The following is a 57,671-nucleotide window of genomic DNA, read 5'->3' as shown; positions in this document are numbered from 1 at the left end:
GGAGGTGCGCTACCTGCTCTCGTTGCTGCCGGACAACAACCGGGGCTTCGCGCCCAGCGCGTCGTACGGGGACCCGGTGGGCCGGCGGACCCCGGTGCTGCGCGAGCTGGTGCCGCAGGACGGCAGCCGGCCCTATGACATGGCACGGGTGATCGAGGAACTCGTCGACGACGGGGAGATGCTGCAGGTCCACGAGCGCTTCGCGCGCAATGTCATCTGTGCGCTGGCCCGGCTGGACGGGCAGGTGGTGGGGATCGTCGCCAATCAGCCGCTGGCGCTGGCGGGGGTCCTGGACAGTGCGGCCTCGGAGAAGGCGGCGCGGTTCGTGCAGATGTGTGACTCGTTCAACATCCCGCTGGTGACGCTGCTGGACGTGCCGGGATTCCTGCCCGGAGTGGACCAGGAGCACGGAGGGATCATCCGGCGCGGGGCGAAGCTGCTGTACGCGTACTGCACTGCGACGGTGCCGCGGATCTCGGTGGTGGTGCGCAAGGCGTACGGGGGTGCCTACATCGTGATGGACTCCCAGTCCATCGGTGCGGACCTGACGTTCGCGTGGCCGGGCAACGAGATCGCGGTGATGGGCGCGGAGGGGGCGGCGAACGTCATCTTCCGCCGGGAGATCGCCGCGGCCGACGATCCCGAAGCGACCCGGGCGCGGCTGGTCAAGGAGTACCGCGCGGAGCTGATGCACCCCTACTACGCCGCGGAGCGGGGGCTGGTCGACGACGTGATCGACCCGGCCGAGACGCGGGAGGTGCTGATCCGCTCCCTCGCGATGCTGCGCAGCAAACAGGCCGAGATGCCGGCCCGCAAGCACGGCAACCCGCCTCAGTAGCAACGCGATGGGAGCGGGCCCCCAGCGGTGTGCGGACCGCAACCCGCCCCGGGAGGGGCCCGGGACGCACCCGGCAGTCCTTCAGCAGGCGGCCGTGAAGCTGTCCAGGCGCAGGGGAGCGCTGGTACGGGCGGTGACGTCCTCGACGGTGACGCCGGGCGCGGTCTCGACGAGGGCGAGCCCGTCCTCGGTGACGTCGAGGACGGCCAGGTCGGTGATGACGCGGTGGACGCACCGCTCGCCGGTGAGGGGCAGCGTGCAGTCGGTGAGGATCTTGGGGCTGCCGTCCTTGGCGGTGTGCTCCATCAGGACGATGACGCGGCGGGCCCCGTGGACCAGGTCCATGGCGCCGCCCATGCCCTTGACCATCTTGCCGGGGATCATCCAGTTGGCGAGGTCACCGCGGGCGGAGACCTGCATGGCGCCGAGAACGGCGGTGTCGATGTGGCCGCCACGGATCATGCCGAAGGACAGCGCCGAGTCGAAGAAGGAGGCGCCCGGCAGGACGGTGACCGTCTCCTTGCCCGCGTTGATCAGGTCGGCGTCGACCTCGTGCTCGCGCGGGTAGGGGCCGGTGCCCAGGATGCCGTTCTCGGAGTGCAGGACGACGTGGACGTCCGGCGGGACGTGACCGGGGACGAGAGTGGGCAGGCCGATGCCGAGATTGACGTAGGAGCCGTCGCGGAGTTCGGCGGCGGCACGGGCGGCCATCTGGTCGCGGGTCCAGGACATCAGTTGCTTACCGTCCTCTTCTCGATGGGCTTGGCGGCGGCCTCTTCGGCGCTGAGCGCGACGACGCGCTGCACGTAGATGCCGGGCAGGTGGACCTCGTCGGGAGCCAGCACGCCCGGTTCGACGAGTTCCTCGACCTCAGCGACGGTGATCCGTCCGGCCATGGCCGCGAGGGGATTGAAGTTGGCGGCGGCGCGGCGGAAGCAGAGGTTGCCGTGCCGGTCCCCCCGCCGGGCCCGTACGAGGGCGAAGTCGGTGGTGATGCCGTGCTCCAGGACGTACGCGCCTCCCCCGAACTCCCGGGTCTCCTTGGGCGGGGAGGCGACGGCCACCGTCCCGTCGTCCGCGTACCGCCAGGGCAGCCCGCCCCCGGCGACCTGGGTCCCCACGCCCGCCGGGGTGTAGAAGGCGGGGATGCCCGCGCCGCCCGCGCGCAGCCGTTCGGCGAGCGTGCCCTGCGGAGTCAGCTCCACCTCCAGCTCGCCGCTGAGGTACTGGCGGGCGAACTCCTTGTTCTCACCCACGTAGGAGCCGGTGACGCGGGCGATGCGGCCGGCGGCGAGCAGGACTCCGAGACCACGGCCGTCCACGCCGCAGTTGTTGGACACGACCCTCAGCCCGGTCGCGCCCTGTGCGTACAGCGCGTCGATGAGGACGGCCGGCACGCCGGACAGGCCGAAGCCGCCTACGGCGAGCGACGCGCCGTCGGGTATGTCGGCGATCGCCTCGCTGGCGCTGCCGCGGACCTTGTTCACGTGCGGACGTTCCTTTCGGTGGTGGCGCCGGACCGCCTGCCGCCGGCGGCGAACTCGGTGCCGGCGAGCCGCTTCATCGGCCGTTCCGGGGGTCGCGGAGGGCGTCGGACAGGGACTTGACGCCGCCGTGCGCGGTCAGGCCGCCGTCCACGGGGATCTCGGCGCCGGTGATGAACGACGACTCGTCCGACAGCAGGAAGACCACGAGCGGGGCGACCTCGTCCACGGTGCCGGTGCGGCCGAGCGGGGTCTCGCGAAGGTTCGCCTCGCGGAACGCGGGGGCGGCGGAGGCGGTCATCGCGGTCTCGATGTAGCCGGGATGGACGGTGTTGACCCGGATCCCACGCGGTCCGAGTTCCAGCGCGGCGGTCTTCGACAGGCCCCGCAGCCCCCACTTGCTCGCGGTGTACGCGACCGGGTAGTGGGCGGTGACCGCGGCGGAGGAACCGACGTTGACGATCGAGGAGCCGGGCGGCATCAGCGGGCTCAGCTGCTGGATGCCGAGCAGCGGACCGGTGACGTTGACGGAGTGGACCCGCTCGAAGTCCTCGGCGCGCACGTCACCGAGACGTGCCCGCCAGGTGATGCCCGCGTTGTTCACCAGGCCGTGCACCTGCCCGTACGCGTCCTTCAACTCGGCTGCCAGCTGGGCCCATTGCGCCTCGCGGCTGACGTCCAGCCGGCGGCATCCCGGTGCCTCGTCGACGTCGGTGGCGATGACGCGGGCTCCCTCGCGGGTGAGGGCCGCCGCCTCGGCGGCTCCCTGCCCGCGGGCGGCCCCCGTCACCACGACGACCTTGCCCAGAAGCCTCTTGCGGTACGGGTCGTTCACGGCCGCTCCCGTGAGCGGCGCCGGCCCGTCGGCAGGGGCACCGGCGCCGGGCCGGGCACCACGGTGCTGGTGAGGGTGCCGATGCCCTCGACGGTGAGGGTCACGGTGTCGCCGGGCCTCAGCGGCGGCGGTTTCCGCTCGCCGAGCCGCCCCCACAGCTCGGCGAGGCATCCGCCGTTGCCACAGGTGCCCGACCCGAGGACGTCACCCGGCATCACCCGGGTGCCGCGGGAGGCGTACGCGGTCATCTCCTCGAAGGTCCAGCTCATGTTGGAGAGCAGGTCCTCGCCCACGACCTCGCCGTTGACCTCGGCGGTCAGTGCCAGGCGCAGGAAGCCGTCGGCGTCCCGGTACGGCTCCAGTTCGTCGGCGGTGACCAGGTACGGACCGAGCGTGGTGGCGGTGTCCTTCCCCTTGCACGGGCCGAGCCCCACCTTCATCTCCGCCGACTGCAGGTCGCGCGCGGACCAGTCGTTGAACACGGTGTAGCCGACGATGTGGTCGCGGGCCCGCCCGGGGGTCAGGTCGCGGCCCTCCCGGCCGATCACCGCGCCCACCTCCAGCTCGAAGTCCAGGACGGACGAGCCGGGCGGCATCGGGACCTCGTCGTGCGGACCGTTGACGGCGTGCGGGTTGCCGAAGTAGAACGTCGGTGCCGCGTACCACTGCTCGGGGACGCCCGCGGCTCCGTCGACGGATCGGCGTACCCCTTCGACGTGCTCCTCGAAGGTGACGAAGTCCCGCACCGACGCGGGCCGCAGCGGAGCAAGCAGCCGCACCTGGGAGACGTGCGGGCCGGGCGGGACGTCGAGAGCTTCGCGGCCGGCGGAGAGCAGTCCGGGCAGGCCGGCGGTCTCCGTGATCAGCGCGGACAGCGAGGTGACGCCCGGCAGCGGATACAGCGTGCCGTCGTCCTCCACGACGGCCACCCGCTCGCGGTGTCGGTGTTCGTAGGCGGCGAAGCGCATGGGGGACTCCTGAAGGCGGTCGGGGTGCGTGCGGTGGCACCCGCGGTCCTGGGCGGAGGGGACGCGACGGCGGCTGTCCTGGCGTGAACGCCGTGCCGCGTCCCCGGGGGCGGGTGCGGGTCAGACCGGCGGTGCGACGAACACGCCGCGGTCGGGGTCGTTGAAGGACTCCTTGGCGATCAGTTCGTTCATGGGGTTGGCGGTGCCCCACTGGTCGGTGACCTCGGGCCGGGAGAAGTCGTAGACGTGCGGGTGCCAGGTGTCCTCGTCCAGGCACTCCAGCTCGGTGGTGTACTCGACGGTGTTGCCGTGCGGGTCGAGGAAGTACGTGAAGGTGTTGTCGCCGGCCATGTGCCGCCCGGGACCCCAGATCTTCCGGTGGCCCGCGCGCATCACCCGGCCGGAGCCGCGCATGTACTCGTCGATGCCGCGCATCTCGAAGGAGACGTGGTGCAGGGCGGTGTGCGGGCCCTGTGCGATGGCCATGGAGTGGTGCTGGTTGCTGATCCGCATGAAGTGCATGACCTCGCCCATGTGGGGTGAGCTGAGGGTGTCGGAGAGAGCGAAGCCGAGGTGGCGCTCGTACCACTCACGAGTGCGGTTCAGGTCGGGGGAGTTGAGGACGACGTGGGAGAGCTTGACCGGGATCGCCTCCTTCTCCTCGATCTTGCGGTGCCGGCGGACCTCGACGTCGGACGAGACCTCGATGGTGCGGCCGTCGACGTCGAAGAAGCGGAAGCCGTAACCGCCGCCGGGTGTACCGACCTTCCCCGGCTGTGAGATCAACCGCACGCCTCCGGCGAGGAGTCGCTCGGCCAGCGCGTCCACGTCCGCCGCGCTCGCCGCGCCGTAGGAGACCAGGTCGAGACGCTTCTCCTCGGCCCTGCGCAGCCGTACGACGTACTGCTCGGGAGAGCCCTCGGCGGCCAGGAAGGAGATGCCGGAGTCCTCGGCGACCTTGGTCAGGCCCCAGACACCGGAGTAGAAGTCGAGCTGCTTGTCGTAGTCGGGCACGGCCAGGTCGACGTGCCGCAGATGGGTGAGCAGACGCATGACGGTCAGTCCTTCTGGAGGAGGGCGGCGGCGTTCCCGCCGCGTACGGCGTCGAAGTCGGCTGGGGAGAGCCGGGCGGCGCGCAGGGCACCCAGCGGGTCCTCGGCGCCCATGTCGAAGGGGAAGTCCGAGCCGAGCAGGACCCGGTCCGCGCCCGCCACCCGGATCAACTCCCGCAGCACGTGCGGGTCGTGGACGAGCGAGTCGAAGTACAGCCGCCTGAGATAGCTGCTGGGCGGATGCGCGCAGCCCGCGCCCGCGTCGGAGCGGGCCGACCAGGCGTGGTCGGAGCGGCCGATGTGAGTGGGCAGGTAACCGCCGCCGTGCGCGGCGACGAGCGTCAGGCCGGGGTGGCGGTCGAGCACGCCGGAGAAGATGAGATGCGAGAGCGCGACGGCGTTCTCGGTCGGCTGGCCGACCGTGTTCGACAGGTACCACTGGTCGAGGCGCTCGTCGAGCGTGCATCCGAAGGGGTGCAGGAAGACGAGCGCGCCGGTCTCCTCGGCCCGGGTCCAGAAGGGCTCGTAGGCGGGGTCGGAGAGTTCGTGTCCGGGGGCGTGGCTGGAGATCTCCACGCCCGCCAGGCCCTGTTGCAGGGCGTGGTCCAGCGCGCTCACCGCAAGGCCCGGATGCTGGAGGGGCACGAGTCCGAGCCCGCGCAGCCGGTCGGGGGCGGCCGAACAGTGCGCGGCCGTCGCCTCGTTGGCGATCCGGCACACCTTCCCGGCCGTCTCCTCGTCCGCCCAGTAGTGGTAGTGCGAGGGTGACGGGCTGACCAGTTGTACGTCCACGCCCTGCGCGTCCATCGCGGCCAGGCGCACGGAGACGTCGGTCAGCCTCGGGACGCGTTCGCGGACCATGGGCCCGCTGACGGCGAGGGCGGCGGCGCCGTTGCGCCGGGCGTCGAGTTCCCGCGCCTCGGCGTGCCCGGGCAGGCCGGCGACCAGCGATTCGACCTCGGGCAGCAGGACGTGGGCGTGCACGTCCACGGTGGGCCCGGTCACGGCAGGTCCCTGAGCATGGTCATCGTGCGGGCCATCAGGCCGGGCACGTCGGCGTCGCGGGCCCCGTCGAGCTGCCACTGCCCGATCTGCACCGACGCTTCGACGACCGGCCCGACACGGGCGATCCGCCGCTCGTAGTAGGCCTGGAACAGTGCGTCGTCCCAGGTGTCGGACCCGGTGAGGAGCTGGGCGAGGACCCAGGCGTCCTCCAGGGAGAGGGCGGCGCCCTGGGCGAGGGTGGGCGGGCAGCAGTGGGCGGCGTCACCGGCGAGGACGACCCGGCCGCGGTGCCAGGACCCCTCCACCAGCATCCGGTCGAACCAGGTGTAGTTGACCTTCGCCGGGTCGGTGATGTGCTCGGTGATCTCGGGCCAGAAGCCCCCGTAGTGCCGGGTGAGGCCGCGCATCTCGTCCGCGTACGACTCCGGCGCGATGGCGGCACGGTCGCGGTTGGCCTCGACGACGTACGCGTACAGGGTGTTCTCGCTGGTGGGGCAGTAGCCCGCGATGTAGGCGGGGCCGCCGTAGGCGAGATCGGTGCGGACGACGCCCGCCGGACGCGGGGCGGCGATGCGCCAGATGGCCATGCCGGTCGGCTCGGGCTTCGCGGTGACGCCGATCGCGGCGCGGGTGGCGGAGCCGAGGCCGTCGGCAGCGACGACCAGGTCATAGCGGTCCTGCGTACCGTCGCTGAGGCGGACGAAGACGCCGTCGGCGTCCTGGTCCAGGATCTGTGCGGTGGTGCCCAGCCGGACCGTCGCGCCGCTGGCGCGGACAGCCTCGATGAGGATCTGCTGGAGCTGTGGCCGCTGCATGCCGACCGTGGCGGGCAGGTCGTCGCCGCCGGTGCGCAGGTCGTCCTGCACGTGCAGGACGGTGCCGTCCGGGGCGGTGATGCCCACCGAGCCGAAACCGAATCCGGACGCCTCGATCCGCTCCCACACGCCGAGTTCGCGCAGCACGCGCAGGGCGTTGCCCTGGAGGGTGATGCCGGAGCCGGCGGTGGCGTTCCAGTCGTCCCTGGCCTCGACCAGGTCCACCGTGAACCCGGCGCGGCGCAGCAGGACGGTCACGGCGTTGCCGGCCGCGCCGCCGCCTACGACCAGGACCTTTCGGGGTTGGGTCATGGGGAACTCCCTTGTTCCTCGTGCTACTTGACGGCGATCGGGTTGACGGGCGAGCCGACCGCACCGGTGATGGGCAGGGGTGCGGCGGTGAGCGAGAACGCGTACACACCGTCGATGGCGCAGTCCTCGGCGAGGGCGTCCAGGTCCCACATCTCGCCGATGAGCAGGCCCAGATGAGGGATGGCGACCTGGTGCAGAGGCTGGAAGGCGTGCTCGAACTCGTTGGGCCGTACCTCGAATCCCCAGGTGTCGGTGGCGATCGCGGCGATCTCCGTGCGATGCAGCCAGCCGGCCGTGGTGAACGACAGGCCGGGCGCGGGCCCGCCCGCGTAGTCGCCCCAGCCGTCCCGTCGCGTCCGCGCGAGCTGCCCGGTGCGGACCAGCACGATGTCACCGCGCCGCACGCTGACGCCCTGCGTGTCGGCGGTCGCCGTCAGGTGGTCCTCGGTGATGGCGAAACCGTCGGGAAGTTCGCCCCCGTCACCCGCGCCGAACGCGCGGCCGACGTCCAGCAGCACACCGCGTCCGGCGACGTGCGCGGCCATGTGCTCGATGCCGGTGACCAGGTCGCCCTCGGAGGTGACGACCCGCTCGGCCGGCCGCCCGTTCCACGCCCTGCCGTGGTCGAAGATGTGCCCGAGTCCGTCCCACTGCGTGGAGCACTGCAGCGGCATGGCGATCACGTCGTCGGCGCCGCCGATGCCGTGCGGGAAGCCCTGGTTGCCGAGGGCGGCGTCGGTGCCGGTGTCCAGCATGGTGTGCACCGGGTTGGTGCGCCGCCGCCAGCCCTTCTGCGGACCGTTCATGTCGAAGCGCTGGGAGAGGGAGAAGCTGACACCCCGCCGGACCAGTCGGGCCGCCTCGCGGCGGGCCGCCTCGTCGAGGAAGTTCAGGGTGCCGAGGACGTCGTCCTCGCCCCAGCGGCCCCAGTTGGAGTACGCCTCCGCGGCCCGGGCGATCGAGCCCTCGGGATCGGTGGGGTCCAGGGTCACTGTGCCGCCTCCGCCACACAGCGCGTGCGCTGGGCGCCGAGTCCGGTGATAGAGGCGTCCATCACGTCACCGTCGCGCAGCAGCCGGCCCCAGTGCATGCCGTTGCCGGCCGGGCTGCCGGTGAGCACCAGGTCACCGGGCAGGAGACGGGCGCTCTGGGAGACGTAGGACACCACGCGGGCGACGTCGAAGATCATGTCCTTGGTGGACTCGTCCTGCATCGTCTCGCCGTTCAGCTTCAGCGTGAGCCGCAGGTCACCGGGGTCCGCGATGGATCCGGCGGGCACGATCCAGGGGCCGAGCGGAGTGAATCCGGGCGCGTTCTTGCTGCGCAGCCAGTCGGTGCCGATCTGCGGCATGTCCCGGCGGAAGACGGTCGCGCGGTCGGTGAGGTCGTTGGCGATGGTGTACCCGGCGACGTGGTCCAGGGCCTCCTCGACGGAGACACGGTGGGCGGGCCGGCCGATGACCGCCGCCACCTCCAGTTCCCAGTCGGGCTTCTCCGCCCAGGCGGGCAGCTCGACATCGTCGTACGGGCCCGTGACCGCGCTCGGCAGGCCGATGAAGACGTACGGCAGGTCCTCGGCCGCCCGCCGGTCCATGATCTCCGCCGCCTCCGCGCGCCGCTCCTCCTCGGAGCGGTCGTCGCCCGGCGCGCGGTGGGCGACGTGGAGGTCGATCACGTGCTGCCGGTAGTTGGCCCCCGACTGGAACACCTGGCGGGGTGCGACGGGAGCGTGCACCTGGAAGTCCCCGAGCGGCCTGCGGGCGAGGCGGCTCTCACCGGCCAGGGACCGCAGCCGAGGCAGGACCGTCTCCCAGCGGTCCAACAGGTCCCGAACCGTCAACTGCTCCTGTTCCAGGGCGACTCGCAGATCGAGCACCTGGGAGTCGGGAGTGACGAGCGCGGGGAAGGCCGGCCCGCCCGGGTCCGACAGGGTGCCAAGGGCGAAGGGTCCGGCGAAGGGCGCGGACGCGGATCCAGGTTTCACAGACATGTCCTCCTGATTGCGGTGGGACTAATCTGGACCCGCCACCCGCGATCAGGGAAATCGATTCTGTGGATGCTTTCCATCCATGGCGTTTATTCCTCCCTGGTCGGCGCCGTACCGCAAGGGGAAGCCCCGTGAATCTGGCCCGTCTCGACCTCAACCTCGTCGTCGCCCTGCGCGCGCTCCTGGAGGAACGCAACGTCACCCGCGCCGGACAGCGCATCGGACTCAGCCAGCCCGCCATGAGCGCCGCCCTCGCCCGGCTGCGCCGGCACTTCGACGACGACCTGCTCGCCCGCGTCGGCGGCCACTACGAGCTCACCGCCCTCGGACAGGTCCTCCTCGACCGGACCTCCACCGCCTACGACGTCCTGGAGCGGCTGTTCGCCAGCCAGGCCGACTTCGACCCGGCCACCGAGAGCCGGGAGTTCCGGCTGGTCGCCTCCGACTACGCCGTCGCCGTGTTCGGTACGGAGCTGGCCCGCGTCGTGCACGAGGAGGCCCCCGGCATCCGGCTCCGCTTCACCCAGACTCCGCCCACCGTGGTCGACGACACCGCCACCCTGCTGAGCGCCACCGACGGGCTGTTCATGCCGCACGGCGTCATCAGCGACTTCCCGGCCACCGACCTCTACGACGACCGCTGGGTCTTCCTCGTCTCCGAGAACCATCCCAGCGTCGACGCCGAGCTCACCCGCCAGGACCTGGCCCGGCTGCCGTGGGTCACCTACCAGCGCACCTACGACGCTCCCGCGGTGCGCCAGCTCGGCATGCTCGGCATCGAGCCCCGCGTCGAGGTCTCCGTCGACAGCTTCCAGCTGCTTCCGCTGCTGGTGGCCGGAACCCGGCGCCTGGCCCTCGTCCAGGCGCGCCTCGCCCGGCTCCTCGCGCCCCTGGCGGCCGTACGCGTGGTGGAACCGCCGTACGAGGCGGTGCCCCTGCGAGAGGCCCTGTGGTGGCACCCGGTGCACACCCACGACGCGGCCCACATCTGGCTGCGCGAGACCGCGGCCCGGGTCGGCAGGCGGCTGGGGGAGGCGCCCGGGCCGAGCTAGGGCCTGTCGTTTGGATCAGGCTGGCTGTGACCGACGGTTCGTCCTGACCGACCCGAGCGGGGTCTGGCGCGTGCAGCTGCAAGGCGGAGGAGGGAGTCGACGCGGAGCGTCGGCGACCGACGACAACGCCGCAGATGTGCGTGCCAGACCCCGCGACGCCGGCGTGATCCAAACGACAGGCCCTAGTGCTGTGACCGTAAAGGTTCACCGTGTCACGCCCCCCGGCACGGCACCTCGCCGCGTTGTCGGACCGCGCGAGTACGTCCAGTACGAGCTGCGGCCCTCCGCCTTGCGATGCACCGCACCGGACGCCGCGACCCGGCAAACCTTTGCGGCCACAGCACTAGGTGTGTTGCCCTGAGAGGTTGGGGACGCGGCCGGCGGGAGGTCGCGCCGGACGACCGGGTGGGACATCGCTCCGTACGGCCGGCCGGGAGGTCGCGGGGTGCTGCCCGGCGGAGGTCGCGCCGTGACGAGCGGGTGCATCCGGCCGCTTCACCCTCCTCACGCGGTATCCACGCCCTGGATCGGGACCATCCGGAACGTGAATCGCGCCAGGGGTGGGCAGGGCCCCGCGCGGAACGCATAGTCGAGGCACATCACGCGTCCGTACGCCGACGCCTTCCCGCCGAAGGACACCGTCCGCCCGCGACGCCCTCCGCCTCCCGCACCGCGCCCAGGAGTGCCGCCATGCCCGCATCCGCCGTCCCGCCCGCCCCCGCCGCAGCGGCTTCCCCGGCCGTGCCGGGCAGGCTGCCCGCCGTCCTGCTCATGACGGGCAGCTGCCTGCCCGTCCTCGGAGCGGTGCTGCTCGCGCCCGTACTGCCCCGCATGCAGGACCATTTCGCGGGCGTACCCGGCAGCGCGGCCCTGGTGCCGCTCGTCCTCACCGTGCCCGCCCTGTCGCTCGCCCTGCTGGCCCCCTTCGCGGGCATCGTCGTCGACAGGCTCGGCCGCAAGCGGCTTCTCGTCGCGGCGACCGTCCTGTACACCCTGTTCGGCACCGTCCCGCTGTGGCTGGACTCCCTCTACGGCATCGTGCTCAGCCGTGTGCTGGTCGGCGTCGCGGAGGCCGCCATCATGACCGCCTGCACCACGCTGATCGGCGACTACTACTCGGGCCGGGTCCGTAACCGCTACCTGGCCCTGCAGACCATGTGCGCGTCGGCGTCCGCCACCGTCTTCTTCGTTCTCGGCGGTGCCCTCGGCGCGGCGGGCTGGCGGATGCCCTTCTGGCTGTACGCCGTCGGGCTGCTGCTCGCGCCCGTCATGGCCCGCGCGTTGCCGAAGGCCACGCCCTCGCACACCGCCGATGCCGGAGAGGCGGTGTCCGGCTCCGGGCCCTTCCCCCTGCGTCGCATGGCCGGCATCTGCCTGCTGACCGTGTTCGGCGCCGTCGTCTTCTACACCGTGCCCGTGGAGATGTCGTACCTCCTCGACGATCTGGACGTGACCTCCACCGGGGTCATCGGCGCGGTCACGGCGATCGCGAGCGCCGCCACCGTGGCCGGCTCCGTCGCCTTCACCCGGTTCACCGACAGCCCGCGCCGGCGCCTGCCCGCTCTGCTCCTGCTGTGTGCCGCCGGTTTCCTCCTCATGGGAACCGCCGACAGCCTGCCGCTGCTGATCGCGGGAGCCGTGGTGAACTGCGTCGGCACGGGACTGCTCCTGCCGTCACTGCTGACGCTGGCGATGGCCCGGCTCGACTTCGCCGACCGGGGGCGCGGCACCGGTCTGTGGACGGCGGCCTTCTTCTTCGGCGAGTTCGTCTGCCCCCTGGTGCTGCTCGGCGGCAAGCAGGCCCTGGGCGCTCTCGCCGCGGCCGTCGGACTGCTCGGCGTTGCCACCCTGGTGGTCGCGGCCGTGCTGGTGCCCCTCACCCGCCGCGCCCCGCAGGCGCTGCCCCGCCGTGCTCCCGAACAGCTCTGACCGAACCGTGTCACCGCGCCGGCGTCCCCAGGGTCGACCGGCGCACGACCAGTTCCGGCTGCAGGACGACATGAGCGTGCTCGTGCACGGTGCCGCGAGCCGTGTCCTCGACGAGCAGGCGGCCGGCCCTGCGGCCCATGGCGAAGGCCGGCCGTCGTACCGAGGTGAGCGGCACCACGGCCGACGCCGCGAACTCGATGTCGTCGCAGCCGACGACCGCGATGTCGTCGGGCACCCGCAGCCCGGCCTCGTACAGTGCCTGCAGCACTCCCAGGGCGAGCAGGTCATTGCCGCAGAAGACCGCCGTCGGCCGGTGCGGCAGGCCGAGGATGCGGTGCCCGGCCTCCCGGCCGGCACCCACGGTGTGCGCCCGGCACGGCACCTCCCGCAGCGAGTCCGGGGGGAGGCCCGCCCCTCCGACGGCGCTGAGGGCTCCCCGGCGCCGGTCCTGTGCCTGCTGAAGCCGGTCGGGGCCGCTGACGTGGGCGATGGAGCGGTGCCCTCGCTCGATGAGGTGGCGGACCGCCGCGTGACCCCCCGCCGCGTCGTCGATCCCGACGGAGCAGGCACCGGGCTGGGGCGTGCCCCGGTCGGCCACGACGAAGGGAACACCGTTCCGGCGGAAGGCCGCCACGGTGCGGTCGGCCCCCTCACCGGACGACAGCACGGCACCGCGGACCTGATGCGAGGTGATCAGCGACAGATGACGCGCCGCCGCCGCGGGGTCGTGGGCGCCGGTGCACACCAGGACTCCGAGGTCGGCCTCACGGGCCGCCTGCTCCACGCCGGCGGCCAGCGCCGTGCAGAACGGATCGGCCAGGTCGAGGACCAGGACGGCGATGACGCGCGAGGCCCAGCCGTGCAACTGCCGTGCTCCCTCGGTGCGTACATAGCCCAGCGACTCGATCACGCCGAGGACACGCGTCCGGGTGGACTCGGCCACGATCTCCGGGCGGTTGAGCACGTTGGAGACCGTGCCGAGCGACACAGCGGCTTCCCGGGCCACGTCCTTGATGCCCACTCTGCGGACCGTCGAGCCGTCGCCGGGCGCCAGGACTCCTGCTGCCTCGCGCTCTGTCACGTCCTTCGCCGGGGGAGCGCCCGCGAGCCCACGCCGGTTCACGGTCTATCGCCCTCGTGGGGCCGCGGTGCTGCCGCGCACCACCAGTCGGGGCGTCATCGCGGTCTGCATGGCTCTGTCCCGTCGGCCTTCCACCCGCTCGATGAGCATCCGGGCGGCCGTGGCGCCCATCGTGTGCCCGGCCTGGTCCACGCTGGTCAGCTGGACGGGGGCCAGGGCGGCGAGGGCGGTGTTGTTGTAGCCGACGAGGGACAGGTCGTCCGGGATGCGCAGGCCCAGCTCGTGGGCCGCGCGGTAGACACCCAGGGCGGCGACGTCGGCGCCGGTCATGAGGGCGGTCGGCGGGCGGTCGGCGGTCAGCAGGGTCACCCCCGCCTTGAAGCCGCCCTCATCCGAGTAGGCGGCGTGCTGCACGCGCGCGTAGGCGTCGAGCCCGTGGCGTTCCATGGCGCTCAGGTAGCCCTCGCTGAGCACGATCTCGGGGGTGCGGCGCCATCGGTTGGCCCGGGTGCCCGGGGCCGAGACGAGGGCGATGTCGCGGTGGCCGAGCGAGACCAGGTGGTCGACGACCAGTCCCGCGCCGGTGTCGTCGGCGTCGACGACCGAGTCGTGCGAGTCGGCGGTGTCGTGATGGCCGATGACCACGGTCGGCGTCGACGCGGCGGTGGTCAGCACCTCGTCGCGCGGGGTCCCCGGCGCGATGAGGAGCAGTCCGTCCATCCGGCGGTCGACCATGGCCCGGATGGTCCTGGCCTGTTCCTCCGGGTCGAAGCCGGCGGCACCGGTCAGCACGGTGTAGTCGGTCTGCCGGAGTTCGTCCTGGACACCGTCGAGGATGTCGGCGAAGAACGCGTTGCGGACGTTGTCCAGCAGCACACCGATCGTGTAGGTCCGGCCGCGCATGCCGCGTGCCGCCGCGTGCGGCCGGTAGTCCAGTTCCGCGATGGCCGCCCTGACCTTCTCCTGCATCGCCGGGCTCGTACCGTAGGCGTTGCGCAGCACCTTGGAGACCGCGGCGGTGGACACGCCCGCGTGCCGGGCGACGTCGGTGATGGTGACGCGTCTGCGCCTGGGGGCAGGTGCCCGGTCCGTCATCAGTGCTCCGGTTCTCGCGGGGTTGAGTGTAACGGTCTACAGGGCGAACCCCGGGTCCCGTCAAGTCCTTCCTCTGTGAATCCAGTATTACCGGACCGTGTCTTGACGAAGCCCGAGGGGGAGTGCAAGGTGTTGCCCACTCGGCGTAGAGAACGTTCTACACGGCTCTCCACGTCCCGCCGGGCCCGCTCGTCGTCCCCGCGCCGTTTCCGCTCCTCGCCTTCCTCTCACCGATCTCCGGGAGTCCTCCGTGTCCCAACGCATGCCCCGAGCCCGTCGTGCGCGTCTGACCGTGCTCACCGCCGCAGCCGCTCCCCTGGCACTGCTCGCCACCGCCTGCGGCGGCACTGGCAGCGGTGCGTCCTCGGCCTCGCCGAAGGAGTTCAGCTACCTGAGCGTCACCGAGAACACCACCGTCAAGACCGCACTCACCACCCTGTCCAAGGGCGCGTGCAAGACGGCGGACAAGGCGCTGCCGCTGAAGGTGGAGACCGTTCCGCAGGCGAGCCTGGACCAGAAGCTGCAACTGCTGGCGGGCCAGAACGCCCTGCCGGTCCAGTTCGCGGCGGGCAACGCCCCGGCCCTGACCCAGAAGCTGGCCAGGTCGGGCGAGGTCGCCGACCTGGAGAAGGAACTGAAGTCCCTCGGCGTGCTGGACCGGCTCGAGCCGGGCGCCGTCTCGACCATCAAGGCGCTGTACGGCGGCAAGCTGGAGGTGCTGCCGTACGAGTACAACGTCGAGGGCATCTTCTACAACAAGAAGGTCTTCGAGGCGAACGGGCTGAAGGTCCCCGGCACGTGGACCGAACTCGTCTCGGCGGCTGCGAAGCTGAAGGCGAAGGGCGTGCAGCCGTTCTCGGCGTCCGGTCAGCAGGGCTGGCCGCTCACCCGGCTCATCAGCGGCTACCTCTACCGCAGTCTGGGCCCGGACGCGCTCCGGCAGGTGGCCGACGGCACGGCGAAGCTGACCGACCCGCAGTACGTGAAGGCGGCCGAGGAGGTCGCCGCGCTCGGCAGGAAGGGCTACTTCGGCAAGGGCGTCGGCTCCATCGACTACGACACCGCGATGAACCAGTTCCTGACCGGCAAGGCAGCCATGCTCTACATGGGCAGCTGGGCACTGGCGAACATCTCGGACCCCAAGCAGAACAAGGTGGGTGCGGACAACGTCGGCTTCATGCCCTTCCCCGCGGTGTCCGGCGGCAAGGGCTCCGTCGACCAGTACCCGTCCAACGTCGGCCTCGGCATCACCCTCGGCGCCAGGTCCTTCGACGAGAAGACCGGCGACTGGGTCTCCTGCATCGCCGAGAACTACGGCAGCACCGCCCTGAAGGACCATGGATCCATCTCCGGCTTCAAGGTCGGCACCGAGGTCGAGGACGCCAACGAGGTCACCACCGAGGTCCGCGACACCATCAGTTCCTCGAAGCAGAACGTGCTGTGGTTCGAGGCCCTGTTCGGTACGAAGGCCACCACCGTCAGCCAGACCAACGCGGCGAGCCTGGTCGGCGGCGGCACGAGCCCCGAGAAGTTCATGCAGACCGTCCAGGGCGCGCTGGCCGCCAAGTGACCGGGCGGGGGCGGCCCGCCGGCCTCCTCGCGGGCCACGCACCCCGCGTGAGCCGTCCCCGCTCTCGTCCGCCAGGTCTCTTCAACGAAAACGAAGTGGACACCACCCATGCACCGCGTACTCGGTGACCGCAGGGCCGTCGCGGTCCTGCTCGGTCCCGCACTCCTCGTCTACACCCTGATCATGCTGGTCCCGATGGTCTGGTCACTCGGGTACTCCTTCACCCGGGGCAACACCATCGACGGCTTCACCGGGAACGGCGCGGCCAACTTCTCCCGCCTGCTCGACGATCCGGCGGTCCACGACGCCCTCTGGTTCACCCTCGAGTACGCCGTGATCGTCACCGCCGGCCAGGTCGTCGCCGGCTATCTGCTGGCACTGCTGTACGTGTTCTTCCTCAAGCGTGCCTCCGCCCTCATCCGCACGCTGGTGTTCTTCCCCGTCGTACTCCCCACCGTCGCCGTCGGCCTGCTGTTCCAGAAGTTCTTCCAGGTCGCACCGCAGACCGGACCGGTCAACTCGCTGCTGAACGCGGTCGGCGTCGACTCGGTCGACTTCTTCGGCAGCGCGGGAAGCGCCTTCTGGGTCCTGGTCGTCATGGACATCTGGCGTTCGATGGGCTTCTACGCCGTGCTGCTCTTCGCCGGTCTGGTCGACATCCCCGACGAGGTCCTCGAATCGGCCCGGCTGGACGGCGCGACGGGACTACGGCTCGTACGGCACATCGTGCTGCCGCTCTCCCTGCCCGTGCTGATGTCGTCCCTGATCTTCAGCATCAACGGCACCCTGAAGGTCTTCGACTCCATCGTCGCGCTGACCAACGGCGGCCCCGGCAACGCCACCACACCGCTGACCCTGTACATGTTCCAGACGTCGTTCACCTACAGCGACTACGGCTACGGCAGCACCATCGCCCTGCTGCTGACCGTGGTGTGCCTGCTGGTGAGCCTGGTCGTCTTCCGTATCTCACGGCGCGACCTCACGGAGGGCTGAGCCATGGCCGTCGACACACCTGCGAAGACCTCCGCGAACCGCCCGGACCGGCGGCCGGCCCGGGGCGCCGTCCGAATCCGACGGCGCACCGGCGGAAGCCGGCTGTGGGTGCGGGGCCTCGTCGCCCTGCTGCTCGTGGTCGAGATCTACCCGCTGGTCTGGATGTTCCTGACCTCGCTGAAGTCCAACGACGACTACCTGAACAACTCCACCTGGAGCCTGCCCACTTCCTGGCAGTGGAGCAACTACAGCGAGGCCTGGACGACCGGCAACATCGGCCTCTACGTCCAGAACAGCGTGCTCGCGGTGCTACCGGCGCTGGCGTTGATGCTGTTCCTCGGCACGGCCGCCGGTTTCGCCCTGCAGGTCATGGTCTGGAAGGGCCGCAGCCTGACGCTGCTGGTCTTCCTCGCGGGCATGATGGTCCCGCCGCAGCTGATCCTGCTGCCGCTGTTCACCGTGTACTTCCGGACCGGCCTTTCGGGCACCCTGTGGCCCCTGATCCTCACGTACACCGGCACCGGTCTGCCGCTGACGGTCTTCATGATGGCCACCTACTACCGGACCGTCCCCCGGGAGCTGTTCGAGGCGGCGACCATCGACGGCGCCGGCATCCTGCGGGCCTTCTGGACCATCAGCGTCCCCCTGGTGCGCAACGCCCTGCTGACCGTGGGACTGGTGCAGTTCTTCTTCATCTGGAATGACCTGCTCATCGCGTTGACCTTCACCAACAACCAGGATCTGCGCACCATCCAGGTCGGCCTGCTCAACTTCACCGGCGACTTCGGGGCCACCCAGTACGGGCCGCTGTTCGCCGCGATCTGCATCAACGTCTTCGGCACCCTCCTGATCTACCTCTTCCTCAACCAGAAGGTCATGAAGGGCCTCACCTCGGGAGCGGTGAAGGGCTGACCCCGGCCCCCCCACCCCGCCCGCTCCCGCATGTGCAAGAAAGGCTCACCCCGTGTTCCCCCCTCCGCCCTCCCCGGTGTCCTTCGAGCACCTCCCGGACGGCCTCGCGCTCGGCATCGGCGTCCCGGCCCCCCGCCTGACGTGGCGACTGCCACCGGATGGCGGCCCCCAGCAGGCGTACGAGCTCGAGGTCGTCCGCGGGACCCACGCCCACCGCACCGGCCGGACGGAAGGCCGCGACCAGGTGCTCGTGGCCTGGCCCGGCGCGCCACTGGCCTCGCGTGAACGCGCGGCCGTACGGGTGCGTGTCTGGACGCACGGCGCTGACGAACCGTCACCGTGGAGCGAGCCGCGTGTCGTCGAGGCCGGGCTGCTCTCGCCGGCCGACTGGCGCGCCGTCCCGGTGAGCGCCGGCTGGGACGAGGACCCGGCGGCCGACCGCCGCCCGGCCAGGGTCCGCAAGGACTTCCGCCTCGACCGGCCCGTCACGCGCGCCCGCCTTTACGTCACCGCGCACGGCCTGTACGAGGTGGAGATCAACGGCCGGCGCGTCGGCGACGAGATCCTGGCTCCGGGCTGGACCGTCTATCCGCACCGCCTGCGCTACCGCACCCACGACGTCACCGGCCACCTCACCGAGGGTGCCAACACCCTCGGCGCCTGGCTCGGCGACGGCTGGTACCGCGGCACCTACGGCTTCGACGGCGGCACCCGCAACATCTACGGCACCGACCAGTCGCTCATCGCCCAGCTGGAACTGACGCACGACGACGGCACCCGCACCGTCCTCGCCACGGACGGAACCTGGACCGCCGCCCCCGGCCCCATCCTGGCCGGCGGACTCTACGAGGGCGAGACCTTCGACGCCCGGCTGGACGACCCCGGCTGGGCCACCCCGGCCGGTGCCGGTGGCGCGCGGTGGACGCCCGTCCGCACGGGCACCCGTGATCCCGCCACCTTCGTCGCGCCCCTGGGGCCACCGGTGCGCTGCACCCAGGAGATCACCCCGGTCACGGTCACCCGCACCGAGGACGGCCGCCACCTCCTCGACTTCGGCCAGAACCTGGTCGGCCGCCTCCGCCTCACCGTCGACGGCCCGCCCGGCACCACCGTCAGGCTCCGGCACGCCGAGGTACTGGAAAATGGCGAACTGGCCACCCGCCCGCTGCGCGAGGCCCACGCCACCGACACCCTGATCCTCTCCGGCCGGCCGCTCACCTGGGAACCCCGCTTCACCCTCCACGGGTTCCGCCACGCCGAAGTCAGCGGCTGGCCGGGCGCGTTGACGCCGGACATGGTGACCGCCCGCGTCTACCACACGGACATGCGCCGCACCGGGTGGTTCGAGTGCAGCGACCCGCTCGTCAACCGCCTGCACGAGAACGTCGTGTGGAGCATGCGCGGCAACTTCGTCGACATCCCCACCGACTGCCCCCAGCGCGACGAACGCCTCGGCTGGACCGGGGACATCCAGGTCTTCGCCCCCACCGCGAGCTACCTCTACGACTGCGCGGGCCTCCTCGACTCCTGGCTCACCGACGTCGGTCTGGAACAGCTCCCCGACGGCACGATCCCCTGGTACGTGCCCGTCATCCCCGGCGAGCCGATGTGGACACCGATCCATCCCGGAGCCGCGTGGGGAGACGTGGCCGCACTGACCCCGTGGACGCTCTTCCAGCGCTTCGGCGACCTCGAACTCCTGCGCCGCCACTACCCCATGGCCAAGGCATGGGTCGACCTGGTGGAACGCCTGGCCGGTCCGAGCCGCCTGTGGGACACCGGCTTCCAGCTGGGGGACTGGCTGGACCCGGCCGCCCCGCCCGACGACCCGGCTGCGGGGCGTACCGACCGCTACCTCGTCGCCACCGCCTACTTCGCCCACTCCGCCCGCCATCTGGCTCTGGCCGCAGCCGAGTTGGCGAACCACGCGGACGCCGCGCGGTACTCGGCGCTCGCCGACGAGGTGGCCGACGCGTTCCGGCGTCGCCATGTCCTGCCGTCCGGCCGCATGACGAGTGACAGCGCCACCGCCTACGCGCTCGCTCTCGCCTTCTGCCTGCTGACCCCGCAGCAGCGCCAGCGGGCCGGAGACCGTCTGGCCGAACTGGTCGTCGAGGATGACACGCGGATCGCCACCGGCTTCGTCGGCACCCCTCTGATCTGCGACGCGCTCACCGACACGGGTCACCTCGACCTCGCCTACCGTCTGCTGCTGCAGACGCGGTGCCCTTCCTGGCTGTACACCGTGACGATGGGCGCCACGACGATCTGGGAACGCTGGGACAGCCTGCGCCCCGACGGCTCCCTCAACCCCGGTGGCATGACCTCCTTCAACCACTACGCGCTCGGTGCCGTCGCCGACTGGCTGCACCGTGTCGTCGGCGGCATCACCGCCACGGCACCCGGTTACCGCACGATCGCCTTCCGGCCCCGTCCGGGGGGCGGCATCACCTGGGCCAGGACCCGTCACGAGACGCCCTACGGGACAGCGGCGCTGTCCTGGGAGCTGACGTCCACCGGGCTGACGGCGCGCATCACGGTGCCGGAAGGCTGCACGGCCACCGCCGAACTCCCCGGCCGTGATCCCGTCGCCCTGGGGGCCGGCGACCACGTCCTGGACACGGCGGGCCGCACGGCAGACGCCGCCTGAGAGCAACGCCCCGAACAGCGGAGTCCGGCGCGCGAGTGAAATGCGCCGGACTCCTCCGTATGCATGGACTGGAAATTCGGTATCAGCCTTGTCGATGAACGTCATCCATCGCGCCGATAAAGACGGTTCCGACCGGCTGTTTCATTGAAATCTCCGCGTGCATTTCAAATAGAGCAGGTTTATATCAGCTGGTCATGGCGGTGAACTGGATAACCGGCGTCCGAGGGTTGACCTGAGGCGTAACAGGCCATAGTTTCCCGTTCATTGGATGAAACGCTTCACGAGACGGTGTCGTCGGACGCTGGAATCGATTGCCGTGGGACGCGGCAGCGGTCGTCTCGAAAGAAGCCGGAACGGGACCGCGCCAGGTGCATGCGTGGCGCGTGTCGCACTTTTCCGATCCTCGTCGAGCGGGGGCCGGCCGTGAACCTGACCCGTCGGCCGGCCCCACCCCTCCCCTTTCGCGGCGGCCCGCCGAGCGCCGCCCCTTCCGCCCGGAGAGCCGCTGTGAACAGACGAACATTTCTCTCTGCCGCCGCCTTCACCGCCCTGGCCGCGAGCATGGCACCCGTCGTGAGCGGCCCCGCCGCCGCCGCGGCACGCACCGCCGCGCAGGACCGGGCCGACGCACTCCTCGCCCGGATGACAGCGGCCGAGAAGGAGGCCCTCGTCCGGTGCGACTTCGCGGCCGTCTCCCACCTGGGCATCCCGGCGCTCACCATGGCCGACGCCTCCGCAGGCCTCAGGGGCGAGCGAGGCGTCACCGCCTTCCCGGTTCCCGTGGCCCAGGCGGCGACGTTCGACGAGGACCTGGCCGCCCGCCTCGGTGACGCGATCGGCGCGGAAGGCCGGGCCAAGGGCTACAACAACCTCCTCGGCCCCACCGTCGACGTCACCCGGACCTGGCACTCCGGCCGCCAGTCCGAGGGCATGGGGGAGGACCCGCTGCTCGCGGGGCGCCTGGGAGCGGCCCTCACCGTCGGCATGCAGAACCGGCACGTGGCGGCCACGGTGAAACACTTCGCCGCCTACACCCAGGAGACGAACCGCTTCTTCACCGACACCGGGGTATCCGGCCGGGCCCTGCACGAGATCTACGAAGCGCCGTTCCGGCACGTGATCGCCGCCGCCCCGAGCACGTCGGTCATGATGGCCTACCCGAAGATCAACGGCACCTTCGCGACGCAGCACCCCGCCCTGTTCGACGACCTGAAGCAGGGCATCGGCCTGCAGGGCTACACCGTGCCCGACTTCTGGGCCGGTGACGACCAAGTGGCCGCAGCGCGGGCCGGCATGGACCTCGCGGGACTCGGCCCCGGCGCGGTCAAGATCGCCGCCGGAGCGCTCACCGGCGGCGCGATACCCGGCGCCCGGCTGGACGACGCGGCCCGCCGCATCCTGGTCACGATGTACGCCAACGGTCTCTTCGACCACCCCGTACCCGCCCCCGCAGCCGACGTCAGTACCCAGGAGCACCAGGACCTCGCCCACGAGGCCGCCGTCGCCTCCCTCGTGCTCCTGGCCAACCGCTCCGCCGCGCTGCCCCTGCCCTCCACGATCAAGTCGCTGGCCGTGATCGGCCCCGCCGGCCCCGACGCGTTCACCGGTGTCGCCGGGTCCGCGTACGTCGATCCGGGAACCTGGACCACCCCGCTGGCCGCCATCCGTGCCCGGGCCGGCAGCACGGTGAAGGTCACCCACGCCCAGGGCACCAAGGGGGACCGGCCGCTCAGTACGGTCCCCTCGTCCGTGCTGCGTACCCGCACCGGAGCCACCGGCCTGACCGCCACCTACTACGCGGGCTCCGACACCGCGGGCACCCCTCTCGCCACCCGCACCGACGCGCAGGTCGACTTCACCTCCGCCCCGCTGGACGGCCTGCCGGACGTGTGGTCGGCGACCTGGACCGGCACCCTCGTACCCACCACCACGGGCCTGCACCGGTTCTCGCTCCTCCCCGCGGGAACCGCCACCCTGAAGATCGACGGGGTGACGGTCGTCTCCGGCACGCGGCACAGCCGCCGCTTCTTCCTCGGCCCGTACGACTACCCCCTCCAGGGCACCGCCGCGCTGTCCGCCGGCCGTGCCGCCACCGTCGAACTGACCTACACCAACGCCACCACCGACCCCGGCACGTGCGGTCTCACCCTGGGCTGGCAGCCCGACTCGCTCATCCCCGCCGCCGTCGAGGCGGCACGCGCCGCCGACGCCGCCGTCGTGTTCGTCAACCGGGTCGCCGGCGAGGACATGGACCACGAAGGACTCGACCTGCCCGGCGACCAGAACCAGCTGATCGCCGCCGTCGCCGCCGCGAATCCGCGCACTGTCGTCGTCCTCAACACCGACGGCCCGGTGGCCACCCCCTGGCTCGGCGACGTCGAGGCCGTACTCCAGGCGTGGTACGGAGGCCGCGGCATGGGCACGGCACTCGCGGCCGTCCTGTTCGGCAGCAGCGACCCCGCCGGCCGCCTGCCCGTCACCTTCCCCGCCGACGCCGGCCAGGGACCGGGCACCACGACGGCGGCCTACCCGGGCCGCGGCGGCGTCGTCACCTACGACGAGGGCACCGCCGTCGGCTACCGCTTCTTCGACAGCAGGGGACAGCGGCCCCGCTTCCCGTTCGGCCACGGACTGTCCTACACGACCTTCGCCCACGGCTCCCTCGAAGCGGCGTACGACAGGAACACCAGGAGCGTGTCGCTGGCCGTGACCGTGACCAACACCGGTTCACGCAAAGGCACCGAGGTCGTGCAGATCTACGCCGGCCTGCCGAGCGCCGCCGCCGCCGAACCCCGCCGCCTCGTCGCCTTCCGCAAGGTCACCCTCGCCCCCACGGCCTCCCAGCGGCTCACGGTCACCATCCCCGTGCAGGACCTGTCCGTGTGGAACGCGGGCGCCTGGACCCTCGTCCCCGGCAGCTACACCTTCGCCACCGCCCGCAGCTCACGGGACCTGACCGCGCAGCGCGTCGTCACCCTCGACTGACAGCGGCCGGGCCGGCGCGTCACGCCCCCGTGCCGCCCGGCCCGCCCGCAATGACCGGCATGTCGTCCACCCGCCCCACTCCCTGCCCGGAGGCCACCCGTGCCCCGCAGAGCCCGTCCACTTCACCACACCGCGCCTCTCGCCCTGGCCATGGCGCTGCTGAGCGGCTGTGCCGTCCTCGGCGACAGCGCCGCGCCGGACAGCCGGGTGTCCGTCCTGGCCAACATCACCGACAGATCCTCGATGCAGGCCGTCGTGGCGAGCTTCCGCAAGAAGCACCCCGACATGGACGTCACCGTGGAGTACGCCGACACCAACACGCTGCAGAAGGAGCTTCCGCGACGGCTGCGCCGTGGCGAGGGGCCGGACGTGTTCACCGTCTGGCCCGGCAACGGCAACCCCGCCTCGGTCGTCGCCCTGGCACAGGACCACCACCTGGAAGTGCTGACACTGCGCCGCTTCCACCGCACTATGCCGTCAAGTGTCCGGCCCGTCACCGACGTGGGTGTCGGCACCTACCTGGTCCCGGTGACCTTCAGCGCCATCGGCGCCATCTACTCCACGGAGACCCTCAAGGAGATCGGCGGCACCCGCCCCCGCACCTACAGCGGCCTGCTCGCCCTGTGCGACACCGCCCGCCGGTACGGGAAAGTGCTGTTCGCCCTGGGGAACAAGACCCCCTGGGTCACACAGCTCGTCGACTACGCCCTCGCCGCCACGACCGTGTACGCCCACGACCCCGACTTCGACACCCGGATGGACGACGGCAAGAGGACCTTCGCCCGCTCCGGCTGGCGCCAGGCCATGGCCAAGTACCTGCAGATGAGGGACCGCGGCTGCTTCGGTACCGACCCCCTCGACACCACGTACCAGGACGCTCTCGACCAGGTCGCCGACGGGGCGGCGGTGGGCGTCGTCCAGGTCGCCGGCACGCTCGCCGCCCTGCGCGCCGAGGCCCCCGCCATGCACTTCCGGATGGCGGCACTGCCGGCCACCGAAACCCCCGACGAGACCCGCATGCCCTCCGCCGTCTCGGCCGCGTACGGACTCAACGCGCACACCCCCCACCGCAAGGCGGCCTTGGCGTTCATCGACCACCTGGGCTCGGAACGCGGCCAGAATCAGTACAACCGCTCCGGTGCCACCCTCCCGGCACTCCCCAACGACTCGTTTCGCACCGACCCCGCCGTCACGGAGGTGGAAAGACGGCAGAAGGACGGCACGACGGTCCCCTTCATGGACCAGCGGTGGCCCAACTCGGCGGTTCAGCAGACCCACTTCGCGCAGGTACGCGGTCTCTTCGCGGGCACCACGGACATCGCCGGTGCCCTGGCCGCAATGGACCGCGCCTACCGGAACGAACGGTAGGGGCACCACGTCGGGACGGCTCGCGATGAAGACACCCCACCGCGAATCGGTGCTCTCCAGGGCGGCTCGCATCCTCGAGGCGTTCAGCCAGGACGAACCGGCGCTGACCGTCTCCGACATCGCACGCCGCACCGGTCTGCACGTGGCCACCGCCTCCCGGTTTGTGGCCGAGCTGGTGGCGCACGGATTTCTCAGCAGGGACGACGACCGCAGAGTCCGGATCGGCGTCCGGCTGTGGGAACTGGTGACGCGGGCTTCACCCACGCTGTCGCTGCGCGATGCCGCGATGCCCTTCATGGAGGGCGTGCACGACGTCGTGGGTCACCATGTCCAACTGGGCGTCCTGGACGGCGAGGACGTGCTGTTCCTCGAACGCCTCTCGGCTCCGCACGCGGTGATCAACTACACCCGTGTCGCGGGGCGGCTGCCCCTGTACGCCTCTTCCAGCGGCCTGGTGCTCCTCGCCCACGGCCCCGCCGACCTCAGGGAACACGTACTGGCCGGCCGGCTGAGGGCCCACACCCCGGCCACCCCGGCCACGCCCGCAAGGCTGCGCACGGCCCTGGCCGAGGTCCGGCGACAGGGTTACGCCTACTGCCCCGGGTACGTCCACGAGGACGCCCTCGGGGTGGCTGCCCCCGTACGCGGCGCGGACGGCGCGGTGGTGGCCGCGCTGTCGGTCGTCGTCCCCAACGGCCCGGACGCCCACGCCGTGATCCCCGTCGTGCGGACCGCCGCCCGCGGCGTCTCCCGCGCCATGGGCACGCGCACCGCACAGGACGTGCCACCCGACGGTGACGACGGCACGACACCCGGATGACATCCGCACGAAGTCCACCTCTCACTGAATGAGAACGCCGTCGCGGCACGGCGACCCCCTCACGCATGCTTCCTGCAATCCACAGACGGGGGACGACAACGTGGTCGTACACAACCTGCTGCCGAAGGCTCCCCAACAGACTGACTGTGACGCCACGTTGGTGATCCGGGCCAAGGACATCGTCGCGGACGGCGTCGTGTCGCTCACCCTCGCGCACCCGGACGGCGCGCGCCTCCCGGACTGGACACCCGGCGCGCACATCGATCTGATCCTTCCCGAGGGGACGACCCGCCAGTACTCGCTCTGCGGCGACCGGTGGGACCCGCACACCTACCGCGTGGCCGTCCTGCGCGAACCCGCCGGGCGGGGCGGATCGGCATACGTACACGACCGGCTCGTGCCGGGCGACACGGTCGGCGTCGGCGGCCCGCGCAACCACTTCCCGCTGGTGCCGGCCGACCGGTACCTGTTCATCGCGGGGGGCATCGGCATCACCCCACTGCTGCCGATGATCGACGCGGCTGAACTGATGCAAGCCGACTGGACGTTGCTGTACGGCGGCCGCAGCAGGGCCTCGATGGCCTTCAGTGACCGGCTGACCGCGGCGTACGGGGACCGCGTGCACGTCAGCCCGCAGGACGCGTGCGGGCTGCTCGACCTTGCCGGGTGGCTGGCCGTACCGGTCCCCGGGACCAAGGTGTACTGCTGCGGGCCCGGGCCCCTGCTCGAGGCCGTCCAGAACGCCTGCGCCACCTGGCCGCCGTACAGCCTGCGCACCGAACGCTTCGCCGCCTCCGCCCGTACGGAGGCCGTGCACGGCGAGCCGTTCGAGGTGGAACTGCGCCGCAGCCGCCGGACGGTGACCGTCTCCCGGGACATCTCCGTCCTCCAGGCCCTACGCCTGGCGGGCGCCGACGTGCTCTCCTCCTGCGAACAGGGCACCTGCGGCACCTGCCTCACCCCGGTGCTGGAAGGCACCCCCGACCACCGGGACTCGGTCCTCGCCGACCACGAACGCGCGGCCGGCGACTGCATGCTCCCGTGCGTGTCCCGCTCCCGCTCGGACCGCCTGGTCCTCGACCTCTGAGCCGAGCCCGCCCGCTCCCGAACCCCTTCCGCTGGAGCCCCCATGACAGAAGCACCGGCCGCCGGCGTCCTGCCGCCCACCAGTGACGCGGACCCGTTCGCCGCCGCACATCTGGAGAACCCGGAACCCCTGCACCGGGCGCTGCGCGAAACCGGCCCCGTCGTCCGCCTCTCCCGCTACGACGACGTCCACGCCCTGACCCGGTACCGCGACGTACACGCCGCGCTCGTCGACTGGCAGAGTTTCCAGTCCGCCGCGGGCGTGGGACTGGCCAACTTCCGCCACGAGAAACCCTGGCGAGCGCCGAGCCTGCTGCTGGAGGCCGATCCGCCCCGCCACGACGCCCCGCGCCGTGTGCTGCGGGAGATCCTCGCGCCATCCGCGCTGCGCCGGCTGCGAGAGGCCTGGCAGCCGGTCGCCGACGAACTCGTCGACACCGTACTGACCGAACAGGGAACGGAGTTCGACGCGTTCGAGGCGCTCGCCAAGGCGTTTCCGCTGCGTGTCTTTCCCGATGCCGTGGGCCTGGGACCCGACGGCCGTGACAACCTCCTGCCCTACGGCAACATGGCCTTCAACGCCTTCGGACCCGTGAACGACCTCGTGAAGGCGGACGCCGCACGGGTGGCGGAGTTGTCGGCCTGGGTGGACGCCCAGTGCACCCGCCGAGCCCTCCGGGAAGGGGGCTTCGGCGCGCGCGTCTGGGCAGCCGCCGACCGCGGGGAACTCACCCACGCACAGGCACCGCTGGTCATCCGCTCCCTGCTCACCGCCGGAGTCGACACCACCGTGCACGGACTGGCCGCCACCCTCTACGCCTTGGCCTCCCACCCCGGGGAGTGGCAACGCCTGTGCTGCCGACCGGAGTTGGCCCGCACGGCGTTCGACGAGGCGGTGCGCTGGCAGTCGCCCGTGCAGACCTTCTTCCGCACCGTGACGACGGACGTGACCGTAGCGCGGACGACCCTTCGCGAGGGCTCGAAGATCCTCATGTTCCTCGGCTCGGCCAACCGGGACCCGGCCCGCTGGAGCGACCCCGACCGCTTCGACCTCGCCCGCGACCCCTCCGGTCACGTCGGCTTCGGCATGGGTATCCACCAGTGCGTCGGCCAGCACGTGGCCCGCCTGGAGGCCGAGGCCCTGCTGACCGCCCTCGCCCGCAGGGTGGACCGCATCGAGCTCGCCGGGACACCGCGGCGGCACCTCAACAACACCCTGCGTTCCTGGGCCTCCCTCCCGGTGCGCGTACGCCCCGCGAAGTGAACCTCCCGTCACCACCACCCGGATCGCAGTGGCCGAAGACCACGCAGTCGAAAGGACCCCACCCATGCCCCAGCACGTACGCGGCGTAGTGGCCCACGCCGAGGGACAGCCGGTACGCGTCGAGACGGTCGTCGTGCCCGACCCGGGACCCGGGGAAGCGGTGGTGAAGGTGCGGGCCTGCGGCGTCTGCCACACCGACCTGCACTACCGCGAGGGCGGCATCGGCGACGGTTTCCCCTTCCTCCTCGGGCACGAGGCGGCCGGCGTGGTCGAACAGGTCGGCGCAGACGTCACGGACCTCGAACCCGGCGATGCCGTCATCCTCAACTGGCGCGCGGTGTGCGGTCGTTGCCGTGCCTGCCGACGCGGTCGCCCGCAGTACTGCTTCGACACGCACAACGCGCGGCAGAAGATGACCCTCACCGACGGCACCGAGTTGTCACCCGCCCTCGGTATCGGCGCCTTCGCCGAGAAGACACTCGTCGCCGCCGGGCAGTGCACGAAGATCGACCCGGCCGCGTCACCCGCCGCGGCGGGACTGCTCGGCTGCGGGGTGATGGCGGGCATCGGGGCGGCCATCAACACCGGGGGAGTGGGCCGCGGTGACACAGTGGCCGTCATCGGCTGCGGAGGCGTCGGTGACGCCGCCGTGGCCGGTGCCCGGCTGGCCGGCGCGGCGAAGATCATCGCCGTGGACATCGACGACCGCAAACTGGCGACCGCGCTGGCGATGGGGGCCACGCACGCCGTCAACTCCCGCGAGAGCGACCCGGTCACCGCGATCCGTGAACTGACCGGCGGTTTCGGCGCCGACGTCGTCATCGACGCCGTCGGCCGGCCGGAGACGTACCGGCAGGCGTTCTACGCCCGAGACCTGGCCGGCACCGTCGTCCTCGTCGGCGTCCCCACCCCGGACATGCGGCTCGAACTGCCGTTGCAGGACGTCTTCGGCCGCGGCGGAGCGCTCAAGTCCTCCTGGTACGGAGACTGCCTTCCGTCCCGCGACTTTCCCCTGCTCGTCGACCTCTACCGCCAGGGCCGCCTCGACCTCGATGCCTTCGTCAGCGAAACCGTCTCCCTCGACGAGGTCGAGGACGCCTTCGCCCGCATGCGCAAGGGGGAGGTCCTGCGTTCGGTGGTCGTTCTCGGTTGAGCACCCCTCACCGGCTTCGTCAGCGCCGAGTGGGGCTCCGCGGGACGGACCGTGGCCCGGCCGCCCCCAACGGCCGGCCCACCCCGTACGTGTCAGCCCGTTCGTGTCAGCTCGTACGTGTCAGCCCTACGTGTCAGCCCTTTCACTGCCCGAGGGACTGGTCGCGCAGCTTCGCCGTCTCCTCGGAGAGGTCCCCGGTGTCGGCGGCGGGCGGGGCCGTGATCGTTTTGCCGGCACCGAACTTGAGGAAGTCCATCCTGACGTCCATTCCGCCGCCGTGCTGCTCCAGGCGTACCGGCAGGTCCTTGCCGTCGACCCAGATGTCCAGGACCAGCTTCCCGTTCGGCGTCGCCGTCAGGGACTTGATGGCGGCCCGCTTCTCCGGGGCGGTCAGCTTGGACGCGTTGACCTGGTCCGCCCCGACACTGCCGCGGTAATGGGTGGCCCTCTTCCCGCGGATCGTCTCCTCGCCGAGGTCCTTCACGTTCTTCGAGGCGCCGATGTAGCGCAGGCCCGTCGTGGGGTCGGCGTTCTCCTCGATGCTCTTGGCGCCCGACTCCCCGAGCACCGCGGAGACATCGACGCGCATCCAGTGCTTGCCCTTGAGGGGGCCACTGGGCTGCGGATCCACCTCGTAGTAGTACGCCCCGTCGACCAGCTTCATCGTCAGCGTCGGGTCGTCCTGGAGGGACTGCATCTGCGCGTTCTCGGTGTCCATCTCGACGTCGAGCGCGGTGCCGTTCCCCCAGGAGTACGTGCCGTTCATGGAGACCGGCTTGCCGCTGCCCGCGGTGAGTGTGGTCGTCGACTCGATCTCCGCCGAGCCCAGTCCGGACGCCTTGTCGGAGGCGCGGGCGAGCGCCGCCATGACGGTGTCGGCGTGCCGGACGGCGTCGGCGGTGTTCTTCGCGGCCTCCGCGCCGCACGCGCTGGTGGTGACCAATGCGGCGGCGGTGATGCCCGCCCATGCCGCGGTCCGTCTGTGCTTCATGTGTCCCGCCCCTGTGTGTGTCATGTGCACGTGCTGAGAAGCGGACTCTATCCGGGGCGGGATCCGGGGTTTTCCTCGCCGGTGATGTTCCAGCGCGCGAGGTCCCGCAGCCACGCGTCCGCCGTGCTGTCGGAGGGGGCGCGCCAGTCGCCTCGCGGGGAGAGGGAACCGCCGGCCGACACCTTCGGCCCGTTCGGCATGGCTGACCGCTTGAACTGCGCGAACCCGAAGAAGCGGCGGCAGAACACCTCCAGCCAGCGCCAGATCTCCGGCAGGTCGTACTCGCCCCGCTTCGGCAGGGGGAAGTGGGGCGGCCAGGCACCCGCCTCCTTGTCGTGCCAGGCGTGCCAGGCGAGGAAGGCGATCTTCGACGGCCGGAACCCGTACCGCAGCACGTGGAAGAGGGTGAAGTCGTGCAGCGCGTACGGTCCGATCTTGGACTCCGTGGACTGGAGTTCCTCGCCGGGCACGAGCTCCGGACTGATCTCCGTGTCGAGGATCGCCGCCAGGGTCTTCCCGGTCTCCTCGTCGAACTGCTCACTGCCGATGACCCAGCGGATCAGGTGCTGGATGAACGTCTTCGGTACGCCGGAGTTGACGTTGTAGTGGCTCATCTGGTCGCCGACGCCGTACGTGCACCAGCCGAGGGCCAGCTCGGACAGGTCACCGGTGCCGAGCACGATGCCCCCGCGCTGGTTGGCCAGCCGGAACAGGTAGTCGGTGCGCAGCCCGGCCTGCACGTTCTCGAAGGTGATGTCGTACACCGGCTCGCCGGACGAGAACGGGTGCCCGATTTCCTTGAGCATGAGGCGTGCGGTCGGCGTGATGTCGAGTTCGGCCGCGGTGATGCCGAGCGAGCGCATCAGCTTGTGCGCGTTGTCCTTGGTGTGGTCGCCGGTCGCGAAGCCGGGCAGCGTGAAGCCGAGGATGTCGCTGCGCGGGCGGCCGGCGCGGTCCATCGCCCGGGCGGCGACGATCAGCGCGTGCGTGGAGTCCAGGCCGCCGGACACGCCGATCACGACCTTGGGACCGCCGATCGACGCCAGCCGCTGCTGGAGACCCGCCACCTGGATGTTGTACGCCTCGTAGCAGTCCTGGGCGAGACGGTCCGCGTCGGCCGGCACGAAGGGGAACCGCTCGACCCGGCGCTTGAGGCCGAGGTCCGCCGTGGGCGGGTCGAGCCGGAACTCCACCTGCCGGAAGCTCCCGGTACGCGCGGCGTGGGCACGGCGGTTGTCGTCGAAGGTGCCCATCCGCTGACGCTCCTGCCGCAGCAGGTCGAGGTCCACGTCGGCCACGGCGTACCGGTCGTCCTGCGGGAAGCGTTCGGTCTCCGCCAGCAGGACGCCGTTCTCGTAGATCATGGTCTGGCCGTCCCACGACAGGTCGGTCGTGGACTCACCGAGTCCCGCCGCCGCGTAGACGTAGGCGGCGAGACAGCGCGAGGACGCGGAGCGGCACAGCAACTTCCGGTCCTCGGCCCGGCCGACCGTGATCGGGCTGCCGGAGAGGTTGGCGAGGACGGTCGCACCGGCCAGGGCGGCCTCGGCGCTCGGCGGCACCGGCACCCACATGTCCTCGCAGATCTCCGCGTGCAGCACCAGCCCGGGCACGTCCTGCGCCGCGAAGAGCAGGTCGACGCCGAACGGCACGGCCGCGCCGCCGATCCGGATCGTGCCGCCGCGCTCGTCGTCCCCCGCGGCGATCTGCCGCCGCTCGTAGAACTCGCGGTAGTTCGGCACGTAGGACTTGGGCGCGATGCCGAGGATGCGGCCGCGGTGCACGACCACCGCGCAGTTGTAGACACGATGGCGGTGCCGCAGCGGGGCGCCGACGACGAGCACCGTCATGAGGTCCGCGGTACCGGCCACCAGGGTCTGGAGTGCCTGCTCGACCTCGTCGAGGACCGTGTCCTGCAGCAGGAGGTCCTCGATCGAATAGCCGGACAGGCACAGTTCCGGGAAGACCGCGACGGCGACTCCCTCCTCCGCACACCGGCGCCCCTGCCGCAACACGGCCTGCGCGTTGGCCGGCGGGTCGGCGATGGCGGCATGGCCGGTGCACGCGGCGATCCGCGCGAATCCGTGCTGATAGATCGACCAGAAGTTCATCGAGACTCCGCATCCGTCCAGTGCCCGCGTTTCCGGGCCGGTGGTGCGCGTACCCGGAACGCCCATGATCACAGACTAGAGGGTGGTCTGTACTGCGACGGAAGGGACGTCCGGGGCGTGGCCGCTGCTGCGGCGCCCCCGCCCCCACCGAACCGCGGGGCCCGCCCCTCCGCGGCCCGAGGCCCCTGCGGCAGGGTTGCCCGCACGGCCCATGAGCTGCGCGGTGGCCCGCCCCACACGGTGGGGCGCCCCGGAACCACTACGAACGGGTGTGCCCGTGCCCGAAGCCGAAACGCGGTTGCGTGAAAGCGCGCGGGCTGGGCAGGAGCCCTGAATGGTTCATCTCGCGCAGTTGTTGCAGCAGACCATGCGGCGCCGCCGTCTCACGGCTCAGGCCCTCGCGGAGCGGACCGGCATCCGCACGCCGCGGATCAAGGTCCTGGCCGAAGACGGCACAGCCGGGCCCATCCAGCCGACGGAGGAAGAGCTCGCGGAACTCGCCGCGGCCCTGGAGCTTCCGCTGCCCGAGGTGCTGGAGGCCGCCCGAGCCCCCGCCGGAGCTCCGGCCTGACCTCGGGGCCGTCGCGCGGATGCCGACGCCGTGGGCCCGCACAGAGAAGCGGCGCCGGTGAGGGCGGGGTGGCGGACACGGTCGCCCCGACCGCAACCGGTACCCTCGCACACGCGTCGCACCAGATATGCAACGCGTATGGCTCCTCGCACTCATCCCGCTGACGATCGGCGTGGTCTTCCTCGGCTTCGGCGCATACGGACTCCGCCGTGCCGCTGCCCTGCGTCGCGGGGGTGTCACGGCTGAGGGCCGGATAGTCCGCCACGACGTCAGGCGGGACCACGAGGGTGCCACCTACCGCCATCCGGTCGCCGCCTGGACGGCCCGGGACGGACGCGCGTGCGAGTACGCGTCGAGGCTCGGCCGCGGTTCCGTCGCGCGGGACTTTCGTGTGGGGGCGTGTGTCACGGTCCGCTACGACCCGCAAGATCCCCGCCGGTGTGCCATCCAGGGCTGGGACGCACCGACCGTCGACCGGGTGTTCACGGCCGCGGGATCGCTGCTCACCGCGGGGACGCTGGCGGTGCTGCTGGTCCGACTCCTCACTCTCTGACCGCGGACCCTGGTCTCTGACCGCGGACCCGGGAACCGGCGGGCGGTCCGGCCGCCGAGGCGGACCCGTTTCCGGAGAGCGCCGCGAATGGAGATCGCGTCCCGGAGCACGCCGGCCCGGCGGATCGCAGCGCCGTCTCCCCGAGTCTCCAGGGGCGGCCCGGGCGTCGGCTACGACGGTGCCGGGCCGGCCGCCCCTCGGCAGGCCGTGATTCCGGTGAGGACGAAGTCGATGCCGGCGACGAACTCCGCCCGGTCGTCATGATCACGTAGCTGTGCCGCGACGTTTCGCGTGAAGGCGTACTCGTCGGGGTCGAGGTCCGCCCAGGCGGCGGAGGCGGTGCCGAGGAACTCGGTCCGGTTCGTGCCCGTCCGGTGTGCGCGGGCGTTGGCCGCGTTCTGCCCGGCCACCCCGAGGATGTAGCTCAGCAGCGCGGACGCGGCGGTGAACTGGACGGTGGGGGGCACACCAAGTGCCTGCACGTGGCGTCCGAGGTGCTCGAAGACCCGGAGCATCGGCGACTGCCACGGGGCGCGCGAGAGCTGCGTGCCGATCCACGGGTGGACGTCGATCGCGTCGAACACGCCGAGTGCGAGGGCGCGGATCGCCTCGTGCGGCGACGTGTCGGCCGTGCCGGAGGTCATGATGTCGGCGACGACGGCGTCGGTGGCGGCATCGAGGAGCTCGTCCTTGCCGCTCACATGCCAGTAGATCGCGCCGGGCCCGGTGGCGAGACGCTCGGCCAGGGCGCGGAACGTGAGTCCGCCTTCGCCCGCCGAGTCGAGAAGCCCGACCGCCGCCTCGACGATGCGCTCCCGTGACAGCGGTTCCTTGCGTCGCTCCGGTCGGCGCGTCCTGGTTGCCATACGGACATCCTGACACATGCGTGGAACGCCGTTCCAGCTTGACATCCCTGGAACGATGTTCCAGCCTGAGCTGTCTGGAACGCGGTTCCAGAGCTGGTCTGCCGGGTGAGCAAGCGGCAGGCCCCGCGACAGCGAAGGGAACACCATGACCAGTGACGTCACGATCGTCGGTGCCGGACTCGGCGGACTGACACTCGCCCGCGTCCTGCACGTCCACGGCATTCCGGCGGTCGTCTACGAGGCGGAGGTCTCTCCGACCGCTCGGCCGCAGGGCGGCATGCTCGACATCCACGAGGACAACGGCCAGCCGGCCCTGCGGGCGGCGAACCTGATGGACGAGTTCCGCGGCCTCGTCCTGGAAGGGCGTGAGGCGATGCGGGTCCTCGCCCCGGACGGGACCGTGCTGTTCGACGACGACAGTGAGCGCGGGCGTCCCGAGGTGCTGCGCGGCGAGCTGCGGCGGATCCTGCTCGACTCTCTCCCGGCAGGCACCGTCCGGTGGGGGCACAAGGTCAGCGGTGTCCGCGCCCTCGGCGACAACCGCCACGAGGTGGCCTTCGACGACGGTTCCACCGTCGTCACGAGCCTGCTGGTGGGCGCGGACGGTGCCTGGTCGCGGGTGCGGCCGCTCGTTTCGGACGCGGTTCCGCAGTACATCGGCGGATCCTTCGTCGAGACCTACCTGTTCGACGCCGACACCCGGCATCCGGCCGTCGCGAAGGCTGTCGGCGGCGGGTCGCTGCTCGCGCTCGCGCCCGGCAAGGGAATCCAGGCGCACCGGGAGAGCGGCGGGACCCTGCACACCTACGTGGCCCTCTCCAAGCCCCAGGGCTGGTTCGCGGGCATCGACTTCACCGACTCCGCCGCGGCGGCCGAGCGGATCGCGCAGGAGTTCACGGGCTGGGCGCCGGAACTCACCGCACTGATCACCGACGGTGAGACAGCACCGGTCCTGCGCGCCCTCAACGCCTTGCCGCCCGAGCACCGTTGGGACCGCGTGCCCGGGGTGACGCTGCTCGGCGACGCCGCCCACCTCTCGGCCCCGAACGGCGAGGGAGCCAACCTGGCCATGTACGACGGCGCCGAACTCGGAAAGGCCATCGCCGCGCACCCGGACGATACCGAGGCCGCGCTCGCCGCGTACGAGCAGGACCTGTTCCCTCGCAGTGCCGCGGCAGCCACCGATGGCGCCCGGCTCCACGAGCTTCTCTTCGGCGACGACGCGCCCCACGGCCTGATCGACATGTTCGCCGGGGCCGAGCAGCACCGGTAGGTCACTCGCGAACACGGGTCCGTCCGGCCGGTGGAGGGCCCAACTCCCACGTGCAGAGGCGGTTTGACCGACCGTCCGCCGACGCCAGCGAGGCCGGAAACGGGCACGGCGGCCCCCGTCTGTCGCTGCCGAACCATCACGTAGATTCATGTCTGCTTTGCCATCGCACAGTCAAGGAGAAGACATGTTCCCGTCGACCCCGTCCGACAACGGCGCCGCGTTCCCGAGCCGCCGCAATCTGCTGCGCGCGGGTGGCGGCCTGGGCCTGGCCGCACTGGGCCTGGGCACGGGGGCGGGTGCGGCCTCCGCGGCGGTGCCCGCGTCCTTGCGCTTCGACCTGACGGAACCGTCGTACGACCTGTTCCGCAGCAAGACTCTGCGCGACAGCACCGTGCAGCAGGGATTCGTCTTCGACAACGTCAACCGCCGCCTGTTCGTCGTCCAGCGCCGCGACGGCACGTCGGAGACGGCCGGCGACCTGTGCGTGACCCAGCTCGACTTCGACGGCAACCAGGTCGGGTACATGTACCTCACCGGTTTCGGTCACGGGGTGTCCATAGGCGCCCAGGCCGTCGGCACCTCCACGTACCTGTGGACGGAGACCGACGCGAGCACCAGCGGCTACGGGACGCGCCTGGCCCGCTTCAAGTTCACCAGCGGCACCACGCTGACGACCAGTTCCTCGGCGCTGACCAAGCACACGCCCGTGACGGGAGCCACCTCCTACACCTGCGCGACCGACCCGGTGAACGACCGCCTCATCGTGCGTTACCTCCTCGACGGCGACCGGTACATCTCCGTGCACTCCCTGTCCGCGGCGGCGTCGGGTGACTTCAGCAGCCCGTTGTCCCGGTTCGTCATGCCCACCCTCAGCACGGCGTCGTCGGTGTTCCAGGGCTACACGGCGTACGGCCAGTATCTCTACGTGCTCACGGGCACCAGCTACGAAGCGAACGGGAACATCGTCGACTCGGAGGTCACCGCCATCGACCTCAACACAGGGAAGGTCGCCCAGGGGCCCGTTCTGACGCAGGCCGGCTCGACCCTCAGCTTCCGCGAGCCCGAGGGCATGGCCGTCTACCGGACGGTGGCCGGTGAGGTACGGCTGTTCCTCGGCTTCGCCTCCGGCGAGGCAGGCGACCGCCGCTCCAACCTCTTCTACAAGAACGCGCTCGTCTGACCACAAGCAACGCGGGGGCGCCGCCGCGGTACGAGGCCCCGGGGGGCCCGCTGGGACGCCCTGGGGTCAGTGGCACATCTCAAGGACGCTGCTTTCGTCCCGGACTCAACCCGACGGCGTGGCCGATGACCACACGCCGAACCACTGCTCGGCGCCGTACTCCTCGTACCGCTCCACCTCGCTGAACCCCAGCTTCGCCGCGAGGCGCATCGAGCGGTCATTGGCGGTCTGGGTGCGCAGCACGACCGGCTCGCCGGGAAGCGCGTCGGCGAACCAGTCCAGTGCGGCTGCGCACGCCTCGGCGGCGTACCCGCATCCCCAGGCCTCCGGCAGGAACAGGTAGCCGAGCTCGGCCTTCACGACATCCGGACGGATGTGCCCCGGACTCTCCGCGTCGTGTCGATCGAGCTTGACCACGCCGATCATCGCTCCGTCGAGATCGACCACGAAAAAGCCAGGGCGACGCCCGGGCACCTCGGGCGCCGTGCGCTCGACTTCTTCACGCGGCCGAGGGCCACCCAGGTAGGTGTGCACCTCCGGTGACGCGAACAACTCGATGAACGCCGCACGGTCCCGGGTGTCGGACTCACGGAGCACGAGCCGTTCGGTCCGTATCGGGGCGGGTGGCCAGGCGACGGGTCCGGGTCCAGTCATGGCGGGCAACCTATCGCACGCCCCTAGGGTGCTCCGAGGGGCAACGGCCGGAAAGACGCCGGGTTGAGTTCCAGCGGCGGACGCCGGCCCGGTTGCGGCGCGTGCCCGTGGCGGGGGAGTGGCGAGGATGTCGAAGGCCGGCGCGGCAGACGCGGCGGGCGTTCTCGGGGCTCAGGGGGCGACGGTGGAACGGGACAGCGCTGGGAGCGCGAGGTACCGGCTGATACTGCGCGGTCTTTTCAAGATCGTAAATAGTGATCGTTTCAGGTCGTCGGCGGAAACAATACGCTCCTGATCTGCACCATGTGCCGTACTCCGCCGGTCGTCGCGGACGCACGGGGCGATCCGCATGCTCCCCGTTTTGGACGGGCGTGGGCACGGTCTTTCAGCCAACAAGGAATGCGGCGGTGTGTGGTGGGGGCGGTTGGGAACCCGTACGCCTGTACACCTTTGTTCGTCTTAATAGCTTCCGGTTAAAAGGCGCCGGTTAATATGTTCCAGATGTGCGCCGCGAAACGCGCGACGTATTACTTGTGGAAATGGGGGATTACCGATGGGCAACCGTCGTGCCCGATCCGATGCGCGAGCCGCCGGCGTGCACGAGTTATGCAGGCGCGGCCCTTACCAAGGTTCACCAGGACGGGAATAGCTGCCGGTGACCGAAGAAACGAAGCAGCCTCTTCTTCATGAGCCGCCGCCCTCCGCTCCGGAAAACCTGTGGCACAGCCGCGACTTCCTCACGTTCTGGTCGGGCGAGACGTTCTCCCTGTTCGGGTCACAGGTCACCAATCTGGCGCTGCCGTTGACCGCGGTACTGGTGTACGACGCCACACCGCAACAGGTGGGGCTCCTGAGCTTCCTGCAACTGTCCCCGTACCTCTTCCTGTCGCTGGTCTTCGGAGTCTGGGTCGACCGCAGCCGCCGCCGGCCACTGATGCTGGCGGCGAACGCGGTCAGGATGGTGCTCATCGCGCTGGTTCCGCTGCTGTCGGCCCTGCACCTGCTGTCCATCGAGGCGCTGCTGGTCATCGCGTGCCTGGTGGGCGTCTGCTCCGTCCTGTTCGACGTGAGCTGGATGTCCTACGTCCCCGCTCTCGTCAAGGACCGGCGGCTCTACGTCGAGGCGAACCAGAAACTCAGCGTCACCCAGTCGACCTCCGACGTGGCAGGCCCCGGCGTGGCGGGTGTCCTCGTCGGCTGGCTCGGGCCCCCGACGGCACTGGTCCTGGACGCCTTCTCCTACCTCGCCTCGCTGATCAGCCTTCTGATGATCCGCACCAAGGAACCGGCCCCTGCGCCCCCGACGACCGAACGGCACCTGGGACGCGAACTCAAGGAGGGTGTGAGCTGGGTCTTCGGCCACCACCTGCTGCGCCCCCTGGCCGCGCTCGCCCCGTTCACCAACTTCTCGCTGACCAGCGTCTCCACGCTCTTCCTCCTCTACGGAGTGCGGGAGAAGGGACTGAGTCCTCAACTCGTCGGCCTCATCTACTCGGTGTCGTCCGTCGGTGCGCTGCTGGGGGCCCTGTCCTCGGCAGCGAGCATCCGCCGCTTCCCCACCGGCGCGGTCTACGGACTCGCCCTCACCGGCATCTACGTCGGCCCCCTCCTGCTCATCATCGCGGGCGGCCCAAGGCCTCTGATGATCGTCACGTTCATCCTGTCGCTGCTGATCAGCTACTTCGGCAGCGGACTGTCCAACGTCGTACAGCTCTCGCTGCGCCAGACCCTGACCCCCCAGTCACTGATGGGCCGCATGAACGCCGCCTTCCGCACGCTGCTGTTCGGCGGCGGAGCGCTCGGCGGGCTCTGCGGGGGGCTGCTGGGCGGAGCCCTGGGCCTGCGGACGGGCCTCGTCGTCCTGGTGCTCTGCTCGGCCGCGATGGTCGTCCCACTCGCCCTGTCCCCGGTCGTTCGTGTGCGCTCCATGCCCGAACCACGGGCGGAGACGGCCGAAACGGCCGGGTGACATCCGCACCGACGTCCGCCGCCCGCGCCCAGGCTCCGACCCCGTTTCCCCGCGCCGTCCGGAAGGACCGCCCCTCCGCGCCTCGAAGGAGTTCCCTTGTCCGCTTTGAAGTCGCCGATCACACCGGAGAGGACCTGACATGCACCCCAGTGAACGGCACGGTCCGGCGGTCGCCGACGAAAGCTTCCCGTCGGCCCACCCGGTCTCGTTCGCCCAGGAACAGCTGTACTTCCTGGACGAGTTGGCCTCCGGAGACACGGTCTACAACATCCTCATGGTGTGGCGGCTGACCGGCCCCCTGCGCGTCGACGTCCTCGAGCAGTCCCTCGACCTGGTCGTGGCCCGCCACGAGGCCCTGCGCACCACCGTCCACCGCGTGGACGACACCCTCCACCAAGTGGTGGCGCCGCACGCGTTCGCACCACTGCCCGTGACCGACCTGTCCGAACTCCCCGAGGCCGAACGGGAGATGCGGCTGCGCGCCGAGACCGACGCACTGCGCACCGAGCCCTACGACCTGGGCACCGGCCCGCTGCACCGCTTCTCCCTCGTCCGCCTGGGACCGCAGGAGCACGTCCTCTTCCAGGGCTTCCACCACATCGTCACCGACGGCTGGTCGACGGGACTGATCAACGCGGAGATATCCACCGCCTACCGCAGCCTGTGCAACGGGATGTCACCCGTCTTCGAGGAGACCGACCTCGACTACACCGATTTCGCCGTCGCGCAGCGCGAGCGTCTGCACGGTGCCGTCCTGGAGGAGGATCTCGACTTCTGGCGCGCGAAACTGGACCGGGTCCCCGTGCTCGACCTGCCCGCGGACCGGCCCCGACCGGTCGGCGGCGGCCACCACGGCGAGACCCTGAACAGGGATCTGCCCCAGGACGTCCGTGGCCTCGTCGTGCGGCTCGGCGACGACCACGGCGCCTCCCCGTTCATGGTGCTGGCCGCGGCCCTGAACGTGGTGCTCAGCCGCTACACGGGCCAGAACGACATCCCGCTCGGCGTCCCGATGCTGGGCCGGCCGGAGCCGGAACTGGAAACCGTCGTCGGCATGTTCGTCAACATGGCGGTGCTGCGCTGCGACCTCTCGGACGACCCCGCCTTCAGTGAACTCGTCGACCGGGTGGCCGACGGCACCCTGGAGCTGTACGAGCACCAGGAGGCGCCGTTCAACCAGGTCGTCGACGCCGTACGTCCGATCCGCGAGCCGGGCCGCAACCCGCTGTTCCAGGTCAGCCTGCAGATGCTCGGCGGCGCCACCTCCGGCGAGAACCTCTCCCTGCAGGGGGTGTCGGCAGAACTGGTACCGCAGGCCGCCGAGGGCGCCCGCTTCGACGTCGCGATCACCCTCGTCGACGACGGCACGACCCTGCGCGCTTCCGTGGAGTACTCCACCGACCTGTTCGACCCCTGGCGCATCGAAGCGCTCCTGGCCCATCTGGAGACGGTGCTGCGCGCCGCCGCGGCCGACCCGGACCGGCCGGTGTCGCGCATCGCGCTGGTCGACGAGGAGGAGAGCCGCCTGCTGCTCGCCGCGGGCCGCGGTCCCGAGGCCGAGTGGGACGGTGAGCCCGTGCCCCGGGCGGTCTCGCGTGTCGCGAGGCTGCGGCCCACCGCCACCGCGGTCGTCAGCGGCACGCAGGAGCTGACATACGCGGACCTCGACCGGCGGGCCGATGCCCTCGCCGCACGGCTGCGGACCGCGGGCCTCCTGCCGGGCGCGGTCGCCGTCGTGGTCAGCGACCGGTGGGCCGACGCCTGCGTCGCCGCCCTGGGCGTGTGGCGGGCGGGAGGGGTTGCAACCCACCTCGGCGTCGAGGAGGCCGCCGGGCAGCTGGCGTTCGTCGCCGCTGACACCGCCGCGGCCGTCGTCGTCACGGACGCCGATGCGCGGGCCCGCCTTCCCGAACCGTCCGGGTGGGCCGTGGTGGGGCTCGACACCGAGGACGGCCCGCGGCTCGCGGCCGCGCCGTCCGCGCCCCTGCCGGCCCACGAGAAGGACCCGGGCCTGGATCCGGGTGCGCCCGCCTGCGTCGTGTACGTGCCTGACGCGGCGGGGGAGATCCGCGGCGTGGTCCTCTCACACCGCACGCTGTCATTCACCGGCGAGGGTCATCGCCGGGCGCTCGAACTCGCGGAGGGCGACCGGCTGTTCGTCCTGCCGGTGTCCTCGGGCAACCTGCGGGGCGACGTGTGGGCCGCCCTGACGTGCGGCGCGACGCTCGTCGCGGCGACGCCCGAGGAGGGCGCGGACGCCGAACGTGTGGCCGCCCTGCTGAGGGAGCGCCGTGTCACCCACGCGCAGCTGCCGCCGGCGCTGCGTGCCCTGCTCGACCCCGCCGCACTGCCCGGCCTGCGGCACATCCGTGGCGCTGACCGTGAACCGTCGGGACGGGCCGCCGGGGCGTGGGCGCGGGAGGGGCGGCGGTTCGGCACGCTGTGGGGACCGCCCAGCGCCCCCGCGGCCTGCGCCGGTTCCGCGCAGGGAGGCACCGCGCCGCACGTCAACCGGTCGCTGTACGTCGTCGACGACGCACTGAACCTGGTACCGCGTGGTGTGACCGGCCGTCTCCTCGTCGGTGGTGCGGCGGGCAGCCTGGCCGACGGCTACCTCAACCAGCCGGAGGCCGCCGCGAACCGCTTCGTGCCGGACCCCTTCCACCCGGACCGCACCGCCTTCCTCAGTGACGAGACCGCCCGCTGGAGCCACGACCTGCGTCTGGAACTGCTCGGTGCCGCGGACGCGCGCATCGAGCGCCGGGGTGTGCCGACGTCACCCGCCCGCATCGAGACGCTGCTGAGCAGCCACCCCGGCATCGCCGCGGCCGTGGTCCTGGAGGACACGGACGAGGACGGGGCCTCCAGGGTGACTGCCTGCGTCCGCCCCGTCGGCGACCGCGCGCCGGCTCCGCCGGAACTCCGGGCCCACCTGGTGGGCCTGGCGCCCGACGCGCTGATCCCGACGCACTGGGTGGTGCTGCCCGCCCTGCCGCTGCGTGACGACTGGGAGGTGGACCGCGAGGCGGTGATCGAGCTGGTAGCGGCCGGGGGTGCCGGCGGCGCCGACCGCGCGGAGCCCCGCACGCCGACCGAGGAGGCCGTGACCGGCATCTTCTGCGAGGTGCTGGCGACGCCGGAACTGGGGGCCGAGGAGAGCTTCTTCGCAGCCGGCGGGAATTCGCTGCAGGCCATGCGTGCGGTCAGCCGCATCAACAAGAAGTTCGGCGTCAAGCTCAGCGTGCGGGCCATGTACGGCAACGTCACCGTGCGGGCGGTCGCCGCGCTCGTGGACGAGAAGACCGAAGAGGTGCGCTCATGACCAGGCCTTCCCCGCCCCACCCGGACGTGGACCGGATCGTCCCGCTGAGCCCCGAGGGCACCGCGGCACCGCTGTTCTGCGTGCACGCCAGCTCCGGCTCGGCGTACTCCTACCTTCCCCTGGCCCAGTTGCTCGGCGCCGACCAGCCCGTGTACGGGATCGAGGCGCCCGGCTTCGAAGGGGACCAGGAACCCGTGCCCTCCGTTCCCGACCTGTCCGCGCGGTACACCGCCGCCCTGCGGGAGTTCGTTCCGGACGGCGTGGTGCACCTGCTGGGCTGGTCACTGGGCGGCCTCATCGTGTTCGACATGGCACGGCGGCTGGCGGAGGCCGGCGCCGAGGTGGGCCAGGTGGTCCTCGTCGACACGAGCCCGCCGTTCCCGTCGCCCGTGCCGCCCGAGAGGGAGACCGTCCGGCGCTTTCTGCACGACGTCACCGCGTCGCTCGGCGTCGAGTGCGGAACCGAACTCGACGCGCTGACCGCAAAGTTCGCGGGAGACGCCGACGCCGTCTTCCGGCAGGTCGAACAGTCACGGGCCTTGCCGCCCGAACTCGAAGCGGACCTGCTGAGCGAGCGCTACACCGTGTTCCGCGCGCACGTGCAGGCGGTCCACGCGTACCAGGCACCCGGGCGGTACCACGGTCCGGCCTGTCATCTGCTGGCTTCGCACTCGCCCCCTCAGGACGGACGGTGGGCCCGACTCGTGCCCGACCTGACGGAGCACACGATCCCCGGGGATCATCATTCGATCTGGCTCGGTGACGGTCTCCAGCGGCTCGCGGGGCTCACCCGGGCCGCCCTGGCCGGCCTGCCGCATCCCGAGGGAAATTGAATGTTTACGTCGGGGGAAAGTGGCAAGAGAATTGGCTACAGAAATCCCGGAAATTGCTTGCCGTGGGGTGAGGAATTCCCTAGCATAATAGATACGCGCCGTCGGAAGACGGATTGTGCGAGGAAACTCCTGTGCCTTCTCGAAGCGCCCACCCCGGGGCCACCGCCGAAGCAGTGAGTTCTCGTCCGCCTCGGGTATGGCTGACGTCCCTCGCGTTCGTCCCGGAAACTCCGGATGAATTCCCTGCGTATTCCGGCGGTACCGGCGCTCTGCATTCTTTCGGCACACAGCATTCATGTCCCGCACGACAGAAGCACATCTCGGGCACCCATACGGATCTCAGTGAGGAGTGGCAGTATGTCCCAACCGGGCAGCCAGCTCATGGAAACCGCGAAGGTCGATCTGCTCGACTGCACGTTGCGCGATGGCATGTACGCCGTCGACTTTCAGCTCGACGAGACGTTCGTGACCAACTTACTCACACGCCTCAACGACACCCCGGTCACCAAGGTCGAGGTCGGCCACGGTCTCGGGCTGGAGGCGGAGAAGACGGGGATCAGGGCCTGCAACATAGACCACCGGCGCTGGGGCGAGCTGGCCGGCGCCACCCTCTCGGGCAAGCCGTGGGGCATGTTCGCCCAGCCGGAGTTCACCCGGCTGGAGACCGTCGAGACGCTGGCCAACAAGGGCATGACGTTCCTGCGGGTCGGGATGGAACCCGACCGGGTCCCCGACCACCTCGACTATCTGCGCCAGGCAACCGAGGTGTGCGAAGAGGTCTACCTCAACCTGATGAAGTCCAGTGCGACCCCCGTGGGCCAGCTCCTGGACAGCCTGGCAGGGGTGCCGGAGGCCCTGGAGGGGGTCTACGTCGTGGACTCCTACGGCGCGATGCTCCCCGGCACCGTCCGCGAGTACGTGAGCGCGGTCCGGGAGCACTTCGACGTCGTCGGCTTTCACGGCCACGACAACCTCGGCCTCGCGAACTTCAACAGCGTCACCGCGTACGACGCCGGCGCCACCATCGTGGACGCCACGCTCAACGGCATCGGGCGAGGCTCCGGCAACGCCTCCATCGAGGCCGTCGCCGGCATCCTCAAGCTGACCCGCGGCGACCTCTTCAACTACCAGGAACTCGCCAGGATCGCCGAGTACGCCCACCTCAACATGGAAGCGGTCCCGGAGGACCGCACGATGCAGGTGCTCGGCGCCGTCATCGGCATCCACTCGGGCTTCTTCCCGCTGGTGGAGGACCTCGCCGCCGAGTTCCGCGCGGATCCCGCGCGCCTGATGGAGACCGCGGTGGAGATCGCCGACCACAGCCCCCGCCAGAAGGACTTCCGGAGCGCCGCGGCCCGCTGCGGCTGCGCCGCCTAGACAGCGGGCCCCGTCACACGCCGGGGCGCCGTGGTCCGCGCCCCGGCCTCACCCGCACGACCCGCGCCGGCCGACCGATCGCGACAGAGGAGAAGCAGTGAAACTGGCCAGGACCTCCACCGGCAGCGACAGCAGTGAGATCGTCGTCGGTCACGACGGCAGATGGCTGCCCCTGAGCGGACTGCCGGGGTACGCCGGGGTCACCCGGATCGCCGACCTGGTCGGCGAGCGGGAACTGCAGGCCCTCGCCGGAGCCCTCGACCGGCACGGGGACGACCTCGCGCCGGTCGCGCTGAACACGGAGCTGGCCGCCACGGTGGCCGACCGCGACGCGGACATCTGGGGCGCGGGCCTCAACTACCAGCGCCACAGTGAGGACCTGGAGACCCAGCAGCCCGCCTCGGGCCCCGGCTCCTACCTGCGTCCCGGCGGATGTCTCATCGGCAACGCGGAGCACATCGAGCTGCCGGTCCAGTCCAAGCGGGTCACCGCGGAGGCGGAGCTCGGACTGATCGTCGGCACCGCCTGCAAGAACGTGGCCCGCGACCGGTGGCGGTCGGTGATCGCCGGGGTCACCTGCGTCCTGGACATGACGGCCGAGGACGCCATCCGCGAGAACCCGCGGTACATCCCGTGGGCCAAGGGATTCGACACGTTCTGCAGCGTCGGGCCCGTACTGGTCACCATGGACGAGTTCCCCGACGGCCTCGACGCCGTGCGGATCTCCACGGTCCTGAACGACGAGACGGTCGCGTCGGCCACACCGACCTCCATGAAGTACGACCTCGGGTACCTCGTCGAGTACTTCACCGCCGGCCGCACGCTCGCACCCGGCACGGTCCTGTGCACCGGCACACCCGGGGCCACCGTGATCAGCCCCGGAGACACGGTCCGTTCGGTCGTCGAGGGTGTCGGCACCCTCACCCACCCGGTGCGGTGACGGACCCCGTCCGTCCCCAGCACGCCATCGGCACGCCACACGACAGAGGAGGGCGAGGTGCACACCCGTCACATGACAGTCGTCGACGAGATCGACCGCGCGATACAGGAGTTCCCGGACGGCCCAGCCGTCCGCAATGCCGAACGTACCTTCAGCTACCGAGAGTTCGGACAGCTGGCCGACGACTTCGCGCGCCGGGTGGCCGAGCGCACCGAGCCCGGTGAGTTCGTCGGCATCCGAAGCCACCGGGACATCGGTGCCGTGGTCGCCATCGTCGGCGCGCTCAAGGCACGGCGCCCGTTCGTCGTCGTCGACGACCGGGACAGCGCGGCCTCCAACGCCGCCAAGGTGCGGCTGCTGGGGCTGCGGACCATGGCCGACGCGACATCGCCCGACGGGCACGTCGCGCTCGGCGAGGTGCCCGCGGCCTGGCTGCCGGCGGGCCCGACGGCCCCTGACGGGCGCCCGGTGGGCGGACCGCTGCCGGCCGGGACCGACGCCGGCTACGCCATCCACACCTCGGGCTCGACCGGCGAACCCAAGTGCGTGCTCGTGGGAGCCGACCCCCTCGCACCGGTGATCCGCGACCACGTCGAGCGGCTGGAGGTCGGTCCCGGCTCGCGCACCCTGCAGTTCGCCCGTCTCACCTTCGACGGATGCCTCACCGAGATCCTGTGGACGCTGTCCGCGGGCGCCTGCCTCGTCGTGCTCGACGAGTCCCGGCTGACACCCGGCTCCGTCCTGGCCGAGACCCTGGAGCAGTTCGGCATCACCCACCTCAAAACGACGCCGTACGCGCTGACGGTCACCGAACCGACCCCCGGCATGCGGCTTCGGCACGTGATCAACGGCGGTGGCCCCTGCCGACCTTCGGTGATCCGCACCTGGGCCACGGTGACCGCGTTCCACAACGCGTACGGACTCACCGAGACCACCGTGTGCAACCTGCTGACCGAGCCGCTCGCCCCGGGGAGTTGCCGGCACGCGGTGCCGCTCGGCTCGGTGGTCGGCGACTGCGCCTACCACCTGCGCACTGTGGACGGCGACATGGCCGGCGACCGCGGTGAACTCGTCGTCACCGGAGCGAGTGTGGCGCTCGGCTATCTGACCGAGGACGGCCTCGCACCGTTTCGTGAGCCCGGCTCCGAGAGTGTCTACGCCACCGGCGACATCGTCGAGGAGCGCGACGGCGCGCTGTACTTCGTGGAGCGGGTGGACCGGCAGGTCAAGGTCCGCGGCTACCGCCTGGACCCGGGCGAGATCGAGAACGCGGTCTGCCGACTGGACGGCGTCCTGGACGCCGTGGTCGCCGCCGAGTCCCACGACGGCGCCGACGGCAGCGACCCCGACGTGCTCGTCTGCTACTACCGCGGCGACGGCGACCCGCGAACCCTGCGGGGGCAGCTGGAGAACACCCTCGACCCGTACAAGGTCCCCTCGGTGCTCGACCGCGTCGCGACGTTTCCGCACACCCCGAACGGCAAGATCGACCGCGATGCGCTGCGGGCCGGCCGGCGCGACACAGCGCTGCGGGCGATCCTGCACAGCGAGCCCGAGCTGCGGGTCCTGCATCTCGTGCGCAGCCTCACCGGGGTGCAGGACGTGGAGCTGGACGACAACTTCTTCGACGTCGGCGGCGACTCCGCCTCCGCCGTGGTCCTCGTCAACAAGATGCGCGGACTTGGCTGGGTCGACGCCGGTGTCCGTGACGTGCTGCGGGCGGAGAACCTGCGGGTGCTCGCGGAGCAACTCCAGGAACGGGGCGTGTAGCGCGATGTGCGGCCTGTGCGGGACCTTCGCGCCGGACGGCACCCTGGACAGGGCCGTCTCCGCCACCATGCACGCCCGGCTCACCCATCGGGGGCCGGACGAGAGCTACTCGCTGAGCACACCCACGCTGTCCATGAAACTCGGCCGCCTCGGCATGACCGCGCTGCGTGACGGATGGCAGCCCGCCGAGGACGCCACCGGCCGCTACGCGGCCGTGACCAACGGCGAGATCTACAACGCCCCCGAACTGAGCCGACGTCTGGGCGTCCGGTCCGCCAACCGGGTGGACGTGGCCGTCGTGCCAGAACTGTTCGCACGGTACGGGACCGAAGGACTGAGCCTCATCGACGGCCAGTTCGCCACGGCGATCTACGACAGGGACCGCGAGCGGCTGCACCTGGGCCGCGACCGGTTCGGTATCTGCCCCCTCTTCTACACGGTGGCCGGCACCCACGTGCACTTCGCCTCCGAACTCAAGCCACTGGTGACCTCGGTGCCCGGGACGTGGTGGCTGGACGTCACCGCCGTCGACCAGTACCTCTCGCTCGGGAACATCGTCGCCCCCAAGACACTGGTGCGCGACGTCCACGCCGTCCCCTCCGGCTGCGTGGTCACGTTCGGCGACGGTGAACCCCGTACCACGCGCTACTGGCGCTACGGCGAGTTCGACACCGCCGCGGCACCCGCGACCGACGAGGAGATCCGCGACACGCTCGGCGGCGCGGTCGGCGACCGGCTGCACGCGGACGTCGAGATCGGCGCCTATCTCAGCGGCGGTTTCGACTCCTCCACCCTGGTTCTGGAGGCGACCCGCCTCCTCGAGAAACCGCCGAAGACGTTCTCCGTGCTCTTCGAGGACGCAGCCCTGGACGAGGGGCGCTTCCAGCGCGAGGTGTCGGAGACGGTGGGCAGCGAACACCGGCAGATCCGCTGCGGCCCCGCGGACGTGGCCGCCGGGTTCGAGGACATGGTGCGCCACTGCTGCTACCCGCAGCGCGAGACGTACAACGTGGCGGCGCGCATGCTGTCCGACGAGGTACGCCAGGCCGGGATCAAGGGAGTCGTCTCCGGCGAGGGCGCCGACGAACTGTTCTTCGGCTACGACTCCTACGTCTTCGACGCCGCGCGACGCCGCACGCCCCAGGGCCGCGAGGAGAACGCCCGCGCCTGGGGCCGGGCGGACTTCGGCTGGGAGGTCGACTGGGACCGGCTCGCCCGCCGGCGCCGGCAGTGCTACACCCCGCAGACCGAAGAGGCCCTGGCGGGGCGGGAGTTCTGGAGGGAACGGCTGATCCCCTACACCGACCAGGAGGCCGCCGCACTCACTCCGATGCAACTGCGCTCCATCGCCGACGTGTACGTACAGCTCGGCGGGCATCTTCTGGGCGACCACGGAGACCTGATGCTGATGGCGAACTCCATCGAGGGCCGTTACCCCTTCCTCGGCAACGGCGTGGTGGAACTGGCCCTGCGCACCGGGGACGACCGCAAGGTGGCCGACTTCGAGGGCAAGGCGTGTCTGAAGACGGCGTATGCCGGCGTAGTACCCGAGCGGGTGCTGACCCGCGCCAAACAGGGATTCACGGCCTACGGACTGGACGCCATCGCCGACGAACGGCAGACGGCACGCTGGCGTGACCTCGTCGCGGCCAGTGGGATCTTCGCGCCGGAGGCGTTCGACCGGCTGGTGGCCGATCCCACGCCCGACAAATGGGACGTACGCCTGAGTCTGATCAGTATCAGCGCCGTGATCGACGAGTTGGGACTGAAGCTGTGACGGATGCATGGAGCGACGTGATCGGCCCGCACCGCTGGCGCTCCGCGGAGACGGTCTGGGTGGAGCAGGAGGTCGAGTACGGCCGGGACCGAGTGGGAGAGCTCGCCGGGGCGGTCCGGCAGGCCGTCGCCCGCTACGAGGGTGCGCGCGTGGTCTGCCTGCGTTCGGACTCCCGGCTCGGCTTCTTCGCCGGCCAGTTGGGTGTGTGGCAGGCGGGCGGCCTGGCCGTGAGCGACGACGGCAGCCTCGGCGCCGACGTGCTCGACCGGGTCCGCCCGGACCTCACCCTGTTCGTCCGGGTGGGCGCGGGGGACGGTGCCGACGCCGTCGAGGAGGTCGAGCGGTCCGGCGAACGGCTGCCCGCCGACCGCATTCCCTCCGATGTCGTGGCGGTCAACTTCACCTCCGGCAGCACCGGCCGGCGCAAGGCCGTCGCGGTGACCCGGGGCAACCTGCTGGCGCTGTTCGCCTGCCGCGGACTGGACGTGCCCACACGTGGGACGCCGACCGCCGGCGGTTTCGCCGCGCCCGCCTTCGACGGCTGGTGGTTCGACACCTGGAAGGCGGTGGCGGCCGGCGGCCGCGTCGTCCGCCTGCCGCATGTCAACGAAGACGTGTTCGCCTGGCCGGAACTCGCCGAGCGCTACGGCATCGACCGGGTGCTGCTGCCGGCCGCCGTCGTCACCACGGTGGTCGGCGCCATGCCCGAATGCCTCGCCGGCATCCCCTGGGTCTTCAGCGGCGGCGAGCAGTTCCGCGCGGCCACCTACCGGCAGGCCCGCGCGGCCGGACTGACGAACCGCTTCGTGAACCTCTACGGTCCCACCGAGGCGACCTTCGCCACCCACCGGTACGACCTGCCGGAGGGGTTCACGGCCGAGACCATCCCCATCGGCGCCCCGCTGGACGGCTGCCGCCAGAGCCTGCTGCCGACGGACAGCTCCCCCCGGGGCCTGAGCCATCTCGTGGTCTCCGGGCCACTGGTCTGCGCCGGATACCTGGACGGCGGCCGGCTCACCGAGCCGTTCCCGGTGCACGGGGGAAGCGCCACCTACCGGACCGGTGACCTGGTGCGTGAGGACGACGCGCGCAACCTGGAGTTCGCCGGACGGCTCGACAACCAGATCAAGGTCAACGGCACCCGGGTGGACGCCGGGGCCCTGGAGCACGAGGCAAGCCGTGTCCCCGGTGTCCTCGACTGCCTGGTCGCCCAGGACGACCGGGGCACGGTCGCCTTCGTCCGCCTCGGCGGGGACCACCCGGCCGAGGACACCGTCCGCGCACAGCTCGAACCCGTCGTCCGGTCGTTCTCCGACGCGATACGGCTCCACCTCGTCGACGCGTTCCCGACGAAGGCCGGCGGGAAGACCGACGTTCCCTCACTCATGGACGACTTCTACATGGAAAGGGTAGGCAAGCGATGACACAGATCTCACCAGCCATGATCGTGGAGTGCCTGCGCAAGGTCCTCCATCGCGACCTTCCGGAGGACGAGGACATCTTCGAAGCGGGCGTCGACTCGCTGGCCGTCCTGCGGTGCCGTGCCCTGCTCAAGGAGCAGACCGGCGTCAAGGTGCCCGGGCACGTCTTCTTCGAGGGCCGCACCCCCAACCGCATCGCCGAACTGACGGGAGCACTCCATGTTGGTGGTTGAGGACAGCCCGCTGTACTCGGCGGAGTTCTTCGCGGTCGACGACCCCTGGTCGTACCTCGCCGACCTGAGGGAGAACCATCCGGTGTCGGTCCACCGGCGCCCCGACGGATACGAGTTCTACGCCCTGACCCGCTACGCCGACGTGTACGCGGCCTACGTCGACCACCGCCGGCTCAGCTCCGCCTTCGGGACGATGATCGACGGCTCGTACCGCCCCGAGAAGGACTCGGCCTCCGGCCGCATGCTCATCGTCGCCGACCAGCCCGAGCACACCGCCATCCGGCGGCCGATCAAACGCAGCGGATTCAGCCGGGACATGCTCGAGAAGGTCGGCCGGACGGTACGCCACAACATCCGTACGGCGCTCGGGGAACTGTCGGTGGGCGACCGCGTCGACTTCGACAAGGTCGTGGCACCCGAACTGCCCAAGGGAGTGCTGGAGGTCCTCTTCGGGATCGCCCCCGGGGACGCCCAGGCCCTGCTGGACGCCACCCGCACGATGATCGGCTACCGCGACGAGTCCTACACGGGCGGCTCGCCCCTGGACTCCCTCGTCGACGCGCAGATGGAGGTTCTCGACTTCATCGACGACCTCATCGGCCGGCGCATCGAGTCCGGTTCCGCCGACGACATGATCGGATTCCTCGCGCAGCTCGTCGCCTCCGGCGACATGCCCCGCGACGTGGCCCTGCTCAACGGCCTGAACGTCGCCGTCGGCGGCAACGAGACCACCCCGCACACGGCCAGTCTCACCGTCGACACCATCCACCGCGAACGGGCCCAGTGGCTCAAGGTCGTCGCGGGCGACGTGCCCGTCGACGTCGCCACCCAGGAATTCCTGCGCTGGACCTCGACCAACAGCTACGTGCAGCGGCTGACCCTCGAGGACTTTCCCGTCGGCGACCACGTGATACCGGAGGGCAGCTTCGTCACCCTGTGGAACATGGCCGCCAACCGCGACCCGGCCGTGTTCGACCGACCCGACACGTTCATGATGGACCGGCCGGACAACAAGCAGATCGCCTTCGGCGCGGGCGTCCACCGCTGCATCGGCGCCCCGGTGGCCACCTTGGAGATCCAGACCTTCGTGGAGGAACTCGCCGCCTGGGACAAGGCGTTCGTCGTCCTCGAAGAACCGCAGCGGCTGCGTTCCAACTTCATGCTGGGGCTGACCGAACTCAAGGTCGAGGTGGTCGACGCGAAGGACGCCGGCGCATGACCGCATCCGAGCAGAGCTGCCTGCTCGTCGCGTTCCCCGCGGCGGGTGCGGGCGGCACCACTACGGAACAACTGGAGAAGCTCGCCGCCCGGCGCGGCATGGGCTTCCTGTCCCTGGCGAACCCGCCGGATTCCCGGGCAGTCGAGTCCGGCGCATGGCAGGAGGACTGCGGCACGCAACTGCGGGAGGCCCTCGATGCCGCGGACGCCGCACGAGCCCTGCTGGTCGGGCACTGCATGGGGGGACTGTCCGCGCTGCGCCTGCACGACGGACTCGCCGCCCGGACCGGCCGGCCGGCCGGTCTGCTGCTCATCAACACGCCGTGCCCGGACCACGAGGGCCGCATCCCCACCATGACCCGCCTGACCGACGCTCAGATCGCGGAGATCCTCGCCCACGACGGGTTTCCGCAGGACCTCCTCGACGACGAGGACATGCTCGCGGAGATCGCCGACGGGCTGCGCGAGGACGCCTCGGTGGCCGACGGCCTCGCCGAGTGGATCCACACCACCGCCCCAGCACTGGACACCCTGCACGTGCTCTCGACGCGAGGCGACACGTTCATCCCACCACGCCACTGCGTCACGTGGCACGAGCGGGTCCGCGGAGAGTTCCACGTGACGGTCGCGGACGGAGGCCACACCATCGACGCTCCGCTGGCCGGACTGCTCGAACAGTGCGTCGACGCGGCCCTGCACCAGGTGCGTACGGAGGTGACGTGAGCGGGCTCCAGAAGTCGCTGGGCGGCGCCGTGGGAACCTTCCTGGCGCTGTCGACGATCCTCGGCAGCGGCATGATGATCCTGCCCGGCACCAGCTACCACACGCTGTCCCGCTCCGCGTGGATGCCCTGGGCCGTGGCGGCGCTCGCGGTCATCCCCCTGCTGTACTGCTACGCCTGGCTCGGACGGCGCCACCCGTCCGCGTCAGGCGTGGCGCACTACGCCGAGGTGGCGTTCAACCCCTCCCTGGCGCGGACCGCGGGAACGGCCGCGACGCTCGCCCTGGTCGCCGGCATCCCCGCGACCGCGCTGACCGGCGGACGCTACCTCGCCGAGTTCACCGGCGTGTCCGCCCTCACCTGGCTGTTCCCGGTACTGGCGCTCTGCGGCGCCACCGCCGTCGCGTGCGCCGGCACCACCGTGTCCGGCAGACTGCAGGTCGCCCTGGTACTGGCCCTCTTCGCGATGGTGGTGGGCATCGCCCTGGTCGGGCTCGGCTCCCACGGGGTGCGAGCGCCGAGCACCGACCTCCCCGCCTCGGGCTCCTTCGGCACGGTGCTCACCGCCGTGTTCGTCGCCTTCACCGGATGGGAGACGGTGGCCTTCACCTTCGAGGAGCACAAGCGCCCGGACGCCATCCCGCGCATCTTCGCGGCCTCGTACCTCATCGTCGTCGCCCTGTACGGACTGCTGCTCCTCAGCCTGTTCGCCACGGTCGATCCGCACGAGGACGGACTGCGGTCGGCGCCGCTGCTGCTGCTCGCGGAGCGGTCCCTGGGTGAACTGGGGCGTCCGGTCACGCTGGTCCTGGTGACCGCCGCCATCACGGCCAACGTCTTCGCCTCGGTGCTGGCGCTGTCCCGGCTGGTGTTCGGCATGGCGCGCAGCGGCTACCTCCCGGCCGGGCTGGTGCGCGTCCGCGAGCGGGACGGCAACCCGCTCACCGCCGTGGTGAGCGTCGGGGCACTGCTCACACTGATCACGGTCCTGAGCGCGAGCGGAGTCGTCCCGCTGGAGCGCCTCTTCACGTTCTCCGGAGGCGTGTACTTCGTCCTGTACGGAGTGGGGGCGGCGGCCTTCGCCCGGCTCGCGACGGGCGGGCCGGCCCGGGCCGTCACTCTCCTGTGCGCGGTGACGGTGGTGGGAGTCACCGTGCTGGCGGGCCCGTCCATGTGGCTGTGCTGGGCGCTGTTCGGGGTGCTCGCCCTGGCGGTCGCGCTCCTGCGCCGCCGGACGGTGCACGAGGACAGCCGTGAAAGCGTGCCGAACTGAGGCGCGGCATCAGCCGTACCCACACGAACGGAGGCAGGCGAGATGACGGGTGACGAGCGCTCCATGGTGATCTTCCCGGGGGCGGGGTCGTTCGGCGGTGAGTTCCGGGCGCTGGGTGACGCGTTCGGAGCGAGGTGCACGGTGGTGCGCTACCCCGGCCGCACCGGTCGCGACGCCGGGAAGCCCCCCGACTCCTTCGACGCGGTCGTCGCGTCGTGCGCCGAGCAGATCACCGGGCTGCCCGGCACACGGCCGGTACTGTTCGGGCACAGTTACGGTGCCTACGTCGCCTACGCGACGGCGCTCGCGCTCGCCGGGAGCGGCGTCGAGGTGGACGCGCTGGTGGTCGCCGGGGCGTCGGCCCCCGACCTGCTGCGCGTACCGCCCCGGGCGACGGACTCGCCCGAGGCCGCCGCGGCCTACCTCGCCGCCGTCGACCCCGGACAGTGGGCCGCCACCGCACCGGAGTGGCGCGAGGTGGTGGCCGAGACGGTCCAGCAGGACCTGGTCCTGCTCGCCGGTTTCACGCCGTCCGCGCAGCCGGCGCGCGTCTCGTGCCCGGTCCTGGCCGTCCGCGGTGCCGAGGACCCTCTGGCCGACGACGCCTCGGTGGGGCAGTGGCGACGCTTCACCCGGACGGAATGTGTCCAGCGGACGTTCGCCGGCGGGCACTCCGACCTCCTCACGTCCACCGAACTCACCGGCTGGCTCCGCGCCGAACTGGGCGTCGGCGCGCAAACGGGAGCCGGTCCGGGGCCATTCAGGGAGTGAGGAGCGCCCGGGCGGCTGTCCGCTCGGAGATTCGTACCCGGCCCGGACCGCCGCCGCGTCTAACCTCGACGCATGATCACTTGCGTTGTGCGCTACGTCATCGATCCGGCGAAGACGGAGGCGTTCGAGCGGTTCGGCCGCCGCTGGATGGAACTGGTCGACGCCAACGGCGGTACGCACCACGGCTACTACCTTCCCGCCGAGGGGGCGAGTGACGAGGCGCTTGCGTTGTTCAGCTTCTCCAGCCTCGCCGCCTACGAGGAGTACCGCGCGCTGTTCGGCGTGGACGTGGACTTCATCGAGGCCGACCGCATCCGCGACGAGAGCGGGTGCGTGCTGCGCTACGAGCGCACCTTCATGCGACCGCTGCTGCTCGGCGCGCAGAGTCGGTCCTGACCGGGCGCGACGGCTACCCGCGCCGGCGTCGTCAGCCGAGGCCCCCCGGAGCGGTACGACGGCTTCGTACAGGTGGGCGATGCGGCGAGGTGCACCTGACGGGCGTCCGGCACCGTCACGGAGCGGCCTCGTCGAGCAGCTGCGGGCCGTTGTTGCGGACGCTGTTGACGGCCGTGGTGACCGGCCGGGTCTCCAGGTGGCCGTCCGCGGGCCGACCGAGCAGGGAGCGCAGTTCGTCGGGGTCCCGGTGGTGCGGGTCGAGCCAGGCGTCGTAATGGTCCGGGGTGAGCGCCAGCGGCATGCGCGGGTGCACCCGGCCGGCCGCGTCGGTGGCCTCGGTGGTGATGATGGTGCAGGTCATCAGCCAGGCGGCCGGGTCGTCGTCCTGCTTGACGGCCGGGTCGCGCCAGTACTCGTAGAGTCCGGCCAGCGCCATCACCTGGTCGTCCTCGGGGTGGATGAAGTACGGCTGCTTACGCGTCCTGCCGGTGTCGGGGTCCTGGCTCGCCTGCCACTCGTAGAAGCCGTCCGCCGGCAGCAGGCAGCGGCGCTTGAGGAACGCGCGGCGAAAGGCGGGCTTCTCGTGGACCGTCTCCACCCGCGCGTTGATCATCCGGGCGCCGGCCTTCACGTCCTTCGCCCACGAGGGCACGAGTCCCCAGCGCAGCGGCCGCAACTGCCGCTGCGCTGACGCAGGTTCGTCCTGTCCGCGAGCGGCGCGCTCGAGGACGGCCCACACCTCGTCGGTCGGCGCGACATTCCAGTTCGGCGCCAGGCTCTCCTGGGCGCGCCAGTCGGCGACCTGGAAGAGCTGGACCAGGTCCTCGGGGCTGCGGGTGGAGACGTAACGACCACACATGCCACCACTGTGCCATCGTCCGCCCCGTCGGGAGCGCCCTTCACCGACCCGTGTCGGCCACCCCGTCGGGGAGACGTTCCCGTGTACGGCCCCCGTCAGCACACCTACGGGGAGCTGCTCGCGGCGCAGGACGAGCTGATCGCCTCGGCGGGCGCCTGCTGCCTCCCGCCCTCCAGCTCGTGCCCGTCAGGCCGGGAGCTGCTCCTTGTAGCGCTCCAGTGCGGGTGCCGTCTTCGTGGCGAAGAACTCCGTGATCCGGTACGCGCACACCCCGGCCTTCGTGAAGGGGTCCGCCTCCGCGATCTGCTCGGCACGGGCGCGGTCGATGCCGGCCGCGAGCAGTATCCCGCCGTCACGCGGGTCCTTGCGGCCGGAGGCGATGACGACGCCCTCCTCGTAGAGGGTGTCGAGCCATGCCACATGTGCCCGGAGGTGTTCCTCGACGCGCTCGAGGGGTGCCGTGTAGGTCAATTCCATTACGAACATGACCGGAAGGTTAGTGGGGTGCCTCCGTGGGGTGCGCGCCCGGAGGGGTTGTTCCGTACCGGCCCGTGGTGAGGTCACGTCGGTAGCGCGTGCCGGCGCGCGCGTCGAGGGTGATGTCCTCGACGGCGGTGAACCCATTGCGGGTGAGGACTGCGCGTGAGGCCGGGTTGTCCTGCGTGGTGCACGCGGTGAGGGTGACGAGCCGGTAACGGGTGGTGGCCAGTTGGCATACTTCGGAGACTGCGGCGCGGGCGACGCCACGGCCGGTGGCGTGCTGCGCGATGCGGTAACCGAGTTCGGCGCTGCCGTTGTGGACGTCGACGAGGTTGACGCGGCCCAGCAGGGTGCCTCGGTCGTCGACGACGAGGTGGAAGTGGCAGGTGCCGGTGTCCTGCTCCGCCAGGAGCGCCTGGTGGCGGTCGGTGAACTCGGTGAAGTAACCGTCCCCGCGGTCGGGCACGCTGCGGGCGAAGTACGCGCGGTTCTCCTGCTCGAAGGCCAGCAGGGCAGGTGCGTGATCGGCCCGCAGTCGCTCCAGCTTCGTCATGCACGGCAGCATACGAACCCGGCGATCACGTGCCGGGAGTCCCTGCCCGGGGTGGCACGGTACTGGTGCCGAGGGGTCTGGTCCGGGGCCGGTTCCCGGTGGAGGTGCCGGGGTTCCCGTGCCGGCGCCGGGCCCCGGTCCCGGACCAGGCCGGTCGAGTACCCATGGACGGGCCGGTGGTAACGGGCAGTTGTGCACAAAGGCCGTGACGGTGATCCACAGAAACGGGTGGGGGGGGGGGGGGGGGGGGTGGGCCCCCCCCCCCAGGGCTGTCGTTTGTCGCCGCTTCCAACCGTGTCCACAAC

General features: G+C 71.1%; 49 protein-coding genes (1 of these 49 running past the window's edge). 31 read left to right on the top strand and 18 right to left on the bottom strand.

The window, feature by feature from the left end:
- A protein-coding gene (locus AC069T_RS10330; protein WP_478782472.1) for an acyl-CoA carboxylase subunit beta crosses the window boundary here: on the top strand, nucleotides 1-838 show its 3' portion. It extends 716 nt beyond the left edge of the window; only the last 838 of its 1,554 coding nucleotides appear in the window; the start codon falls outside the window, past its left edge; the stop codon is at nucleotides 836-838.
- An 81-nt stretch (nucleotides 839-919) separates the two neighbouring features.
- Here the strand turns inward: AC069T_RS10330 and AC069T_RS10325 are convergent, their stop codons facing one another.
- From AC069T_RS10325 to AC069T_RS10285, 9 genes are all read right to left on the bottom strand, one after another.
- The gene (locus AC069T_RS10325; protein ID WP_478782323.1) at nucleotides 920-1,570 is read right to left on the bottom strand and encodes a CoA transferase subunit B; all 651 of its coding nucleotides are present in this window, start codon (nucleotides 1,568-1,570) and stop codon (nucleotides 920-922) included.
- Nucleotides 1,570-2,325: a CoA transferase subunit A gene (locus tag AC069T_RS10320; protein ID WP_478782322.1), complete on the bottom strand. Its 756-nt coding sequence runs from the start codon at nucleotides 2,323-2,325 to the stop codon at nucleotides 1,570-1,572. The genes AC069T_RS10325 and AC069T_RS10320 overlap by 1 nt, the downstream gene beginning before the upstream one ends.
- Nucleotides 2,326-2,398: 73 nt before the next feature.
- Nucleotides 2,399-3,157, bottom strand: coding sequence for an SDR family NAD(P)-dependent oxidoreductase (locus tag AC069T_RS10315; protein WP_478782321.1), 759 nt, complete (start codon nucleotides 3,155-3,157; stop codon nucleotides 2,399-2,401).
- Nucleotides 3,154-4,125, bottom strand: coding sequence for a fumarylacetoacetate hydrolase family protein (locus AC069T_RS10310; RefSeq protein ID WP_478782320.1), 972 nt, complete (start codon nucleotides 4,123-4,125; stop codon nucleotides 3,154-3,156). Before AC069T_RS10310 ends, AC069T_RS10315 begins: the two co-directional genes overlap by 4 nt.
- A 120-nt stretch (nucleotides 4,126-4,245) precedes the next feature.
- Nucleotides 4,246-5,178, bottom strand: coding sequence for a VOC family protein (locus tag AC069T_RS10305; protein WP_388784076.1), 933 nt, complete (start codon nucleotides 5,176-5,178; stop codon nucleotides 4,246-4,248).
- Nucleotides 5,179-5,183: 5 nt separating this feature from the next.
- Nucleotides 5,184-6,182: an amidohydrolase family protein gene (locus AC069T_RS10300; protein ID WP_478782319.1), complete on the bottom strand. Its 999-nt coding sequence runs from the start codon at nucleotides 6,180-6,182 to the stop codon at nucleotides 5,184-5,186.
- Nucleotides 6,179-7,309, bottom strand: coding sequence for an FAD-dependent oxidoreductase (locus AC069T_RS10295; protein WP_478782318.1), 1,131 nt, complete (start codon nucleotides 7,307-7,309; stop codon nucleotides 6,179-6,181). The genes AC069T_RS10300 and AC069T_RS10295 overlap by 4 nt, the downstream gene beginning before the upstream one ends.
- A gap of 23 nt (nucleotides 7,310-7,332) precedes the next feature.
- Nucleotides 7,333-8,301, bottom strand: coding sequence for a cyclase family protein (locus tag AC069T_RS10290; protein WP_478782317.1), 969 nt, complete (start codon nucleotides 8,299-8,301; stop codon nucleotides 7,333-7,335).
- Complete coding sequence (locus tag AC069T_RS10285; RefSeq protein ID WP_478782316.1) at nucleotides 8,298-9,299, bottom strand: fumarylacetoacetate hydrolase family protein; 1,002 nt, start codon at nucleotides 9,297-9,299, stop codon at nucleotides 8,298-8,300. Before AC069T_RS10285 ends, AC069T_RS10290 begins: the two co-directional genes overlap by 4 nt.
- A gap of 128 nt (nucleotides 9,300-9,427) precedes the next feature.
- On the opposite strand from AC069T_RS10285, the gene AC069T_RS10280 reads away from it, so the two are divergent.
- Both AC069T_RS10280 and AC069T_RS10275 read left to right on the top strand, forming a co-directional pair.
- Nucleotides 9,428-10,348: a LysR family transcriptional regulator gene (locus AC069T_RS10280; protein ID WP_478782315.1), complete on the top strand. Its 921-nt coding sequence runs from the start codon at nucleotides 9,428-9,430 to the stop codon at nucleotides 10,346-10,348.
- 690 nt (nucleotides 10,349-11,038) lie between these two features.
- Complete coding sequence (locus tag AC069T_RS10275; protein ID WP_478782314.1) at nucleotides 11,039-12,277, top strand: MFS transporter; 1,239 nt, start codon at nucleotides 11,039-11,041, stop codon at nucleotides 12,275-12,277.
- A 10-nt stretch (nucleotides 12,278-12,287) separates the two neighbouring features.
- Here the strand turns inward: AC069T_RS10275 and AC069T_RS10270 are convergent, their stop codons facing one another.
- Nucleotides 12,288-13,358, bottom strand: a complete 1,071-nt coding sequence (locus AC069T_RS10270) for a LacI family DNA-binding transcriptional regulator (protein WP_478782313.1) — start codon at nucleotides 13,356-13,358, stop codon at nucleotides 12,288-12,290.
- Between the two features lie 45 nt (nucleotides 13,359-13,403).
- Nucleotides 13,404-14,453 (bottom strand): LacI family DNA-binding transcriptional regulator, encoded by a 1,050-nt coding sequence (locus AC069T_RS10265; protein WP_478782312.1) that lies wholly within the window; start codon nucleotides 14,451-14,453, stop codon nucleotides 13,404-13,406.
- 250 nt (nucleotides 14,454-14,703) lie between these two features.
- Between AC069T_RS10265 and AC069T_RS10260 the strand changes: the two genes are divergently transcribed.
- The 10 genes from AC069T_RS10260 to AC069T_RS10215 all read left to right on the top strand — a co-directional run bounded on the left by AC069T_RS10260 (nucleotide 14,704) and on the right by AC069T_RS10215 (nucleotide 29,254).
- A complete protein-coding gene (locus AC069T_RS10260) occupies nucleotides 14,704-16,023 on the top strand; it encodes an ABC transporter substrate-binding protein (protein WP_478782311.1) in 1,320 nt (439 codons plus the stop codon).
- 108 nt (nucleotides 16,024-16,131) lie between these two features.
- Nucleotides 16,132-17,016, top strand: coding sequence for a carbohydrate ABC transporter permease (locus AC069T_RS10255; protein WP_478782310.1), 885 nt, complete (start codon nucleotides 16,132-16,134; stop codon nucleotides 17,014-17,016).
- Between the two features lie 3 nt (nucleotides 17,017-17,019).
- Entirely contained in the window at nucleotides 17,020-17,928 is a 909-nt protein-coding gene (locus AC069T_RS10250) for a carbohydrate ABC transporter permease (protein ID WP_478782309.1), read from the top strand.
- 52 nt (nucleotides 17,929-17,980) lie between these two features.
- Entirely contained in the window at nucleotides 17,981-20,578 is a 2,598-nt protein-coding gene (locus AC069T_RS10245; protein WP_478782308.1) for a family 78 glycoside hydrolase catalytic domain, read from the top strand.
- 507 nt (nucleotides 20,579-21,085) lie between these two features.
- Nucleotides 21,086-23,563, top strand: coding sequence for a beta-glucosidase (locus tag AC069T_RS10240; RefSeq protein ID WP_478782307.1), 2,478 nt, complete (start codon nucleotides 21,086-21,088; stop codon nucleotides 23,561-23,563).
- A 99-nt stretch (nucleotides 23,564-23,662) separates the two neighbouring features.
- A complete protein-coding gene (locus tag AC069T_RS10235; protein ID WP_478782306.1) occupies nucleotides 23,663-24,931 on the top strand; it encodes an ABC transporter substrate-binding protein in 1,269 nt (422 codons plus the stop codon).
- A gap of 25 nt (nucleotides 24,932-24,956) precedes the next feature.
- Nucleotides 24,957-25,751, top strand: coding sequence for an IclR family transcriptional regulator (locus AC069T_RS10230; protein ID WP_478782305.1), 795 nt, complete (start codon nucleotides 24,957-24,959; stop codon nucleotides 25,749-25,751).
- Between the two features lie 100 nt (nucleotides 25,752-25,851).
- The gene (locus tag AC069T_RS10225; protein ID WP_478782304.1) at nucleotides 25,852-26,838 is read left to right on the top strand and encodes a PDR/VanB family oxidoreductase; all 987 of its coding nucleotides are present in this window, start codon (nucleotides 25,852-25,854) and stop codon (nucleotides 26,836-26,838) included.
- Nucleotides 26,839-26,880: 42 nt separating this feature from the next.
- A complete protein-coding gene (locus AC069T_RS10220) occupies nucleotides 26,881-28,101 on the top strand; it encodes a cytochrome P450 (RefSeq protein ID WP_478782303.1) in 1,221 nt (406 codons plus the stop codon).
- A gap of 64 nt (nucleotides 28,102-28,165) precedes the next feature.
- Entirely contained in the window at nucleotides 28,166-29,254 is a 1,089-nt protein-coding gene (locus tag AC069T_RS10215; protein ID WP_478782302.1) for an S-(hydroxymethyl)mycothiol dehydrogenase, read from the top strand.
- A 142-nt stretch (nucleotides 29,255-29,396) separates the two neighbouring features.
- Here the strand turns inward: AC069T_RS10215 and AC069T_RS10210 are convergent, their stop codons facing one another.
- Both AC069T_RS10210 and AC069T_RS10205 read right to left on the bottom strand, forming a co-directional pair.
- Nucleotides 29,397-30,245 carry an SCO4651 family lipoprotein gene (locus AC069T_RS10210; protein WP_478782301.1) on the bottom strand — a complete coding sequence of 283 codons (849 nt, stop codon included), beginning with the start codon at nucleotides 30,243-30,245 and terminating at the stop codon, nucleotides 29,397-29,399.
- A gap of 47 nt (nucleotides 30,246-30,292) precedes the next feature.
- Entirely contained in the window at nucleotides 30,293-32,356 is a 2,064-nt protein-coding gene (locus AC069T_RS10205; RefSeq protein ID WP_478782471.1) for an NAD(+) synthase, read from the bottom strand.
- 334 nt (nucleotides 32,357-32,690) lie between these two features.
- On the opposite strand from AC069T_RS10205, the gene AC069T_RS10200 reads away from it, so the two are divergent.
- Together AC069T_RS10200 and AC069T_RS10195 are read left to right on the top strand one after the other, a co-directional pair.
- On the top strand, nucleotides 32,691-32,927 hold the full coding sequence (locus tag AC069T_RS10200) for an XRE family transcriptional regulator (protein ID WP_478782300.1): 237 nt from the start codon (nucleotides 32,691-32,693) through the stop codon (nucleotides 32,925-32,927).
- 127 nt (nucleotides 32,928-33,054) lie between these two features.
- Nucleotides 33,055-33,480, top strand: a complete 426-nt coding sequence (locus AC069T_RS10195) for a DUF3592 domain-containing protein (protein WP_478782299.1) — start codon at nucleotides 33,055-33,057, stop codon at nucleotides 33,478-33,480.
- Nucleotides 33,481-33,650: 170 nt separating this feature from the next.
- Here the strand turns inward: AC069T_RS10195 and AC069T_RS10190 are convergent, their stop codons facing one another.
- Complete coding sequence (locus AC069T_RS10190) at nucleotides 33,651-34,346, bottom strand: TetR/AcrR family transcriptional regulator (protein WP_478782298.1); 696 nt, start codon at nucleotides 34,344-34,346, stop codon at nucleotides 33,651-33,653.
- A gap of 145 nt (nucleotides 34,347-34,491) precedes the next feature.
- On the opposite strand from AC069T_RS10190, the gene AC069T_RS10185 reads away from it, so the two are divergent.
- Together AC069T_RS10185 and AC069T_RS10180 are read left to right on the top strand one after the other, a co-directional pair.
- Complete coding sequence (locus AC069T_RS10185; protein ID WP_478782297.1) at nucleotides 34,492-35,619, top strand: FAD-dependent oxidoreductase; 1,128 nt, start codon at nucleotides 34,492-34,494, stop codon at nucleotides 35,617-35,619.
- 184 nt (nucleotides 35,620-35,803) lie between these two features.
- Nucleotides 35,804-36,799 (top strand): phage baseplate protein, encoded by a 996-nt coding sequence (locus AC069T_RS10180; protein WP_478782296.1) that lies wholly within the window; start codon nucleotides 35,804-35,806, stop codon nucleotides 36,797-36,799.
- Between the two features lie 105 nt (nucleotides 36,800-36,904).
- On the opposite strand, the gene AC069T_RS10175 is transcribed toward AC069T_RS10180, so the two are convergent.
- Entirely contained in the window at nucleotides 36,905-37,453 is a 549-nt protein-coding gene (locus tag AC069T_RS10175) for a GNAT family N-acetyltransferase (RefSeq protein WP_478782295.1), read from the bottom strand.
- A gap of 655 nt (nucleotides 37,454-38,108) precedes the next feature.
- Here AC069T_RS10175 and AC069T_RS10170 point away from each other — a divergent pair.
- The 14 genes from AC069T_RS10170 (at nucleotide 38,109) to AC069T_RS10105 (ending at nucleotide 55,474) form a co-directional block, all read left to right on the top strand.
- On the top strand, nucleotides 38,109-39,422 hold the full coding sequence (locus tag AC069T_RS10170; protein ID WP_478782294.1) for an MFS transporter: 1,314 nt from the start codon (nucleotides 38,109-38,111) through the stop codon (nucleotides 39,420-39,422).
- 139 nt (nucleotides 39,423-39,561) lie between these two features.
- Nucleotides 39,562-42,744, top strand: a complete 3,183-nt coding sequence (locus tag AC069T_RS10165) for a condensation domain-containing protein (protein ID WP_478782293.1) — start codon at nucleotides 39,562-39,564, stop codon at nucleotides 42,742-42,744.
- Nucleotides 42,741-43,577 carry a thioesterase domain-containing protein gene (locus AC069T_RS10160; protein ID WP_478782292.1) on the top strand — a complete coding sequence of 279 codons (837 nt, stop codon included), beginning with the start codon at nucleotides 42,741-42,743 and terminating at the stop codon, nucleotides 43,575-43,577. Before AC069T_RS10165 ends, AC069T_RS10160 begins: the two co-directional genes overlap by 4 nt.
- Nucleotides 43,578-43,934: 357 nt before the next feature.
- A complete protein-coding gene (locus AC069T_RS10155) occupies nucleotides 43,935-44,954 on the top strand; it encodes a beta/alpha barrel domain-containing protein (protein WP_478782291.1) in 1,020 nt (339 codons plus the stop codon).
- A 97-nt stretch (nucleotides 44,955-45,051) separates the two neighbouring features.
- Nucleotides 45,052-45,894, top strand: coding sequence for a fumarylacetoacetate hydrolase family protein (locus tag AC069T_RS10150; RefSeq protein WP_478782290.1), 843 nt, complete (start codon nucleotides 45,052-45,054; stop codon nucleotides 45,892-45,894).
- 72 nt (nucleotides 45,895-45,966) lie between these two features.
- A complete protein-coding gene (locus AC069T_RS10145; protein ID WP_478782289.1) occupies nucleotides 45,967-47,664 on the top strand; it encodes a non-ribosomal peptide synthetase in 1,698 nt (565 codons plus the stop codon).
- 4 nt (nucleotides 47,665-47,668) lie between these two features.
- Nucleotides 47,669-49,441, top strand: a complete 1,773-nt coding sequence (asnB, locus tag AC069T_RS10140) for an asparagine synthase (glutamine-hydrolyzing) (RefSeq protein ID WP_478782288.1) — start codon at nucleotides 47,669-47,671, stop codon at nucleotides 49,439-49,441.
- Entirely contained in the window at nucleotides 49,438-50,865 is a 1,428-nt protein-coding gene (locus AC069T_RS10135; protein WP_478782287.1) for an AMP-binding protein, read from the top strand. Before asnB ends, AC069T_RS10135 begins: the two co-directional genes overlap by 4 nt.
- Complete coding sequence (locus tag AC069T_RS10130) at nucleotides 50,862-51,095, top strand: acyl carrier protein (protein WP_476753368.1); 234 nt, start codon at nucleotides 50,862-50,864, stop codon at nucleotides 51,093-51,095. Before AC069T_RS10135 ends, AC069T_RS10130 begins: the two co-directional genes overlap by 4 nt.
- Complete coding sequence (locus AC069T_RS10125; RefSeq protein ID WP_478782286.1) at nucleotides 51,082-52,314, top strand: cytochrome P450; 1,233 nt, start codon at nucleotides 51,082-51,084, stop codon at nucleotides 52,312-52,314. Before AC069T_RS10130 ends, AC069T_RS10125 begins: the two co-directional genes overlap by 14 nt.
- Complete coding sequence (locus AC069T_RS10120; protein ID WP_478782285.1) at nucleotides 52,311-53,036, top strand: thioesterase II family protein; 726 nt, start codon at nucleotides 52,311-52,313, stop codon at nucleotides 53,034-53,036. Before AC069T_RS10125 ends, AC069T_RS10120 begins: the two co-directional genes overlap by 4 nt.
- The gene (locus AC069T_RS10115; protein WP_478782284.1) at nucleotides 53,033-54,307 is read left to right on the top strand and encodes an APC family permease; all 1,275 of its coding nucleotides are present in this window, start codon (nucleotides 53,033-53,035) and stop codon (nucleotides 54,305-54,307) included. The genes AC069T_RS10120 and AC069T_RS10115 overlap by 4 nt, the downstream gene beginning before the upstream one ends.
- Before the next feature lie 42 nt (nucleotides 54,308-54,349).
- A complete protein-coding gene (locus AC069T_RS10110) occupies nucleotides 54,350-55,078 on the top strand; it encodes a thioesterase II family protein (RefSeq protein ID WP_478782283.1) in 729 nt (242 codons plus the stop codon).
- 72 nt (nucleotides 55,079-55,150) lie between these two features.
- Nucleotides 55,151-55,474, top strand: coding sequence for an NIPSNAP family protein (locus AC069T_RS10105; RefSeq protein WP_478782282.1), 324 nt, complete (start codon nucleotides 55,151-55,153; stop codon nucleotides 55,472-55,474).
- Between the two features lie 115 nt (nucleotides 55,475-55,589).
- Here AC069T_RS10105 and AC069T_RS10100 read toward each other — a convergent pair whose 3' ends face one another.
- The 3 genes from AC069T_RS10100 to AC069T_RS10090 form a co-directional block, all read right to left on the bottom strand.
- Nucleotides 55,590-56,333 carry an SOS response-associated peptidase gene (locus AC069T_RS10100; RefSeq protein ID WP_478782281.1) on the bottom strand — a complete coding sequence of 248 codons (744 nt, stop codon included), beginning with the start codon at nucleotides 56,331-56,333 and terminating at the stop codon, nucleotides 55,590-55,592.
- A gap of 186 nt (nucleotides 56,334-56,519) precedes the next feature.
- Nucleotides 56,520-56,819: a YciI family protein gene (locus AC069T_RS10095; RefSeq protein ID WP_476753376.1), complete on the bottom strand. Its 300-nt coding sequence runs from the start codon at nucleotides 56,817-56,819 to the stop codon at nucleotides 56,520-56,522.
- 10 nt (nucleotides 56,820-56,829) lie between these two features.
- A complete protein-coding gene (locus AC069T_RS10090) occupies nucleotides 56,830-57,366 on the bottom strand; it encodes a GNAT family N-acetyltransferase (protein WP_478782280.1) in 537 nt (178 codons plus the stop codon).
- Nucleotides 57,367-57,671 lie beyond the last annotated feature (305 nt).

The sequence above is a fragment of the Streptomyces sp. NPDC043867 genome (genome assembly GCF_056435845.1).
This window is presented reverse-complemented; position numbering and strand designations above follow the sequence as displayed.

Excerpts from the sequence above, each read along its gene's own strand:
- AC069T_RS10325 (WP_478782323.1), bottom strand. The coding sequence starts at position 1,570 with ATGTCCTGGACCCGCGACCAGATGGCCGCCCGTGCCGCCGCCGAACTC.
- AC069T_RS10310 (WP_478782320.1), bottom strand. The coding sequence starts at position 4,125 with ATGCGCTTCGCCGCCTACGAACACCGACACCGCGAGCGGGTGGCCGTC.
- AC069T_RS10305 (WP_388784076.1), bottom strand. The coding sequence starts at position 5,178 with ATGCGTCTGCTCACCCATCTGCGGCACGTCGACCTGGCCGTGCCCGAC.
- AC069T_RS10295 (WP_478782318.1), bottom strand. The coding sequence starts at position 7,309 with ATGACCCAACCCCGAAAGGTCCTGGTCGTAGGCGGCGGCGCGGCCGGC.
- AC069T_RS10285 (WP_478782316.1), bottom strand. The coding sequence starts at position 9,299 with ATGTCTGTGAAACCTGGATCCGCGTCCGCGCCCTTCGCCGGACCCTTC.
- AC069T_RS10275 (WP_478782314.1), top strand. The coding sequence starts at position 11,039 with ATGCCCGCATCCGCCGTCCCGCCCGCCCCCGCCGCAGCGGCTTCCCCG.
- AC069T_RS10265 (WP_478782312.1), bottom strand. The coding sequence starts at position 14,453 with ATGACGGACCGGGCACCTGCCCCCAGGCGCAGACGCGTCACCATCACC.
- AC069T_RS10255 (WP_478782310.1), top strand. The coding sequence starts at position 16,132 with ATGCACCGCGTACTCGGTGACCGCAGGGCCGTCGCGGTCCTGCTCGGT.
- AC069T_RS10250 (WP_478782309.1), top strand. The coding sequence starts at position 17,020 with ATGGCCGTCGACACACCTGCGAAGACCTCCGCGAACCGCCCGGACCGG.
- AC069T_RS10230 (WP_478782305.1), top strand. The coding sequence starts at position 24,957 with ATGAAGACACCCCACCGCGAATCGGTGCTCTCCAGGGCGGCTCGCATC.
- AC069T_RS10220 (WP_478782303.1), top strand. The coding sequence starts at position 26,881 with ATGACAGAAGCACCGGCCGCCGGCGTCCTGCCGCCCACCAGTGACGCG.
- AC069T_RS10215 (WP_478782302.1), top strand. The coding sequence starts at position 28,166 with ATGCCCCAGCACGTACGCGGCGTAGTGGCCCACGCCGAGGGACAGCCG.
- AC069T_RS10210 (WP_478782301.1), bottom strand. The coding sequence starts at position 30,245 with ATGAAGCACAGACGGACCGCGGCATGGGCGGGCATCACCGCCGCCGCA.
- AC069T_RS10205 (WP_478782471.1), bottom strand. The coding sequence starts at position 32,356 with ATGAACTTCTGGTCGATCTATCAGCACGGATTCGCGCGGATCGCCGCG.
- AC069T_RS10200 (WP_478782300.1), top strand. The coding sequence starts at position 32,691 with ATGGTTCATCTCGCGCAGTTGTTGCAGCAGACCATGCGGCGCCGCCGT.
- AC069T_RS10195 (WP_478782299.1), top strand. The coding sequence starts at position 33,055 with ATGCAACGCGTATGGCTCCTCGCACTCATCCCGCTGACGATCGGCGTG.
- AC069T_RS10190 (WP_478782298.1), bottom strand. The coding sequence starts at position 34,346 with ATGGCAACCAGGACGCGCCGACCGGAGCGACGCAAGGAACCGCTGTCA.
- AC069T_RS10185 (WP_478782297.1), top strand. The coding sequence starts at position 34,492 with ATGACCAGTGACGTCACGATCGTCGGTGCCGGACTCGGCGGACTGACA.
- AC069T_RS10180 (WP_478782296.1), top strand. The coding sequence starts at position 35,804 with ATGTTCCCGTCGACCCCGTCCGACAACGGCGCCGCGTTCCCGAGCCGC.
- AC069T_RS10175 (WP_478782295.1), bottom strand. The coding sequence starts at position 37,453 with ATGACTGGACCCGGACCCGTCGCCTGGCCACCCGCCCCGATACGGACC.
- AC069T_RS10165 (WP_478782293.1), top strand. The coding sequence starts at position 39,562 with ATGCACCCCAGTGAACGGCACGGTCCGGCGGTCGCCGACGAAAGCTTC.
- AC069T_RS10160 (WP_478782292.1), top strand. The coding sequence starts at position 42,741 with ATGACCAGGCCTTCCCCGCCCCACCCGGACGTGGACCGGATCGTCCCG.
- AC069T_RS10155 (WP_478782291.1), top strand. The coding sequence starts at position 43,935 with ATGTCCCAACCGGGCAGCCAGCTCATGGAAACCGCGAAGGTCGATCTG.
- AC069T_RS10145 (WP_478782289.1), top strand. The coding sequence starts at position 45,967 with ATGACAGTCGTCGACGAGATCGACCGCGCGATACAGGAGTTCCCGGAC.
- asnB (WP_478782288.1), top strand. The coding sequence starts at position 47,669 with ATGTGCGGCCTGTGCGGGACCTTCGCGCCGGACGGCACCCTGGACAGG.
- AC069T_RS10130 (WP_476753368.1), top strand. The coding sequence starts at position 50,862 with ATGACACAGATCTCACCAGCCATGATCGTGGAGTGCCTGCGCAAGGTC.
- AC069T_RS10125 (WP_478782286.1), top strand. The coding sequence starts at position 51,082 with ATGTTGGTGGTTGAGGACAGCCCGCTGTACTCGGCGGAGTTCTTCGCG.
- AC069T_RS10120 (WP_478782285.1), top strand. The coding sequence starts at position 52,311 with ATGACCGCATCCGAGCAGAGCTGCCTGCTCGTCGCGTTCCCCGCGGCG.
- AC069T_RS10110 (WP_478782283.1), top strand. The coding sequence starts at position 54,350 with ATGACGGGTGACGAGCGCTCCATGGTGATCTTCCCGGGGGCGGGGTCG.
- AC069T_RS10105 (WP_478782282.1), top strand. The coding sequence starts at position 55,151 with ATGATCACTTGCGTTGTGCGCTACGTCATCGATCCGGCGAAGACGGAG.
- AC069T_RS10100 (WP_478782281.1), bottom strand. The coding sequence starts at position 56,333 with ATGTGTGGTCGTTACGTCTCCACCCGCAGCCCCGAGGACCTGGTCCAG.
- AC069T_RS10095 (WP_476753376.1), bottom strand. The coding sequence starts at position 56,819 with ATGTTCGTAATGGAATTGACCTACACGGCACCCCTCGAGCGCGTCGAG.
- AC069T_RS10090 (WP_478782280.1), bottom strand. The coding sequence starts at position 57,366 with ATGACGAAGCTGGAGCGACTGCGGGCCGATCACGCACCTGCCCTGCTG.